This window comes from Thermostichus sp. MS-CIW-34 (assembly GCF_054060435.1).
Map to the genome: position 1 here is coordinate 1 of NZ_JBSSDE010000022.1, position 54,480 is coordinate 54,480.

Annotated in this window: 41 protein-coding genes, 1 rRNA gene, 2 pseudogenes and 1 CRISPR repeat array; of the genes and pseudogenes, 22 read left to right on the top strand and 22 right to left on the bottom strand. The window is 58.3% G+C overall.

Annotated features, from left to right (window positions below; all coding sequences use genetic code 11):
- Positions 1–211: ribosomal RNA gene (locus tag ACVWYY_RS08830) — 16S ribosomal RNA — on the bottom strand; the annotation flags it as partial.
- A 285-nt stretch (positions 212–496) separates the two neighbouring features.
- On the opposite strand from ACVWYY_RS08830, the gene ACVWYY_RS08835 reads away from it, so the two are divergent.
- A complete protein-coding gene (locus ACVWYY_RS08835; RefSeq protein ID WP_011432999.1) occupies positions 497–964 on the top strand; it encodes a peroxiredoxin family protein in 468 nt (155 codons plus the stop codon).
- A 223-nt stretch (positions 965–1,187) separates the two neighbouring features.
- Here the strand turns inward: ACVWYY_RS08835 and ACVWYY_RS08840 are convergent, their stop codons facing one another.
- The gene (locus tag ACVWYY_RS08840; RefSeq protein WP_457402615.1) at positions 1,188–3,650 is read right to left on the bottom strand and encodes a glycoside hydrolase family 31 protein; all 2,463 of its coding nucleotides are present in this window, start codon (positions 3,648–3,650) and stop codon (positions 1,188–1,190) included.
- Positions 3,651–3,864: 214 nt separating this feature from the next.
- Here ACVWYY_RS08840 and ACVWYY_RS08845 point away from each other — a divergent pair, with 214 nt between their 5' ends.
- Positions 3,865–4,953 carry a PQQ-dependent sugar dehydrogenase gene (locus ACVWYY_RS08845; protein ID WP_457402735.1) on the top strand — a complete coding sequence of 363 codons (1,089 nt, stop codon included), beginning with the start codon at positions 3,865–3,867 and terminating at the stop codon, positions 4,951–4,953.
- Between the two features lie 94 nt (positions 4,954–5,047).
- Here the strand turns inward: ACVWYY_RS08845 and psbH are convergent, their stop codons facing one another.
- A complete protein-coding gene (psbH, locus tag ACVWYY_RS08850; protein ID WP_414331336.1) occupies positions 5,048–5,251 on the bottom strand; it encodes a photosystem II reaction center phosphoprotein PsbH in 204 nt (67 codons plus the stop codon).
- Positions 5,252–5,461: 210 nt separating this feature from the next.
- Between psbH and psbN the strand changes: the two genes are divergently transcribed.
- Together psbN and dapF are read left to right on the top strand one after the other, a co-directional pair.
- Positions 5,462–5,593: a photosystem II reaction center protein PsbN gene (gene psbN, locus ACVWYY_RS08855; protein ID WP_011432995.1), complete on the top strand. Its 132-nt coding sequence runs from the start codon at positions 5,462–5,464 to the stop codon at positions 5,591–5,593.
- A gap of 26 nt (positions 5,594–5,619) precedes the next feature.
- The gene (gene dapF / locus ACVWYY_RS08860) at positions 5,620–6,489 is read left to right on the top strand and encodes a diaminopimelate epimerase (RefSeq protein ID WP_457402617.1); all 870 of its coding nucleotides are present in this window, start codon (positions 5,620–5,622) and stop codon (positions 6,487–6,489) included.
- 3 nt (positions 6,490–6,492) lie between these two features.
- Here dapF and ACVWYY_RS08865 read toward each other — a convergent pair whose 3' ends face one another.
- Positions 6,493–7,137: a hypothetical protein gene (locus ACVWYY_RS08865; protein WP_414375245.1), complete on the bottom strand. Its 645-nt coding sequence runs from the start codon at positions 7,135–7,137 to the stop codon at positions 6,493–6,495.
- A gap of 130 nt (positions 7,138–7,267) precedes the next feature.
- A complete protein-coding gene (locus ACVWYY_RS08870) occupies positions 7,268–7,900 on the bottom strand; it encodes a hypothetical protein (RefSeq protein WP_457402619.1) in 633 nt (210 codons plus the stop codon).
- Between the two features lie 132 nt (positions 7,901–8,032).
- On the opposite strand from ACVWYY_RS08870, the gene pcrA reads away from it, so the two are divergent.
- Positions 8,033–10,393, top strand: a complete 2,361-nt coding sequence (gene pcrA / locus ACVWYY_RS08875) for a DNA helicase PcrA (RefSeq protein WP_457402621.1) — start codon at positions 8,033–8,035, stop codon at positions 10,391–10,393.
- 251 nt (positions 10,394–10,644) lie between these two features.
- Here the strand turns inward: pcrA and ACVWYY_RS08880 are convergent, their stop codons facing one another.
- On the bottom strand, positions 10,645–10,959 hold the full coding sequence (locus ACVWYY_RS08880; RefSeq protein WP_457440289.1) for a hypothetical protein: 315 nt from the start codon (positions 10,957–10,959) through the stop codon (positions 10,645–10,647).
- A 520-nt stretch (positions 10,960–11,479) separates the two neighbouring features.
- Between ACVWYY_RS08880 and ACVWYY_RS08885 the strand changes: the two genes are divergently transcribed.
- Entirely contained in the window at positions 11,480–11,971 is a 492-nt protein-coding gene (locus ACVWYY_RS08885; RefSeq protein WP_414331736.1) for a cytochrome c oxidase assembly factor Coa1 family protein, read from the top strand.
- An 83-nt stretch (positions 11,972–12,054) separates the two neighbouring features.
- Complete coding sequence (locus ACVWYY_RS08890) at positions 12,055–13,593, top strand: YcjF family protein (protein ID WP_457440291.1); 1,539 nt, start codon at positions 12,055–12,057, stop codon at positions 13,591–13,593.
- 20 nt (positions 13,594–13,613) lie between these two features.
- Here ACVWYY_RS08890 and ACVWYY_RS08895 read toward each other — a convergent pair whose 3' ends face one another.
- Positions 13,614–13,928, bottom strand: a complete 315-nt coding sequence (locus ACVWYY_RS08895) for a hypothetical protein (RefSeq protein WP_457440293.1) — start codon at positions 13,926–13,928, stop codon at positions 13,614–13,616.
- A 196-nt stretch (positions 13,929–14,124) separates the two neighbouring features.
- Between ACVWYY_RS08895 and rpsN the strand changes: the two genes are divergently transcribed.
- From rpsN to ACVWYY_RS08925, 6 genes and pseudogenes are all read left to right on the top strand, one after another.
- On the top strand, positions 14,125–14,430 hold the full coding sequence (gene rpsN / locus ACVWYY_RS08900; RefSeq protein WP_011432985.1) for a 30S ribosomal protein S14: 306 nt from the start codon (positions 14,125–14,127) through the stop codon (positions 14,428–14,430).
- A 57-nt stretch (positions 14,431–14,487) separates the two neighbouring features.
- Complete coding sequence (locus ACVWYY_RS08905) at positions 14,488–15,120, top strand: ribonuclease D (protein WP_457440295.1); 633 nt, start codon at positions 14,488–14,490, stop codon at positions 15,118–15,120.
- 137 nt (positions 15,121–15,257) lie between these two features.
- Positions 15,258–16,437: pseudogene (locus ACVWYY_RS08910) on the top strand (RNA-guided endonuclease InsQ/TnpB family protein).
- Between the two features lie 558 nt (positions 16,438–16,995).
- Positions 16,996–17,184: pseudogene (locus ACVWYY_RS08915) on the top strand (DnaJ domain-containing protein); the annotation flags it as partial.
- Positions 17,185–17,199: 15 nt separating this feature from the next.
- Entirely contained in the window at positions 17,200–18,018 is an 819-nt protein-coding gene (locus tag ACVWYY_RS08920) for an ABC transporter ATP-binding protein (protein ID WP_457440319.1), read from the top strand.
- A 76-nt stretch (positions 18,019–18,094) separates the two neighbouring features.
- Positions 18,095–18,868, top strand: coding sequence for an ABC transporter permease (locus ACVWYY_RS08925; RefSeq protein ID WP_414356055.1), 774 nt, complete (start codon positions 18,095–18,097; stop codon positions 18,866–18,868).
- Positions 18,869–18,905: 37 nt separating this feature from the next.
- Here the strand turns inward: ACVWYY_RS08925 and ald are convergent, their stop codons facing one another.
- The 3 genes from ald to ACVWYY_RS08940 all read right to left on the bottom strand — a co-directional run bounded on the left by ald (position 18,906) and on the right by ACVWYY_RS08940 (position 24,348).
- Complete coding sequence (ald, locus tag ACVWYY_RS08930; RefSeq protein ID WP_457440297.1) at positions 18,906–19,994, bottom strand: alanine dehydrogenase; 1,089 nt, start codon at positions 19,992–19,994, stop codon at positions 18,906–18,908.
- A 335-nt stretch (positions 19,995–20,329) separates the two neighbouring features.
- A CRISPR array of direct repeats spans positions 20,330–21,803; the repeat unit is 37 nt; unit sequence GTTGATCCCTACCTTTTCCCCGCAAGGGGACGGAAAC.
- 100 nt (positions 21,804–21,903) lie between these two features.
- Positions 21,904–23,016, bottom strand: coding sequence for an LptF/LptG family permease (locus tag ACVWYY_RS08935; protein ID WP_457440299.1), 1,113 nt, complete (start codon positions 23,014–23,016; stop codon positions 21,904–21,906).
- Between the two features lie 108 nt (positions 23,017–23,124).
- Positions 23,125–24,348, bottom strand: a complete 1,224-nt coding sequence (locus ACVWYY_RS08940) for a pentapeptide repeat-containing protein (RefSeq protein ID WP_457440301.1) — start codon at positions 24,346–24,348, stop codon at positions 23,125–23,127.
- Positions 24,349–24,513: 165 nt separating this feature from the next.
- Here ACVWYY_RS08940 and ACVWYY_RS08945 point away from each other — a divergent pair, with 165 nt between their 5' ends.
- Positions 24,514–26,343 (top strand): DUF1565 domain-containing protein, encoded by a 1,830-nt coding sequence (locus tag ACVWYY_RS08945; protein ID WP_457440303.1) that lies wholly within the window; start codon positions 24,514–24,516, stop codon positions 26,341–26,343.
- 166 nt (positions 26,344–26,509) lie between these two features.
- Here the strand turns inward: ACVWYY_RS08945 and ACVWYY_RS08950 are convergent, their stop codons facing one another.
- Positions 26,510–27,253: a response regulator gene (locus ACVWYY_RS08950; protein ID WP_414343332.1), complete on the bottom strand. Its 744-nt coding sequence runs from the start codon at positions 27,251–27,253 to the stop codon at positions 26,510–26,512.
- 254 nt (positions 27,254–27,507) lie between these two features.
- On the bottom strand, positions 27,508–28,425 hold the full coding sequence (gene rbsK / locus ACVWYY_RS08955; RefSeq protein ID WP_457402637.1) for a ribokinase: 918 nt from the start codon (positions 28,423–28,425) through the stop codon (positions 27,508–27,510).
- A gap of 389 nt (positions 28,426–28,814) precedes the next feature.
- On the opposite strand from rbsK, the gene ACVWYY_RS08960 reads away from it, so the two are divergent.
- A complete protein-coding gene (locus ACVWYY_RS08960; protein WP_457440305.1) occupies positions 28,815–29,141 on the top strand; it encodes a YbjQ family protein in 327 nt (108 codons plus the stop codon).
- A 53-nt stretch (positions 29,142–29,194) separates the two neighbouring features.
- On the opposite strand, the gene ACVWYY_RS08965 is transcribed toward ACVWYY_RS08960, so the two are convergent.
- Positions 29,195–29,944 carry a YebC/PmpR family DNA-binding transcriptional regulator gene (locus ACVWYY_RS08965; protein WP_011432973.1) on the bottom strand — a complete coding sequence of 250 codons (750 nt, stop codon included), beginning with the start codon at positions 29,942–29,944 and terminating at the stop codon, positions 29,195–29,197.
- 307 nt (positions 29,945–30,251) lie between these two features.
- Positions 30,252–31,004: a hypothetical protein gene (locus ACVWYY_RS08970; RefSeq protein WP_414350784.1), complete on the bottom strand. Its 753-nt coding sequence runs from the start codon at positions 31,002–31,004 to the stop codon at positions 30,252–30,254.
- 319 nt (positions 31,005–31,323) lie between these two features.
- Here ACVWYY_RS08970 and ACVWYY_RS08975 point away from each other — a divergent pair, with 319 nt between their 5' ends.
- From ACVWYY_RS08975 to ACVWYY_RS09000, 6 genes are all read left to right on the top strand, one after another.
- A complete protein-coding gene (locus ACVWYY_RS08975) occupies positions 31,324–32,241 on the top strand; it encodes a CoB--CoM heterodisulfide reductase iron-sulfur subunit B family protein (RefSeq protein WP_457440307.1) in 918 nt (305 codons plus the stop codon).
- Positions 32,242–32,388: 147 nt separating this feature from the next.
- Positions 32,389–33,915, top strand: coding sequence for a hypothetical protein (locus ACVWYY_RS08980; RefSeq protein WP_457440309.1), 1,527 nt, complete (start codon positions 32,389–32,391; stop codon positions 33,913–33,915).
- 140 nt (positions 33,916–34,055) lie between these two features.
- Positions 34,056–35,042 carry a pentapeptide repeat-containing protein gene (locus tag ACVWYY_RS08985; protein ID WP_457440311.1) on the top strand — a complete coding sequence of 329 codons (987 nt, stop codon included), beginning with the start codon at positions 34,056–34,058 and terminating at the stop codon, positions 35,040–35,042.
- A gap of 144 nt (positions 35,043–35,186) precedes the next feature.
- Positions 35,187–36,665 carry a sensor histidine kinase gene (locus ACVWYY_RS08990; RefSeq protein ID WP_011432968.1) on the top strand — a complete coding sequence of 493 codons (1,479 nt, stop codon included), beginning with the start codon at positions 35,187–35,189 and terminating at the stop codon, positions 36,663–36,665.
- Between the two features lie 109 nt (positions 36,666–36,774).
- On the top strand, positions 36,775–37,533 hold the full coding sequence (locus tag ACVWYY_RS08995) for a sensor histidine kinase (protein ID WP_414343700.1): 759 nt from the start codon (positions 36,775–36,777) through the stop codon (positions 37,531–37,533).
- Between the two features lie 68 nt (positions 37,534–37,601).
- Positions 37,602–38,345, top strand: coding sequence for a response regulator transcription factor (locus ACVWYY_RS09000; protein WP_011432966.1), 744 nt, complete (start codon positions 37,602–37,604; stop codon positions 38,343–38,345).
- Between the two features lie 45 nt (positions 38,346–38,390).
- Here the strand turns inward: ACVWYY_RS09000 and ACVWYY_RS09005 are convergent, their stop codons facing one another.
- Positions 38,391–40,037 (bottom strand): DUF3352 domain-containing protein, encoded by a 1,647-nt coding sequence (locus tag ACVWYY_RS09005; RefSeq protein ID WP_457402648.1) that lies wholly within the window; start codon positions 40,035–40,037, stop codon positions 38,391–38,393.
- A gap of 872 nt (positions 40,038–40,909) precedes the next feature.
- Between ACVWYY_RS09005 and ACVWYY_RS09010 the strand changes: the two genes are divergently transcribed.
- Positions 40,910–43,633: a glycosyltransferase gene (locus ACVWYY_RS09010; protein ID WP_457402650.1), complete on the top strand. Its 2,724-nt coding sequence runs from the start codon at positions 40,910–40,912 to the stop codon at positions 43,631–43,633.
- Between the two features lie 60 nt (positions 43,634–43,693).
- Here the strand turns inward: ACVWYY_RS09010 and ACVWYY_RS09015 are convergent, their stop codons facing one another.
- The 7 genes from ACVWYY_RS09015 to ACVWYY_RS09045 form a co-directional block, all read right to left on the bottom strand.
- The gene (locus ACVWYY_RS09015) at positions 43,694–44,203 is read right to left on the bottom strand and encodes a ribonuclease H family protein (RefSeq protein WP_457440313.1); all 510 of its coding nucleotides are present in this window, start codon (positions 44,201–44,203) and stop codon (positions 43,694–43,696) included.
- Positions 44,204–44,686: 483 nt separating this feature from the next.
- Complete coding sequence (locus ACVWYY_RS09020; RefSeq protein ID WP_414343695.1) at positions 44,687–45,793, bottom strand: phosphotransacetylase family protein; 1,107 nt, start codon at positions 45,791–45,793, stop codon at positions 44,687–44,689.
- A 78-nt stretch (positions 45,794–45,871) separates the two neighbouring features.
- Positions 45,872–47,344, bottom strand: a complete 1,473-nt coding sequence (locus ACVWYY_RS09025; RefSeq protein WP_457402653.1) for a TrkH family potassium uptake protein — start codon at positions 47,342–47,344, stop codon at positions 45,872–45,874.
- A gap of 11 nt (positions 47,345–47,355) precedes the next feature.
- Positions 47,356–48,045, bottom strand: a complete 690-nt coding sequence (locus tag ACVWYY_RS09030) for a potassium channel family protein (RefSeq protein ID WP_414356515.1) — start codon at positions 48,043–48,045, stop codon at positions 47,356–47,358.
- A gap of 70 nt (positions 48,046–48,115) precedes the next feature.
- Positions 48,116–49,462, bottom strand: a complete 1,347-nt coding sequence (clpX, locus tag ACVWYY_RS09035) for an ATP-dependent protease ATP-binding subunit ClpX (protein ID WP_457402654.1) — start codon at positions 49,460–49,462, stop codon at positions 48,116–48,118.
- Positions 49,463–50,256: 794 nt separating this feature from the next.
- Complete coding sequence (gene ligA, locus ACVWYY_RS09040; protein ID WP_457440315.1) at positions 50,257–52,317, bottom strand: NAD-dependent DNA ligase LigA; 2,061 nt, start codon at positions 52,315–52,317, stop codon at positions 50,257–50,259.
- A gap of 32 nt (positions 52,318–52,349) precedes the next feature.
- Complete coding sequence (locus ACVWYY_RS09045; RefSeq protein WP_457440317.1) at positions 52,350–54,365, bottom strand: ArsA family ATPase; 2,016 nt, start codon at positions 54,363–54,365, stop codon at positions 52,350–52,352.
- Positions 54,366–54,480 lie beyond the last annotated feature (115 nt).

The window sequence follows — 54,480 nt, forward strand, 5'->3', positions numbered from 1 at the left end:
ACGCAGGCTCATCCTCAGGTGGATTGCTCCTTTCAGCTTCCGCCTGTATGGGGTATTAGCAGCCGTTTCCAGCTGTTATCCCCCGCCTGAGGGTAAATTCCTACGTGTTACTCACCCGTCCGCCACTAACACCCGAAGGTGTCCGTGCGACTTGCATGTGTTAAGCATACCGCCAGCGTTCATCCTGAGCCAGGATCAAACTCTCCGTGTCAATTCAAGAGCTTGTCTCTGGAAAAATGGAAACTTGACAGGGTTGAATATGCAGCCACCAGCCGACTCAGGGAGCCTGCTGTGCTGCTTGGCGATGGTTGACTGAACGAGTTACTTGTCAAGGTTCTGGGGCGCCGGGGCTGGGTGGCCTCATCAGCGCTTTACTACCCTATCCCCACCACCACTCCCACGTCAAGATATCCAACCCAAAATTTTTTGAAGCCAGAAGGGATCCGGATCCACCGTTAGACTGTTGAAGTGAGCTCAGATTGGGTTAGACGGGTCTATGGGGATTGTGATTGGGGCTGTTGCTCCTGACTTTAGCTTGCCTGCGGTGGGGAAAGGGATCCAAAAGGGAGCCCAGATTTCACTGGCGGCCTACCGGGGCAAGAGCAAGGTGTTGCTGGCCTTTTACCCGGCGGATTTTTCCCCGGTATGCACGAGCGAGATGCGTTGCTTTCGGGAGGATTGGGAAGCTTTCCGGGCCGCGGGCTGCGAGATCTTGGGGATCAGCAGCGATCCCCTCTCCAGGCACCAAGCCTTTGCCGAGCAGCTTAAGCTGGAGTTTCCTTTGCTGAGCGATGTGGACAGAACCGTGAGCCAGCAGTACGGGGTGGACAGCCTGCTGGGGACGCGGCGGGCCTATTTTTTGGTGGATAGCCAAGGGATCCTACGCTACCAGCATGTGGAGTGGCTGCCCTTGTTCAAGCGAGACAACCGGGAGCTGCTGGAGGCCGTGAGGGCGATTAGCTAGCTCGCCGGGAAGCCCCGCACTCTCTGCAACAGCAGGAGGGTCGGGATGAAAGGCGGATATATTCTGTACTATAATCAACATGGTTGTACAAAACGGCGTTGCCGGAATCTGGTGCAACTACGCGGTGGGGCATCCCGTGTCTGCTCGCAGAGGGTTCTTGCAGTAGCTCCCCGATGAAGCGAGAAGCCCACGCTGTACCTGTAGGGTCAGTGATGGGAGTATGTCACCTAAACGGGGGATCCTCTGGGGTGGGCCAGAGAACCCGTTGCGGCTGTCCGGTGTCCGGCAGGGAGAGGGGAGTGTGGCCAAGGGGCTCCAGAAGCCAGCTACGCTGGGGCGGGCTCCAGTTGCCCTGGCGGGCCTCGATCTCCAGAATGAGCTGGCCATTTTGCTGTCGCAAGCGGAAGAGGGTGGTGGCCCAGGCTCCTGCTCGATGGGCGAGGGTTTCCCCGTCGTCTTCGTAGAGGGTGAAGCTGCCGTTGCCGGGGTAGAGTTTGAGGTGCGGTTGGTCACGGCGCAGGTGGGCGGTGGACGGGCAGGGGGGAGCTAAAGGCAGAACGGAGCCACCCCGCACAAACAGCGGCAGTTGTTCGAGAGGGGCAGGGACGAGAATGTAGCGGGGGCCGGTGTGGGCCTGACCTGTCCACCAATCAAACCAAGTGCCCTGGGGTAGGTAAACAGCGCGGCACCGCACGCCAGGCCGAACCACAGGGGCAGCTAGGAGGGCGGATCCCAGCATGGCTTGATCTGAGATCTCGTAGGTTTGCGGATCGTCGGGAAACTCGTAGAGAAGGGGGCGCAAGATGGGGGATCCGGTTTGGCTGGACTCCCAAAAGAGGCTGTAGAGGTAGGGCAGCAGCTGGTAACGCAACTGAATGGCCTGCCGGCAGATGGTTTCCACTTCGAGGCCAAAGCTCCAGGGCTCGTGGGGGCGGGTGCCCAGGGCGCTGTGGCCGCGCATGAGGGGGTAAAGAATTCCCATTTGCATCCAACGGGCAAACAGCTCGGGAGTGGCATTGCCACCGAAGCCGCCGATGTCCGCGCCGACAAAGCTAACTCCCGACAGGCCCAGGTTTAGGAGCATGGGCAGGGACATCTCCAGGTGTTCCCAGGAGGATTGGTTGTCGCCTGTCCAGACGGCAGCCCAGCGCTGGATCCCAGCAAAGCCGGAGCGGGTCAGCACGAAGGGGCGCCGGTTGGGGTTGAGCTGTTCCAAGCCTTCACGGGAAGCGCGTGTCATCAGCAGGCCGTACAGGTTGTGAACTTCGGCGTGGGTGGTGGGTTCGTCGGGTGGGCCTTGGGGGGCATCGAGGGGGATATCGACGATCTGGCCGCCGTCTCCAAAGGGGCGGTCGTTGAGGGCCGGCTCGTTCATGTCGTTCCAGATGCCATCCACACCGGCTTGGGTGAGAACCCGTTGCCAGGATCCCCACCACTGCCGCACTCCGGGGCGCAAGAAGTCGGGAAAGAGGACTTTGCCTGGCCAAACGTAGCCATGGAAGAGGTGGCCGTCGGCGCGGCGGATAAAGAAATCCTGGGCCAAGCCCTCGTCGAAGACGGCGTAGTCGGCTTCGGGCTCGAACTTGACGCCGGGATCCACAATGGCTACCACCCGGAAGCCAGCCTCGTGGAGTTGGGCCATGAGCCGGGCCGGTTCGGGGAAGCGGCGGGGATCCCAGGTGAAGACGCGGTAGCCGCGCATGTAGTCGATATCCAAGTAAATGACGTCGCAGGGGATCTGCCGCTGGCGAAATTGCTGCGCAACGGTTTGAACCTGAGCGGCGCTGGCGTAGCTCCAGCGGCACTGTTGGTAGCCCAAGGCCCAGAGGGGAGGAAGGGGAGGCCGCCCAGTGAGTTGGGTGTAGGTCTCGAGCACCAAGGCCGGGGTGGGGCCGTAGATCAGGTAGTAATCCAGCTCGGGGGCGCGCACCTCGATGGCCCACTGCTCGGGATCGATCTGGCCCAGGTCGAACTGGCTCCAGTGGGTGCAGTGCAGGAAGAGCCCGTAGCAGAGGTTGGGGCGAAGAAACAGGGCGAAGGGAATGGCCTGGTAGAGATTGTCGCTGTGGGCGTCGTAGTTCCAGCAGTCGCGAGTCCAGTGGCTGTAGCGCCGACCCCGTTTGTTGAGTAGCCCCGCCCGTTCCCCTAGGCCATAGATGTGCTCGGCAGGGTGGAGGTGTTTGACCAGGCGGATGCTATCGGATCCCCAGGTAAGCCCAGAGGAGACATCGGCGCAAAACTCTTGCCCTTGAGAGTCTTGAAAACTGAACCGGAGGGGATCCCGATCGATCTGAACTTGCACCTGGGAGGTGGACAGGTGGATTTGGGTGGAGCTTTCCTGCAGTTCAAAGGGAGCCGGCGGCCACTCTTCATCGGCTGGAGCCACATCCCAGGAACGACGGGGCAAAAACGCTCCGCTGGGGCTAAAGCGCAGCCGAAACAGACGGGGGGTGAGCACCTGCATAGACCAGCGGCCCTGGGCACAGATGAGGTGGATCCCTCTGGAGTGGGGCTGGAGCTGCTGCAGGGATCCGCAGGTTGGCCTTTGGGGCGGGCGGGCGGGGGATTGGCCGTTCGCGCCCGCGGGATCGAGTCCCAAGATCTCGCCAGGTTCCAGCATGCTTTGGAGACAGATTGCTGCTCTCAAGGCTAGCCTATGGCCGGGAGGGGACAGGGGGTTGCCCACTCTGGTCCGCAGTGGGTTTTACCCTCATCGGTACCCATCTCCAGAAGAGCAGCGGTAATAATCGACTAGCTCAGACCCCAGAATCCATCGCGAAAACGAGGCGGCAATGGCCATGAGGATCCCGGCGATCAAGCTTCTCTCCTCACTGCTGCTTTTTGGGGGGGTGTCCGTCCCCGCTGTCGTGGCGGCCTACCCGGTCAGCCCGGAGATGGTGATGACCCTGCAACAGGGGGATCATGCCCAAGCCTTGCCCAGGGCCAGAACGGAGCAAGCGTTTCGGGTGGTTACTTTGGCCCAGGGTTTGGAGCACCCTTGGGGGATGGCCTTTTTGCCGGATGGAACTCTCTTGGTTACCGAACGCCCAGGGCGGCTGCGCCGAGTTACCCCCCAGGGATTGGATCCCCAGCCCATAGCCGGTGTGCCAGAAGTATTTGCCCGCGGACAGGGGGGCCTGCTGGACATTGCCTTGCACCCTAATTACGCGGAGAACGGCTGGATTTACCTGTCCTATGCCGCTCCTGGGCCGGGCGGCGGGGGAACCCGAGTGGCGCGGGCCCGCTTGGGGGAGAAGGGACTCCAGGATCTGGAGGTGATTTTCGACATGGAGCGCAAGACCCCCGCTCAACAGCACTTTGGCTCCCGCCTGGCCTTTGATGAACAGGGATTTCTCTACATCAGCACCGGCGACCGGGGAGAACGGGATCGAGCCCAAGATTTGGGGGATTCTGCCGGTAAAGTGTTGCGCATTACGGATGCGGGCGGGATCCCGGCGGACAACCCATTTGTCGGCCAAGCAGGGGCTTTGCCGGAAACTTTTACCTATGGCCACCGCAACATTCAGGGAATGGCCCGCCACCCTGAAACAGGGGCAATTTGGTCCCATGAACATGGGCCGCAGGGTGGGGACGAGATCAACATCTTGGCCCCCGGCGTCAACTACGGCTGGCCCTTGATCACCCACGGTCGAGAATATACGGGGGAACCTATCGGCCAAGGACTGGCGGCAGCTCCTGGATTGGCTTCGCCCCTGCTGCACTGGACACCCTCAATTGCCCCTTCCGGCATGACTTTCTACACAGGGGAGGCTTTCCCCGAATGGCGGGGCAACCTATTTGTGGGGGCGCTGGCCGGGCAACACCTGGCGCGCTTGGTACTGGATGGAGAGCGCGTGGTGGCAGAAGAGCGTCTCTTAGAGGGGGCGGTGGGCCGCATTCGCGATGTGCGGCAGGGGCCGGATGGACTCCTTTACCTGTTGACGGACGCCCCGAATGGATCCCTGCTGCGCCTGGAGCCAGCACCCTGAAGGCATCGGCTTAGGAGATGACGGAAACTATCCTGCTCCCGCTGGGCAGCTCTTTGGCGGGACAGGGACTTTCCCCAGAGTAGGGCTGGGGAACTCAGAAGCTGAGGCTCTCCCAAGAAACGTTGATGTCTTCCAAAAGCAGCGACTTGTTGTAAATCTGCAGGATGATCAACAGGAAGACGGCGAATAGGGCCATGAAGACCGCCATCAGGGGCGTGGTGCCCCAGCCGGGAGCCACTTTACCGTATTCCGAGTTGAGGGGACGCAGCAGATCGCCCAGTTTGGTACGAATGGCCATAGGTTCTCGCTTAGAAACCGAACACGTTGACGAAGTCGAAGATAGCAGGCTCGAAGGCGGATCCCTGGTGCTCGGCACCGCCCAGACAGCCACCCCATTAAAATCACGCTATCAGAATCTGGCCAACCCCTTTTGCCTTGAGCAATGAATTGTAAACTTGTGTAATACTGTAGTCGAACGCTCTCAGGATCTGAGGACTCAGACTTAGATATGGAACCCACCTTTTCCCTAATTGTGGCGATTGCGGCAGTCACCATCTGCATCACCGCGTTTGCCATCTACACGGCCTTTGGCCCCCCTTCCAAGGACTTGCAGGATCCCTACGAGATGCACGAGGATTAAAGCTTGTCGTTGGGATATCTGGGTAAATGTCTGCTCGGCTGATCCCCCGTCTCTCCTTTCACAAGTACCAGGGATTGGGGAACGATTTTATCTTGGTGGACAACCGCCGGCAGTCTCAGCCCTGCTTGAGCCCAGAAGAGGCCGTTGCCCTTTGCAATCGCCGCTTTGGGGTGGGAGCCGATGGGGTTATCTTCCTGCTGCCAGGGCAGGAGGGGGCAGATTTCAGCATGCGCCTCTTCAACAGCGACGGTTCCGAGGCGGAGATGTGCGGCAATGGGATCCGCTGTTTGGCCCGCTTTCTGCAGGACTTGGGGATCCCAGGTCGGGATGGCGCCTACCAGATCCACACCTTGGCGGGGCGAATCGTGCCGCAGGTGCGGGCAGATGGGCTGGTCACAGTGGACATGGGGATCCCTCGCCTTTTGGCCAGGCAGATCCCCACCACCTTGGCCGAACCCGAGGAGAAGGTCATTCGGCAGCCGCTTGCAGTGGCCGGGCGAGAGTGGCGGGTGACGGCGGTGAGCATGGGCAACCCCCATTGTGTGGTCTTCCTGGAAGGAGAGGGATCCCTGGAGGAGCTGGACTTGGCAGCTGTGGGCCCCCTGTTTGAGCATCATCCGGCCTTTCCTGAGCGCACCAACACCGAATTTGTGCAGGTGCTCAGCCCGACTCGTCTGCGCCTACGGGTTTGGGAGCGGGGAGCGGGGGCAACGCTGGCTTGTGGGACGGGTGCCTGTGCTGTTTTGGTGGCTGCTGTTTTGGAGGAGCGCGCAGAATCGCAAGCTACAGTAGAACTGCCGGGAGGAAATCTGGAAATTCGCTGGGATCCGAGCACACAGCACGTGTGGATGACCGGCCCTGCCCTACACGTCTTCAGCGGCACCACTGCCGGTTGAGAACTAGGCTCCCAGACCCAACAGGAGGATGGCCAGGAGGCCGAGGATCCCATAGGCAACGCTCCAGCCCTGCCGCCAGATCAGCGCCACTGCCAGGCCCAATAAGACCAAGCCCAAGCCCAGGCCAAGGCGGAGAAATAGAGGGTGTACAAACTGGCTGAGGGAGCGTTTGAGCCAGGGGAAGATCACCCCCAAGGCGAAGGCCAGTCCTACGGGGATCCAATCGATCCAACCTGTCTGCTCCCAGCCCCCCAACAGGTAAAAGCCGCCCAGACAAAGGCCCAGGCAGAAAAACAGCACCCGCATGCCGGGATAGTCTTGTCGATAGTTGAAAGCAAGGCTTCGGAGCTCCTTGGGGTGGGCCAAGACCAATGGCTCTACAGCAAAGCTTTCGCTCCACTCCGGCGCTTCTTCAGTTTGTCCGCGGCACCAAAGGTAAACGTTGACCTTGCGCAACCCTTGCAGCAGAGAGGCTTCCACCGCACTGCGCACCACCTCCATCACCTGCAGGGTATCCACCACATCGCCCGGCAGCCGTTCCAGCAGCACGTTGAGAACAGGCCCCTTCAGCTCGGCTCGGCCAAACAGCCGCAAGTTGGCAAGCTTGTAATCGAGGATTTGGTTCAAGATTTTGAGCTGGCGGCGCATGGGATCCCGCGAACAGAGAGCCGTCGTTCGACCGGTTGACTCAAAGCTTCAACATGACCGGTATGACCAGTCTAACGGTTGGGCCAGAGCGGCAGAAAAGAGACGTTCCCGGTGTGAAAAGGAGGTGGGACTATCCGATGAGGGTGCGAATGCACCGGCGAATGCTGAGGTTGGATCGCTCCAAGTCGGCAAATCCGCTCAGAAGAGTTCCCTGGCCGTCCAAAAGCAGCAAAGCGGCCTGTTGGCGAAAATTGATCCCAGGCAAGGTTGCAGCGGCTATTTCTTGCAGCTTCTGGATGGTTTCTCCCTCAAAATCGACCGAGACATACACAAACGGAGAAACCAGGCGGGGATCCGTCGGTACACTCTCCCGGATGGCCTGCAAAACCAAGTGGCGCACCAGCAGCAGCCCCCTGCCATCCACCAGCACGATCTGGCGCAGCCGAGGGTTTTGCCCAAACTCCAGGGCCAAACTTTTGGAGAGGGCTTCCGATTGCGAGCGGGTTTGGCTGTTGGTCAAGATCAACGCTTGAATGCCCTCATACCGACTTAGGTCAAGCTGCCCTCCGAAAACGCTCTCCACTTTGAAAGCCAGAGATTCATCACGGTTACCATTGCTGGGGCAGTTGCCGGCTTGAACGGGATCGAACGCACCTTGAGAAAGCAGGGCAAGGGTGGCAAACCCCAAAGCCACAAGTCTCTTTTGAACGCAAAGCCAGCAGCGGTTAGCCGGGGCACAGCAGCAGGACAGCACTCGGTTCATGGCGGGGAGCTCTGGAGCGGGCCGGCCAAATCTTAACCGATCTTCATCTTTGGTGCTCCAAAATGCCCTCTGGGCTTCTCATCCCCATTGGGTTGGTGCCCATAATGGAAGGCAGTTTCTGGTTTGCTGGCCATGACTCACGCCTCTTTGCTGGATGCCCTCAACCCTTCTCAACGGCAAGCGGTGCAACACTTTTGTGGCCCGCTGCTAGTGGTGGCGGGGGCAGGTTCCGGCAAGACGCGCGCCCTCACCCACCGCATTGCCTACCTGGTTCGCCACTATCGGGTGGATCCAGGAGAAATTTTGGCCGTGACCTTCACCAACAAGGCCGCCCGTGAGATGAAAGAGCGCATTGAGCAGCTCTTTGCCGAACAAGAAGCTCAAGAACAATTTGGGATCCCCTTAGAGGAATTGGAGCCGGCCCAGGCAACGCGACTAAAATCTGCTGTTTACCACCGCTGGATTAAGCCTCTTTGGATTGGCACGTTCCACAGCTTATTTGCCCAGATCCTGCGCCTGGAGATCGAAAAATATCAGGATCCCAAGGGGCGCAAGTGGACTCGCCACTTCTCGATCTTCGATGAATCAGATGCCCAATCTCTGGTGAAGGAGATTGTAACCAAGCAACTGAACTTGGATGAGCGCAAGTTTGACCCAAGGTCGGTACGCTACGCCATTAGCAATGCCAAAAACCAAGGTTGGACTCCTGCCGACCTGGAGCGCAATCAGCCCAACTTCCGTGGCCGTACCATTGCCCAAGTTTACGAAATCTATGAAGACCAACTGGCAGCCAACAATGCTCTGGACTTTGATAACTTGATTTGGATACCAGTGCAGCTTTTTCGACAAAACGAGCAGGTGTTGGCTTACTGGCACCAACGATTTCGACACATTTTGGTGGATGAATACCAAGACACCAACCGCACTCAGTATGAGTTGATTCGTCTGTTGGCCACCAACGGCGAGACCTGCAGATCTCGGTTGGATTGGAGAAACCGATCGATCTTTGTGGTGGGAGATGCCGATCAAAGCATCTATCGGTTTCGCGGGGCAGATTTTACCATCTTGCTGGAGTTTCAAGAGACCTTTGGCGATGGTCTTCCGGACGATGATACCCGCACCATGATCAAGCTGGAGGAGAACTATCGCTCTACAGCTACCATTCTGCAGGCGGCCAACGCCCTCATCGAGAAAAATACAGAGCGCATTGATAAAGTTCTCAGGCCAACCCGTCAGCAAGGAAATCCGATTTTTCTTCATCAGGCGGATGATGAGATTGCAGAGGCCGAGTTTGTTGTCAATACCATCCGACGATTACACGGCCAAAATGCCAATGCTTTTTCCTGGGGAGATTTTGCCATTCTCTACCGCATCAACGCTCAATCCCGTCCTTTTGAAGAGGTCTTGCTGCGGTGGGGGATCCCTTACACGGTGGTGGGCGGACTGCGATTTTACGACCGCAAAGAAATTAAGGATGTCCTAGCCTATTTACGGGTTGTGGCTAACCCTGCCGACTCCTTTAGCCTGCTGCGAATTATTAACGTGCCGCGCCGTGGCATTGGCAAATCCACCCTGGACAAGCTGACCGAAGCGGCGGCGGCTCTCAACGTGCCTTTGTGGGCAATTCTCAGCGACGAAACCTCTGTAAGTAGCTTGGTGGGTCGTTTGGCTAGGCCTGTCATTCAGTTTGCTCAGCTGATTCAGCATTGGCATCGACAGGCTTCTCAGACTTCAGCCGCCACCCTTATCGAAGGGTTGCTAAGGGATTCCGGCTATTTGGAGGATCTCAAGGCGCAGGGTACAGACGAAGCCGAAGAAAGAGCGGCCAACGTGATGGAACTTTACAATGCCGCTCGCCAATTCGAGGAAGAACAGGAGGATCCCAGCCTTGAGGCTTTTTTGAGCAATGTGTCTTTGGCTTCCGACTTAGATAACCTTCAGGAAGGCGCTGAGAAAGTTTCGCTAATGACGTTGCACTCTTCCAAAGGTTTGGAGTTTCCTGTTGTGTTCTTGGTGGGGGTAGAGCAGGGTCTGTTTCCCAATTTCCGGGCTTTGGAGGATCCCGCTGCCTTGGAAGAAGAACGACGCCTTTGCTATGTGGGCATTACCCGTGCCCGTGAGCAGTTGTATATCAGCCACGCCAGGGAAAGGATGCTCTACGGCAACCGCGAACCAGCTATTCCTTCGGTATTTTTAAGTGAACTGCCCCAAGAGTTAATCGAATTCGACAGACGCGGAGCCGTTTCTCGACAGCTCTCCCACGGCAGTGGACTGTCCCTTTCAGATGCACCCAAGGCCAGGCCCAATCGCCGCCAAAGCCGTTCAGAACAGTGGGCGATTGGAGATCGTTTGCAACATCCCCAATTCGGACAAGGCCAGATTACCCATGTGTTCGGCAGTGGTGAACGGGTCACGATTGCGGTGAGGTTTCCCGCTATCGGTCAACAGAAAATCTTGGATCCCCGTATCGCTCCTATTCAAAAGCTCAGCTAAGCGGCTGAACTCGGAAGGGCTCCAGCGATGAAGAGAGGCAAAGGGAAGTGCTGTAGAAGTCCGTAGCTCATTCGAGATTGCCTTGCCGTTGACGTCGTTGGTGATCCCTTGCTTTATATGTGTTTGCTTTATATGTGTTGCTGCACGACGGGGAAAGCAAAACCTCAGCTCCTCCTTTCCCTGATTTGACCGTTGCCCAACCCTCGACCTTACCTCTGCCCCCTCGTCACTAATTGCTTGTAATTGCTTGACTACCCGGTCTTGGGATCCCTCGCCAGGTTTAACCCAGTCGGCTGGGACTGAGTTGTCTCGGCTCTGTCCGGTACCAGGCGCAGGGGCGGGCCAAAGCGGCCAACCGCTACAGTGTTGTTCAGGGCCGGGATCTGGCGGATGGATCCCTGGCGTAGGCAGCGGTGTAGACGGCGCAGCAGGAAGAGGTCGGCTTCGGAGCACTCCTCTCGAAATAGCCTTACGTTAAGTTCGTGTTCCTGAGCAGCGGTGAGCAAACCGGTCATCATGGCGGTTTGAATGATCTGCTGCACGGTTATGGTTGTCGCTTCATCCATAGGTTTAGGCGATTGGATGGAGACCTTTTGCTGCTCTTATTCTCGACAAATCCCTCTGATATTGACTCCGCCAAATAGCGGATTCGGTATGCGCGCACTTTGTCTTCTTTCTCGGTGCTCGGAAATAGGGCTTTCCAGATACCTATTGACCTTCTGAGCCATCCGGATTCCGTGTAGGCGAAAAGCTTGAAATCTTTGTGTCACAAGCCTTTCTAATCGAAGTGGGAGCAGAGCCAACAATTGGATACGTAGGGATCCCATCCTCACCGCAGTACAAAATTAGACTCAACAGTGAGTTGCTTGAACTGGCCAAAGAGGTGCTGATCCCATGATTTTTCGAGCTGTTGCTTGAGGCCGTAACAGATATCTGTGGCAATACGGAACTGAGAAGCGATGTTCGTCACCGACAAATGGCGTAGGGTTGCTTGGCTTTTTGTCTGTACCTTGTCGGCAACGCAGGCATAGAGGATGAGCAACAGCCTTGTGTTAGGGTGGGGGCATTTTAGGGTGGCAATGGGCTGTGTCAGAAACTCCACAAAAAGTCGGCTGTGCTGTCCCTCTGGGCTGCTGTGGCTGCGGCTGTTTGGGCCTGCTGGCGGTGTTGGGCCTGGGGCTGGCGGGGGCAGGGATCCTAGTCTGGAATGGGATCCGTGCCTCAGGAGCCTATCGCACCTACCAGTTGGCGGTGGAGCAGCTCGAACAAAATGCCGTGGTGGTGGAACGTTTGGGAGAGCCCCTGAGGCCGGGATGGCCCTCGCGGCTGCGTTTTCAGGAAGATGAGGAAGCCGGTTGGGTGTGTCTGTTCTTTTTGATTACAGGGGCCCAGCGCACCGGCGATGTGGTGGTGGAATCGGAGCGGGGCATGGCCGGCTCGGCATGGCAGTTGCGCCATCTGCAAGTGAAAGTTGACGGGGATCCGCAGGCCATTCAGGTCATCGAGGGGGAATCTCGGTGTGAAAAGGAAGAGTCGGATGGAGAAGCCCTGCCCCTGCAGCCAGAAGGCGACATCTAGGTAGCCGGATATCCTCAGCCGCGGGTAGAGTCAAAAGGACTCCGTCCCGCTGACGCGAACGGTTGTGGCCTTGTTGGATCCCTATGCGGTCGCTCCCTTACCTGCGCTTGCTGCTGCTGTTGGCGCTGTTGGCCTCGTTCACCGGGCTGATCGTCTGGCTGATCCAATCGTTTCTCGATCTGTACTACGCCACCCGCTACCACCCGATTTTGGGGGGGCTGTTGATTGGGGTGCTGCTGCTGCTGCTGCTGGTGTTTTTGGCCGCTGCCATCTACTACTTGTTTCTGTTTCGCCAACCCGCCCCCAGCAGGAGGGAAATTACCCAACCCCTTGCCTTGCCGGAGACGGCTTTGGAAAAGCGGAAAGCGGCGCAACAGAACTTGGCCCAACTGGAGGCGCAGCTAGCGCAAATCCAGGATGAAGTGGCGCGGGCAGCGCTGGCGGAGCGGTCGGCTCTGCTGGCCCAACAGTTGGCCCAGCCCCAGCTGAAGGTGGTGGTCTTCGGCACCGGGTCGGCGGGCAAGACTTCTTTGGTCAACGCGCTGCTGGGGCGGCGGGCGGGGGCGGTGGGGGCCACGCTGGGCACCACCCAGGCGGTGGCTTGTTACGATTGGAACTTGCCTGGGATCCCGCAGCCGGTGCAGATCCTGGATTGCCCCGGCATTTTGGAGATCGGCCCGGCAGGGGTGATGCGGGAACAGGAGGCGCAAGCCCAAGCCCAAGCTGCCGATCTGCTCCTAGTGGTGGTGGATGGGGATCTGCGCCAGTCGGAGGTGGATCCCTTGCGCCGGTTGATCGCCCTGGGCAAGCGGGCCTTGCTGATCCTGAACAAAGCGGATCGCTACACCTCAGAAGAACGGCAGATCCTCTTGCAACGCCTGCGGGAGCGGGTCTACCCCCTGATTCCACCTCAGGATGTGTTGATAGCTGCCGCTGCTCCAGCCCCTGTGCGGGTGGGATCCCAAACCTGGCGACCGGAGCCGGATGTGGCCGCCGTGCGGGATCGCGTGCAGGCAGTGCTCTATGCCGAAGGTGGATCCCTGGCCTTGGACAATGCTCTGCTGCAATCGCAACAGTTGGGGGAAGAGGCCAAACGGATTCTCCAAGCCCAACTGCGCCGCCAAGCCGAGGAAGTGATCGATCGCTTTCAGTGGATTGTTACAGGGGTGGTATTTGCCAACCCCATCCCGGCGGTGGATCTGCTGGCCATTGCCGCCATCAACGCCCAGATGGTGGTGGAACTGGGATCCCTTTACGGCTGCAAAATGAACCTGCAGCAGGGGCGGGAGCTGGCCTTGTCTCTGGCCAAAACCCTAGCGGGCTTGGGCTTGGTGGAAGGGGCGATCCAACTGACCACGGGGATCTTGGCCACCGTTGCCGAAGTGAGCGTCGTCGGTTTTCTGGCGACAGCCCCCATTCAGGCAGCCAGTGCTGGCTATCTCACCCGCATTGCCGGCAAGAGCTTCATTGAGTATTTCCAGCACAACCAAAGCTGGGGAGAAGGGGGGATGCAGGCGGTGGTCAAAGCCCAGGTGCAAAATACCCAAAAATCCGGTTGGCTCAAAGAGTTTGTCCGCGAGGCTTCTCGGCGCATCTTCCGAAATGGAATGAGCAAAGACTAAAGGGCCAGCCCAAGGGATCCCTAGCAGCCACTCACGGCAATATCGGTCGGCATAAAGGCCAGCTCCATTTGCGCCACATAATCGGCGTAGCTCAGTGCCGGCCCAGTGTCCCAATCCGCCAAGCCATGCATGCACTTCGACCATTGAATGAAGGCGGCAGGATAGATATAGGCCAAACTGGGATCCTGCAAAACCTCTTTGGGCAGCGGAGGAGCGGACTTGAGCACCGCCAACAGAGCCGGGGGCTTGGGGAGAATCCCGCGCGTGGCCTCGATCTGCTCTGGGGAAACCCTAAACTTGGCGGCGATAAACGGGATCACTCTGGAAATGGCCATCACCCAACACCAACCTCGCCTATAGAGGTAGGTTGCCCCCAAGCCGAGGGGCTGGCCTCAGGGATCCTACGGAGACCGGAAAAGGAGTGATGAACATTGGCGAGGATGGCCGTGGGCGGGCCTGGGATCCCCTTGCTTGGGGCCGCTGCTCCCCGTTATTCTAGTAAAGCTGAAAAATCTGGGGAAACAGTGAGCCGTGGCTAAAAAGAGCATGATCGAGCGGGAGAAAAAGCGCCAACGCTTGGTCGAGAAGTATCGGGAGAAGCGCCAACAACTGAAAGCAGCCATGGCCGATCCCAACATCGACCAGGCCACCCGCATGGAGCTGCACGCCCAACTGCAAAAACTCCCTCGGGCCAGCTCGCCCACACGCCTGCGCAACCGCTGCTGGAAAACCGGGCGTCCCCGGGGTTACTTCCGCGATTTCGGCCTGTGCCGCAACAGCCTGCGGGAAATGGCCCACAGAGGCTTATTGCCAGGTGTGGTCAAGTCTAGCTGGTAGTTGCCTGGCCTTCGCCGCTTGGTTATGCAGCCAAAACACCCTTTTGAGAGATCCTGAGTGGGCCTGCAACCTTTTCAGCTCTGTGACGAAGATCTCACCCCTGCAGTGGCAAAGGCCCTGGCCAGGGAACCTTACCTGGCCGTGGATACAGAAACAATGGGGCTGATCCCGCAGCGGGACAGGCTTTGCGTGGTGCAAATCGCCAACTCCGCCGGTGAGGTGGTGTTGTTGCGGTTGAGCCGTGGAGTAAAGCAGGCCCCCCTTCTGGCGGGGCTGCTGACGGATCCCAACATTGAAAAGATTTTCCACTACGCCCGCTTTGACCTGGCGATGCTGCGCTATCACCTGGGGATCCGGGCGTGGCCCGTCTTTTGCACCAAAATTGCCAGCAAACTGGCCCGCACCTACACCAGCAAGCATGGCCTCAAGGATGTGGTGAGCGAGCTGTGCGGGGTCGAACTCAACAAAACTGCCCAAAGCTCCGATTGGGGAGCCGTCCACGCGCTATCCGCCGAACAGCTGGAATATGCCGCCAACGATGTTCGCTATTTGATTCCGGTGCGCCACAAGTTGGCGGAGATGTTACGGCGGGAAGAACGCTGGGAGTTGGCGCAGCAGTGTTTCCAACATTTGCCTACTTTGGTAGAGCTGGATCTGTTGGGCTTCAGTAACGTCTTCGAACATCAGTAGGCGGGGCTTTACTTGATAGACAGTCACCGAATTTTCGGGCTGGAGGCCCGCACCATAGCCGCAGGCTTGGTGTCGGGAGGAAAGTCCTCCTCTATATAGGTTTGCTGGTCAAAGTCTGGATGAGCTACGATAGGCCCATGAGCCAGACTATCTCTGTACGTTGCAAGCTGATAGTCCCTGTAGAGTTGCGTCAAGAGATTGACCGCACCTTGCAGAGATTTGCTGACGCTTGTAACCAGATCTTGGATACCGCCAAGCGCGAGAAGTGCTGGAATACCGCCAAACTGCACCACTTGGTCTATCGACCGGTAAGAGCGGCTACGGGGCTGAAGGCTAATCACGTCTGTCAAGCGCTCCGCCGTGTGATTAGCAACGCCAAAGCGGTGAAGCAAGTCCACAAGTTCCGCCCCACCAGTCTGACTTTGGACGCTCGTACTTTTAAGTACCGAGAGTCCGACCAAGCCTAAGTACCGAGAGTCCGACCAAGCCGTGGGCGTGACCCTGATGAGCGGACGGGTTTGGCTCAAGCTCAAGATCGGTGGTTACCAGATGGCGCTTCTGCGAGGCCAGGAGCCAACAAGTGCAACCCTGTCCAAGACCAAGCAAGGGGACTACTACATCAACATTGCTGTTGAGCTGGATACTCCCCCGACTGGCAAAACTCCAAAGGTAATCGGAGTTGACTTGGGCAGGCGAGATATCGCCACCGCTAGCAACGGACGCTCTTGGAGTGGAGAGCACATCCAGGCCGTCCGTGACCGGTTCAGCCGTGTACGCGCCAAGGTTCAATCCAAACGCACTCGCAGCTCTAGGAGACTGCTGAGAAGGCTCTCTGGGAGAGAACGGCGCTACCAGACATGGCTGAACCATAACATCAGCAAAACCTTGGTCAGGGATGCCCAGGCTATTGGTGCGGCACTGGCTTTTGAAGACTTGACAGGCATCAGAGATTGCCTGAATCAGAAGTCTCGAAGTAAGGCTGAGCGGCGCAGGACTAACAACTGGGCGTTCTACCAGCTCAGGATGTTTGTAGCCTACAAGGCTGCCATTGCTGGAGTGCCTGTGGTGCTGGTGCCGCCTGCCTACACCAGTCAGACCTGCCACAAATGCCTGCACATCCACCCTGAGCGGGGTAAGTCCTACCGCAATGGTAAGTCGTTCAAGTGTGGGCATTGTGGGTGGGAAGGGGATGCTGACCATAACGCTGCTCAAGTAATCTCTCTCCTTGGGGCGACTGTAAACTCGCCTGAAATTCCGAAACTTAGCTGTCCTCTGGGGCCGCTAGGGATTGGGATAAAGCCCGCACCCTGCGCATAGCACGGGTGTCGGGTAGTTTACTGTCTTCGATGACCGGGCCCTCGGGGATCCCACATCTCCTGAAGCTGAACATGGGGGGACCTCACCGGCCCACAAAGTATCTGGCAACACAGCTGGCTGCCCCTCTCTCTGATGTAGTGGGGATGGGGTTGGCCATACCAATCGAGATAAACCGGCCTGCAACCCTCATTGCTCCCGCCATCATCTGTCTGGATCAGGGGGATCAGCCCTCACTTGGGCCACTATGAAAATCATTGGAGTTGAGTCAATGTTGGAGTGGAAGCCTACAACCAAGCCAAACGAGAGGGCAATAACTCCACCAATGCACTCCTCAAAGCTTGGGAAAAGGTCAAGCAAATTTTCACACGAGATGAGAAAGGGATCTTCTCCAAACGCAAGACCTAGCCCAAAAAGTTTCCGAAGTAGCGAGAGCACAGTAAAGCGCCATCTCGCCGCTCTGCCTGTACGTGTTCTGGGTCTGCTCCAATTTTTTAGCTGCAACCTCATATCCTGAGAATAGCCCGAAAAACTCTAACCTAACCTTGCAGGGGTGAGCCTATGGCTGCGAGTGACTTCAAGGATTACTACAAGATCCTGGGCGTCAGCAGAGATGCCTCTGCCGAGGAAATCAAGCGCGTCTATCGCAAGCTGGCCCGCCAGTATCACCCCGACGTGAACCCCGGCAACAAGGCGGCAGAGGAACGCTTTAAGGAGATCAACGAAGCCTACGAGGTGCTCTCTGATCCAGAGAAGTCGCAGAGGGTGGTTCAAAGTGGGTTATCTTCCCCCGCTGTTTCGGGCAAGCCCGTTCTGGAGTTGCGCCACGTCTCGCTGCAGTACCCCACCAAGGGATCCCCAGTCACGATCATCCGCGACGTCAGCTTTTCTGTTGCCCACTCGGAGTTTGTCTCCATTGTTGGGCCGAGCGGCTGTGGCAAGACTTCTCTTTTGAAGATGATGGCCGGCCTGAACACTGACCATGGCGGCACCCTCTACTTTCAGTTGCAGCCCATCGCCGGCCCCCTGAAGAGTGTGGGCATGGCCTTTCAAAACCCGGTGCTGCTGCCCTGGCGCACAACCCTGGAGAACGTGTTGCTGCCGTTGGAGGTGGTAGAGCCCTACAAGCGCACCTTCAAGCAAAACCTGGCCCAGCACGAGAAGTCGGCGCTGGAGCTGCTGGCCACCGTGGGCTTGGAGGGTTTTCAGAAAGCCTATCCTTGGCAGCTTTCTGGGGGAATGCGGCAGCGGGCTTCCCTGTGCCGCGCTTTGATCCATCAGCCGGAGCTGTTGTTGTTGGACGAACCTTTTGCCGCTTTGGATGCCTTTACCCGCGAGGATATGTGGGAAATGTTGCAGCGGCTGTGGCTGCGCACCGGCTGCACCGCCATTTTGATCACTCACGATTTGCGGGAGGCGGTTTTCCTCTCCGATACCATTTATGTGATGGGGCCACGGCCTAGCGAGATCATCTTTTCCCTCAAAGTGGATCTGCCCCGTCCACGCCCGCTGGAGATCTGCCTGACGGACGAGTTTCACCGCTTGGTCTCGGAAGTGCGCCAGCACATTCGGCGCAGCTATTAGGCCAAAGAGCCCTTGATCCAAAAAATCTGGAAAGGTTTGCTGGACAGGTTACCACGCATCTCTGCCGAGGGATCCCATGAAAAAATCATTTGACCGATTTTTGCAGACCCAAACGGCTTCTGTGGTCTTGCCCGCTGTCACCATCGTTTTGACCCTTGTGCTCTGGCAGGTGGGGGTGGGGCTGTTCAACGTTCCTCGCTTCATTCTGCCGGCGCCCACCCAGATCCTCGCAGCCATGAACCAGTGGAGCCCGGTGATTCTGCGTCACTCCCTAACCACCCTCACTTCGACGCTGCTGGCCTTTGCGCTGGCTTTGGTGGGGGGGATATTGCTGGGATCGATCATCGGCAGCTCCCGCCTGGCCCATCTGTGTTTGTACCCGCTGCTGGTGGGGTTTAACACCATCCCGAAGGTGGCTTTGGTGCCGCTGCTGGCGATTTGGTTTGGCTTGGGCCTGATCCCGGCGGTGATCACGGCCTTTTTGCTGGCCTTTTTCCCCATTGCGGTCAATGTGGCGGTGGGGCTGGAGACGGTGGAAGCCGAAATGCGGGATGTGCTGCGCTCGTTGGGGGCCAGCTCTTGGGAGATTTTCACCAAGGTGGGGCTACCCCACAGCATGCCCTACCTGTTTGCCTCGTTGAAGGTGGCCATCTCCTTTGCTTTTGTCGGCTCGGTGATCTCGGAGACGGTGGCTTCCAACCAGGGGCTGGGCTACCTGATCGTGTCGGCCAGCTCTTCTTTTGATGTGCCTTTGGCCTTTGCGGGTTTGGTTGCCCTCGGCATTATGGGCATTTTGCTCTACACCTTTTTTGCGGCTTTGGAGCGCTATGTCCTGTCCTGGCGACAGTAGCATCTGCTCCAGGGGATCCCACCGATGCCTGAACAAGCTAGCCCAAATCTGGAAAAGTGGCCCGCACTGCCGGGTGGACGATCTTTCCTGCCCTGATGTTGAGCCCTTTGGCCAAGGCCGAGTCTTGTTCCAAAGCAGCGGCCAGGCCAAGGTTGGCCAGCTTGAGGATGTAGGGGAGTGTGGCGTTGACCAGCGCTTGGGTCGAAGTCCAGGGAACGGCTCCGGGCATGTTGGGAACGCCGTAGTGCAACACCCCGTGGGCTTCGTAAACCGGCTGGGCATGGGTGGTAACCCGCGTGGTGGCGATGCACCCCCCCTGATCCACCGCCACATCCACAATGAGGGAGCGAGGACGCATTTGGGCCACCAGCTCTTCTCCCACCAAGACCGGGGCCCGCCTTCCCGGCACCAACACTGCCCCTACCACCAGGTCGGCCTCGCGAACACACTCTTCCACGCTTTGGGCCGTGCTGTAGAGCAGCTCTACCCGCGAGCCAAAAATCAGCTCCAGCTCGTTCAGCCGCTGCAGGTTGATGTCCAAAATCTGCACCCGCGCCCCCAAGCCTACGGCCATTTTGGCCGCCTCGGTGCCCACGGTTCCCCCGCCCAGGATCACCACCCGCCCCGGCGGCACCCCCGGGATCCCGCCCAGCAACACGCCCCGCCCCCCCTGCTGTCGGGTGAGGTAATGGGCGCCAAATTGCACCGAGAGCCGCCCGGCAATCATGCTCATGGGCATCAACAAGGGCAGGGATCCATCTGCCAATTCCACCGTTTCATAGGCAAGGCAGGTGGCCCCCGATTGCAACAGCGCCTGGGTCAGCTCGCGGCTGGCGGCCAAGTGCAAATAGGTGAACAGAATAAGGTCGGGATGGAGCAGAGGATACTCAGCCGGCAGGGGCTCCTTGACCTTCACCACCAACTGCTGCCGGTAGATCTCCTCAGGAGTGACAGCCAGCTTGGCCCCCGCTTTTTGGTAGTCCTCATCCGTGAAGCCCGCCCCCTGGCCTGCTTGGGTCTCCACCCACACCTGATGCCCCTGTTCGGTTAAGGCCCGCACCGCCGCCGGTGTCAGCCCGACACGGAACTCTTGCTCTTTGATCTCTTTGGGCACGCCAATTCGCATAGGGATCCCCGTAGGGCTGCTTTCCAGTCTAGACAGACTCTCCCCGCAATGGGATCCCTGGCCTGAGCAGGAGAGCGAAAATTGTAAAGTTTTGTGCGCGATCTGTCGGGGCAAGCAATCGCCAGGCTAATTTTGTTAGCTCAAGATTTCAAGCGCAAACCTAGATCTCTTGCCATGATTGGCACGAAAACAAGACATAACAGCCTCAGAAAGCCCAATTTTCTTGCTTGCGCTTATCCCCAAGAGCAATGTTAATATCTATGTCACGAAGTCTCCGTACTCCCTCGCGAACGCACCTTGAAAACTGCATGGATTCAAGCTTTTCCGGGGGTAGGGTTGATCCCTACCTTTTCCCCGCAAGGGGACGGAAACGGGATTAAATCGAGCATTTACTAGTTTGAAGTAGTCTAGTTGATCCCTACCTTTTCCCCGCAAGGGGACGGAAACCATGTGGTCAATCAACCACTTGAATTCCTCCCGAGGTTGATCCCTACCTTTTCCCCGCAAGGGGACGGAAACTCTATCGGGCTCATGTGAGCCCATCAGTGGCACAATTGTTGATCCCTACCTTTTCCCCGCAAGGGGACGGAAACAGGTTGATCATGGAATGCCAGTTCACTCGACGTGAGATGAGTTGATCCCTACCTTTTCCCCGCAAGGGGACGGAAACCTGCAAATCTTGTTTGAGAATATCCCGCAGGCGGGTGTCATGCGTTGATCCCTACCTTTTCCCCGCAAGGGGACGGAAACGAAAAGGGAGGATATATGCGTATCAAATTGCTGGGAGTTGATCCCTACCTTTTCCCCGCAAGGGGACGGAAACGAAGAGTCATAACTACCTCCTAGTTATTTACTACAAGTTGATCCCTACCTTTTCCCCGCAAGGGGACGGAAACGGGACGTACACGTACTCGGTAACATAGCCGTTATGGCCATGTTGATCCCTACCTTTTCCCCGCAAGGGGACGGAAACTTCAAACCTCGGTGCCTCGACTTCAAGGAAGTACTTGACGTTGATCCCTACCTTTTCCCCGCAAGGGGACGGAAACACTTCACCTATTTGGCATTGGGTGAATAGAAATGGTTGGTTGATCCCTACCTTTTCCCCGCAAGGGGACGGAAACTCGTGTTGGAACGGCAGGTGCGAAACGTGTATTGCGTGCGGTTGATCCCTACCTTTTCCCCGCAAGGGGACGGAAACATTCCGAACCCGATCTGCTTCAGGTCGATTTAACAGGTTGATCCCTACCTTTTCCCCGCAAGGGGACGGAAACCTGGTCTGTATACCTCAGGAAGAACATTAACCAACCATCCAAAGTTGATCCCTACCTTTTCCCCGCAAGGGGACGGAAACGGCAGGCAACTGCCCATTGAGGAGCTACCAAGCCTTCGTTGATCCCTACCTTTTCCCCGCAAGGGGACGGAAACACAGCCGATAATGGCTTATTTGCCTCTTGTTGACTTAGTGAGGTTGATCCCTACCTTTTCCCCGCAAGGGGACGGAAACCGCATCCACAGCATTAAGCTGCTTCAGCGACCACCGAGCTTGGCTGTTGATCCCTACCTTTTCCCCGCAAGGGGACGGAAACCGTACCCACCGATTCTGGGAGTAGTTCCAATAGTAGTTGATCCCTACCTTTTCCCCGCAAGGGGACGGAAACGCCAAAGGACGGAGGGCTTGAGAAGTTTTGTCCTTACGTTGATCCCTACCTTTTCCCCGCAAGGGGACGGAAACGCGGCGGGCAATCCCCTCTAACACACTTTGCATGTGCGTTGATCCCTACCTTTTCCCCGCAAGGGGACGGAAACCTGAGCTACGCGAGGCGAGAGGAGAGAGAAAGGAAAGTTGATCCCTGCCTTCTTCGAGACATCCTTGAGAACTGAGACTGGCGGATTCTAGGGTGGATCCCTAGCGCAGGAAACGGGCCAGCAGCACCAGTCCGATGCCGCCGAACAAGATGTTGAAGCTCCAGGCTGCCGCCCAAGGGGGAAGGGCTCCCACTTCTCCCAAGCTGCGAGACACGCTCAGAACCACGTAGTAGCCAAACACCAACAGGATCCCGAAGACGACGCCCCCGTAGCGTCCCACCCGCCGCGCGGTGGTGGATCCCAGGGGTAGCGAAATTAGCACGGCAAAAAAGCTGGCCAAGGGCAGGGAGAAGCGCATGTGGAACTCGGTGCGCAGAGCCTGAGTATTGAGATTGGAGCGGGCCAAACGGGAAATCCGCTCCGCCAGCTCCGGTAAGCTCAACTCGCTGGGGGAAACCGGCGGCTGCATTAGGGTAGCCAGATCCTGGGAAACTTGCAGCGGCTTGCGATGAAACGTTTGCTCGGCAATGCTGAGACCCGTGGGGCCGTAAAGGTGGGTCGCTCCTTCGCTGAGGCTCCACTCCAGTCCATTCCACACTGCCTGAGCGGCCAAGGTCACTTCCGCCAACTGGTATTTGCCCCCCGGCAAGGGATCCACCCGCAAAATCGTAACATCTTGCATCGTATTTAACCGGGGATCCACTTGGCGGATGAAGAACCAGAGGTTGTCTTCGGTTTTGAAAAAGACATCGTATTGCACCGGGGTGGTGGCCTGGGCCAGCAAAGCTTGCTGATCGATCTGGCGGATTTGCTGTTTACTGGCTGGCAGCAGCACGTTGCTAATGAAAAAAGCGCTCAAGCTCATGGCCAACCCCACCAGCAGCAGGGGCCGGAAAATCCGGCTAAACGGGATCCCGGCTGCCCGCATAGCGGTGATCTCGCTGTTGCCGCTCAGCTTGCCCAAGGTGAGCATGGTGGCAAAGAAGGCGGCAATGGGCATACCCAGCACCACCATCTCCGGCAGATCCAAAACCAAGAGGCGCAACACCGTCAGGGGGGGGACGGATCCCTCGACCAGCCGCTCGGCCAGGGTAAACAGTCGGCCCACCAGCAGCAGCAGGGTTCCCCCGGCAATACCGGCCAGCACCGGGGTGAGCATCTCCCCAAACAGATAGCGCTCCAGCAGCCAGAACTTGGTGAGCAACCGTGCCATGTTTGAGAATTGAAAGGGATCGCCCTCATCCCCATGGAAGAGACGGGTTGCAATGGCCGAAAAATCGGCAGCAAAAGCCCTGAACCAGGCTCATCAATGCATTCTCGCTCAAGGGCTTGGGGCAGGTGGGGGAAACGACTCCGTTTTGTCGGCAGGATCCAAACGCGGCTGAGGAGAGTTGAGGGGAGGTTCGGACGCGGGATCCAGCTCGGCCCCCCAGGCGGCCAGGTAGGCCCGTTGTTCGGGGGAAAGGCGGCGAGCCTGGCGGAAATCTGCCCCTGCCACGATAGCTCCGGTGTAGGCCCCGGTCTTAAAATCGGGCTTTTGCCCTGGCTGAGCAGGGGAAGCCGTCTGAGGGGATCCCACAAACAGCAAAGCGCGGTAGAGATCGGCCCCGCGCAGGTCGGCATCCCGCAAGTTAGCTCCGCACAGATTGGTGTGGCTGAGATCGCAGCCGCTCAGGTTGGCTCTCTCCAGGCTGGCTTCGCTGAAATCCACCGCTCGCAACAGGGTGCCATGCAGGTCGGCTCCCTCCAGCATCGTGCCCAGGTTGACCACTCGGATGCCGTTCACGCGATCCCGCTGGTAACCCCCTTTGCCGTCCAGAATGGGTCGGCCCAGGTGTTGATCCCGCCGCAGAGGGCTGAGCAGGTTAGCGGTGGAGAGAAAGCGCAGGATCTTGGCTTTGCCGAAGCGATCCACCCCATTCAACAGAGCAGCCGTGCGCCCGGCAGCAATGGCCCGCTCCAGGGGCCAATCGTCCAACTGCCCATCGGGAGACAAGACCAAGTTGGAAATGCCTTCAAAGTAGGCGTCGATGGTCTGCTGCTGGGTGATGATATTCTGCTGAATGGTGAGATCGCGGGAGATGATGTACTGCCGCCAGGCGATGTAGGCGGCCAGGATGGCGATCAAGATCTGGCCTGTGGCCCCAAACACTTCTCCCAAAGCCCCAATCGCCTCCCAACTCAGGGATCCCAAGGCAGAAAACAGCCCGCTCCCGGCAATCCCTCCCATCACGGCCAAGCTGAGGGCCACTCCCGCCCAGGCCAATTGAGGCCAAGTGGTCAGCCACTGCCAAAGACGGCGTCCGATCTGAGCCCAAAGCGATCGCCCCCACCAGCCCGCCAGGCCCAGCCAAGCCAGCACCGCCCCCCAGCCCAAGACCGGCTGAGCCATCAGCTTTCCCAAGAGCAGCAAGAAGGCCGGGATCCCCAACAGCAGCAGATGAATCAGGGGTTGCCACGGTGAGACCGGAGACAGCAGGATCCCGGATTCAAGCAGCGACGGCTCTTGGGGCAGATGTTCGGGGGCAAGGGTTCTGTAGGTCATGGCGCAAGCAGGGAGGTTACTCTAGGGCTAGTGTTAGACTTGCAAAAAAAGCCTGCGTTAGTCCGTATTTGGAGTTGGCGGATAGGGCAGGATCCCGCCTACTCAGTTTGGTAGGATAACCTCGGCCTTTCTTCTCTAGCCCAGCCTGGTGTGAGGATAACCACCATGATCTCTTCCTTATTGTCCTTACTGCCTATTGGTCTGCAGAAATCCGGCGAACACCAATCTACAGCAGTCCTGCCCGGCCTGCGGGCGCAGCGCCACCGTTCTGCAATGCTGACGCGGCTGGCAACCTCTCTGATGCTTGGCACCACCTTACTGCTGACAGCAAAGTTGGATCCCGGCTGGGCGCAAACTTCCCTGGACACCGGCATTACCGGTGAGCAGACCCTGCCTCAAGCTCCCCCTCTCCCGGACAATCGCCCGGCCATTTTTGTGGATGCGGCCAACGGCAGCGATACCCGTGGGGATGGATCCCGCAATAACCCCTTCAAGACGATTACTTATGCCATTCAGCGGGCTGAGGCTGGCAGCGTCATTCAGCTTTTTCCCGGGGTATATAGCGAGGAGAGCGGCGAAACCTTCCCCATCCGTCTGAAAGCCGGCCTCACCTTGCGTGGGGACGAGTCCACCTTGGGAGAGGGCTATCTCATCACCGGCGGCGGTACCTACATGAGCCCGACCCTAGGCCGACAAAATGTTGCTCTGCTGGCAGAAACCGGCGCAGAAGTGCGAGGAGTTACCCTGCGCAACCAAGGGCGGCGCGGCTATGCCCTCTGGGTGGAATCGGCCTCCCCGCGCATTCTCAACAACAGCTTTGTGGGCAGCATCCACGATGGGATCTTCATTGCCGGCGCTGCCAATCCCTGGGTAGAGGGCAACCGCTTCTATAAAAACGGGGCCAACGGCATTTCCGTTTTGGGCACCTCCCAGCCCACCATCGTCAATAACCTGTTCCAAGAAACCGGCTTTGGCATCACCATCGACCAACGCTCGGCGCCTGTTGTGCGCAACAACCGCATTCTGCAGAACCGTACCGGCGTGATCGTCGGGGGCAGCTCCAGGCCCATCCTGCGCAACAATCTCATCGCCCAGAACTTGGAGACCGGCCTCACCGCCATCACCACTGCCCAGCCGGATTTGGGCACGGCCACGGATCCCGGCAACAACATCTTTGAGGGCAACGGCCAATACGATATCAACAACGCCACCCGCGGCCTGCGCATCAATGCCAACGGCAACCAACTGCGGGGCAAAGCCAAAGGGGATCTGGATCTGTCCGGTCAAACCACCGTTGCCGCCCTTCCCGACAGCGCTCCCCGCCCCATTGCCCCTGGCACTTTGGCTCTGCCCAGCGCTCCGGCCCAGCCGGCTACTCCCAGGGATCCCCGGCCAGCCGCTGAGACCCCCTCCACCTTACCGGTTGTGACGGTGCCGCAATCGACGGATCCCAGCCCAGTTGCCTCTCTATCGGGATCGGGGGGGCGCGTTTTGCCCAACGTTCCTGCCCAGCCGGCGGACACTCAACCCCAAGCGCAGGAGTTTGTTGCCGTCCCCTTCACGCCAGATGGCTCTACCGCACCTGCTCAGCCGGTTGGCCCTGCCCCCGCAGCTCCTGTTCCCAGGCCACCGTCGGCTCCCCTCACAGATATCACCACCCTTCTGCCCCCGCCGGCCCGTCGCTCATCGGCAGGGATCCCGGCCACTCCCTCTGCTCCCACTACAACTCCAGTTGCCCCCCCTGTGGTTGCTGTGGGTAACGACTCCGTTTCGCCAACGCGAACGGCAACTCAATTTCGCGTGTTGGTGACCCCCAAGAGCAGCGATGACTTGAACCGATTGCGGCAGCTCATCCCCGAGGCGGTGGAAACGGTTTTCAACGGCAGAACAGTGTTGCAGGCTGGCCTCTACGACAGTCGCAGCCAGGCCCAGTCGGTGTTGGATCAGCTGTTGGATGCCGGCTTTGAGGCGGTTGCCGAGATGATTTTCCGCTAGCGACCCTCCACACTGCCGGCTTGCTTCTCCATAGCGGTACGAGGGAGCTTTGATCCCAGTTCTTTGGCGGGGTGGCCAGCCATTGAGCCCAAGTCTCCTTGGTCGCTGGCAAGGGAATTGACTACAAGTGCTTGCCAAGAGCGATGACGGCTCGAACACCCCCTCTCTAGTCCAGCGGATCCAGTCGGTAGCGGCTGAGCCAGTGATCCAAATGCACTTCCTCCTCGTCCAGCAGTTGGGCGTTAATCAACCCCCGTTTGAAGGCAAGACGGATGGCTCGCGCCCGCAAGCTGAAGGTGGTTCCCCACTCGTCGCTCTCAATTTGGTCGTTGCTCACCTCTAGTTTGTCGTAGAGGTTGCGCAGACGGTTGGTTACCCCTCGGCGGGACAAAAAGCGCCGTGCAGCAATGGCCTGGTCGGTGAGGCCAAGGGCAATGTCGATCAGCACTTCGTACTCGGCATCGCTGAGACCGGTAATTTTGTTTTGTGAACGGGAATCGACCCCGCGCACCTCTCGGTCGATCACGCATTGCTCATCCTGCACCACCGCTTGGATGGCGCTGACCAATTTTTCATCGGTGCAATTTTTCAAAAGGTAGCCATAGACAGTTTGCGGAGGCACGATCTTGTGCAGCTCCCGCACATAGACTTCATCGGCAAAATGCGACCAAAAAATGATGCGCGTGCTGGGGCACTCTGACCAAACCTGTCGTGCTACCTCGATCCCGGTCATCTCAGGCATGCGAATGTCCATCAACACAAAGTTGGGGTGGTGCTGGCGGTAGAGTTCCAACGCCTCTCTACCATTCGAGGCTATATACACCGGGCCGAACTCAGGCAAATGTTGTGTTAGCAGGCTATGAACATGCTGACGGTAGAGAGCGTCATCTTCAGCAAGGAGGGTACTCACGGGCCTTTATCAGAATTACCGAATACTCTCTTTTCACTACCTAACTCTAAAGACACCCACAAGGGAAGACAAGGCACTATTGAGCAGTACTCAATGGAGCAAGGGATCCCCTCCGCCGGCGATGAGTAGCGGCTCAGGAAAAGGAGTTCGTCCCGCTCTCGTCCTGTGGAGGTTGCGGTTTCCCCATAGCGCTCACGCAAACGGCCAATGAACTTCTCCACCGCAGACGTCGAAAACTTTTGATAAGCAGCAGTCTATGCTGTTTCTACGGCAGAGGCCAAAAATGCCTCAATCTCAGAGCGCTGGGGCAAGCTAGGTTGGGCTCCCGCACGGGTTACGGCCAAAGCAGCGGCGGCATTGGCAAAACGCAGGGCTTCCCTCAGGGATCTGCCGGCAGCCAAACAGGCAGCTAAGGCCCCACAAAACCCATCTCCGGCAGCGGTGGTATCCACCACTTCCACAGGATGAGCTGGCCAATGGCCACTTTCTTCCCCATCTGCCCAGACCAGCCCTGCCCCTCCCAAGGTGAGGATAACGGCTGGGATCCCGTGCTTCTGGAGCTCCTGAGCGATCTTTTGGGCTTGTTCCGGCGTTTCCACAGGGGATTGGGCAAGGGCAGCCGCTTCGCTTTCGTTGAGCACCAAGTAGCGAACCCGGCGCAACAGGGATCCCGGCAATGGCGCGATGGGGGCGGGATTGAGCAAAATCGGGATCCCTTGGGCAAAGGCTTGTTCTGCTGCAGCCTGCACAGTGGGCAGGGGGATTTCCAGCTGCAGCAGGAGCAGGGCCGCTGGGGTAAAGGGAGGCAAATGCTCCGGCAGATAGCGACCATTGGCTCCAGGGCTGACCACAATTCTGTTTTGCCCGCCGGGATCCACTGTGATCAAAGCTAGGCCGCTGGGCCCCTCCAACTGCCTCAGGTGGCGGGTATCCACGCCGTTGTGCTCCAGGTTCTCTTGGAGCAGACGCCCAAACTCATCGGATCCCACTGCCCCCCACATCTCCACCTGGGCTCCCGCCCGTGCCGCTGCCACCGCTTGATTGGCTCCCTTACCGCCAGGGTAGGTGGCGTAGTCGGATCCCAGCACCGTTTCCCCAGGGCCGGGATGATGGGGCACCTGCACCACCAAATCCATGTTCAAGCTACCCACCACTCGGATCGGGCCTGCCATCGGGCTTGTGGGGAAATCCTGTTGGAAAAGCAGAGATCTAGAGATCTTTGGTTTGGATCCCTGGGCAGCTATTGTATCAGCCGCCGGTCTTGGCCAGGGATCCCCTTGAGCGCCCTACCACGCGGCAAGGGCTGATAGCAGTCGTGGTTTTTATTACCATCTATTTCAACTGATCGCGCTAGCGGGCCGGAGGCCTTAGCAGGAAGCAACCGGTCGTTTGTTTCACCTCAACGGTGAGATAAATGACTATGCGTTGTGGAACGGTTATCTGTAGGGATTGGTCGCCCTTCGACATATCGCCACTCTGCTGAAAACACAGGGCAAGAACCCGATTCCAAAGGTTGAGGATCCCGACTATCTTGGTGGGTGTTGACCCAGGAAGCAAGCTGATGTTGCTGACAACTACAGATGTGCTGCAGGGTGTGGAGATCGAGGGCTACCTGGGCATTGTAACAGCCGAGGTGGTTTACGGCAGCAACGCTCTGCGGGACTTTTTTGCCGGCATCCGCGACATCATCGGCGGGCGCACAGGGGCCTACGAGCGGGTTTTCGAGCAAGGCCAAAAAGAAGCCCTGGAAGAGCTGGAGCGGCGGGCCAAACGCTTGGGGGCAAACGGCATCATTGGTGTTGCCATCAACACCGGCACCATCAACATCGACCAAACCGGGGTGCTGCTGCTCATCACCGCCACCGGCACCGCCGTTAAGCTCCGCTGACGGATGCTTCTGTTGAAGGTTTCCCTTTCTCGGAAGATGATGGCAGCCTGTTCTCAGGCCAGGCTTTCCATCACCGCCTCGTCGATCTCGAAATTGGCGTAGACATTCTGCACATCGTCTAGGTTGTCGAGACGCTCCATCAGGGCAAGCACTGACTTGGCCGTATCGGGATCCTCCACATGCACCTCAGTGGATGGGATCCAGCGGATGGCCGCATCTTGCACTGGGTAGCCCTCTTTTTTCAGGTAGGTGGCCACCTGCTCCAGCAAAGAGTAGTCGCAGTACACCTCTGCTCCTGTGCCTTCCACCTTGAAGTCGTCTCCTCCCGCTTCCGCCACCGCCAGCAACAGGGCTTCGGGATCCAACACCTCCTCCAGGCTGATCACCCCTTTTTGCCGGAACAGCCAGCTCACGCAGCCGGCTTCTCCCAAGCTGCCGCCGGTTTTGCTGAAGGCTTCTCGCACCTCGGCAGCCGTGCGGTTGCGGTTGTCGGTCATGGCCTCGATCAACACAGCCACCCCACCGGGGCCGTAGCCCTCGTAGCGAACTTCTTCCAGGGGGCTGTCGTCGCTCCAGTTGCCGGCTCCCTTGGCAATGGCTCGTTCAATGTTTTCGCTGGGCATCCCCGCTGCTTTGGCTTTCTCCACTGCCGCCCGCAACTGAAAATTCCCATCCGGATCTGGCAAGCCGTTGCGAGCTGCCACGATGATGGCCCGCGAGAGTTTGGTAAAGAGGCTGCCCTTTTTGGCATCTACACGGGCCTTTTGCCGTTTAATGTTGGCCCACTTGCTGTGTCCTGCCATGCCGCCACACACCAGTCAAGCAATGAATTGGAGGGATCCCTCCACTTTTGAAGCCTAGATCACCTCGGCTCAGGACTCAACCCCGCGACAACTGGGAGGGCACTGGCCTGGTCACAAATTAAATTATAGTTAGTTATTTCAAACAGCAGTGAAACGGTTCGTTATGTCGATTCCTAACTCCCTCTCCCAGAGAGAAACTGGGGGTAAGGGCAGCGGCGCGGAGCGCTTGGGGAGTATCTCAATCTGGTTTGAAATGACTATAACGAGGGATCCTTCACAACCCAGACTCAGCTACCCAACAAACCCATCAGGGCTGAATCGGCTGCCGCTGGATCACATCCCCTTGGGGCGGAGGCGGAGGGGCTGGGGTTTCTTGAGGGGTAGGCGTTGCCTCTATGGGAGGAGTTTCCCCAGGAGGCGGGGGCAGAGGGGGCACACCTTCTCCAGGCACAGGCCCAGGTGTAGGCGTGGGGGTTGGGGATGGAGTTAGAAAGGGCGTCACCTGTCCCAACAGCTCGGCATAGAAAATCGCATCTTGCTCTGGCCCAAAGCGCCCCACTTCCCAACGGTGACGGGGCACAAACATTGTTTGCAGCAGCACTTCCCGGCTGACAAAAGCGGGAGTACCCGAAAAGACGTAGCCATCGACAATGACCCGATTCAGATCGGGCCGAGTTTGAAACACCCGATCCACCTCCCGCAGCATCTCCGTATCCAGCCGCCCCAGCAGAGTTTCCAGGGTGTCTTCAGGGCTGATCGGTACCCGTACCGAAAAGCGATAGCCTTCGCAACGATAGTCCCCACAGATCTTGACCAGCTCGTTACGCACCCGGATTTGCGCCCCAGGATCCAAATTGCGCCCTGGCACTAAGACTTCCTCCTGGGGTTGCTGTTCGACCGGCTGGGCCCATAGCTGGAGTTGACTTGCCCATCCTGCCCAAACTAGGGATCCGAAAAACAAGCCAAATCCCCAACCTTTTAGAGGAAGGCTCCAACCCAGACTGCCCTGCTTAGAGCGGGGTGAAAAGGGGAAATCGCGATCCTGGATCGGGCTGTTCATAAAGCGTTGACCGATTCCTCAGCGATGGCTACCGCCAAATCTACCCGACATCGGCCAGAGAGGCACTAGGCAGGGAGAAAAATAGGGTATCGGCTCCGAATGGTTTCAAAATAGGGGCAGATAAATAGGGAAGCTTTGACAAACTCCCTGTCCTGGGCAGCAACGGATGTGCTGTGGCAGCGCATGGGTGTAGGATCTTAGGCTCTGGGTTCCCGCTCTGCAGGCAGGCCAGTGCTCTGCTGTGTGGGCAATGGATCCATGGATTGTTATTACCGTTGAGATCGCAAACCCAATTCTCTTCTTCTTCTCACGTCTTCTCATGACCGCGGTTGTTCCTTCACCTTTGCGCTACGCCTACTACCCCGGCTGTGTGGCCCAGGGGGCCTGTCGTGAGCTGTATGACTCCACCGACCAGATTGCGCGGCATCTGGGCATTGAACTGGTGGAGCTGGAAGCCGCTTCCTGCTGTGGTTCGGGCACCTTCAAAGAAGAATCGGAGCTGCTGGAAGATACGGTAAATGCCCGCAACCTGGCTTTGGCGGAAGCGCTGGGGCTGCCGATGCTCACCCACTGCAGCACCTGTCAGGGAGTGCTGGGCCGCGTGAATGAAAAGTTGAAGGCTGCGAAAACCGCGAGTCCAGAGTACTTTCACCAGGTGCAGGCCCTGTGCCAGAAAGGAGGCTGCGAGAGCTGCTACCAGGGCACAGGCGATGTGCGCCATTTGCTGTGGGTGCTGGCTCATGACTACGGCCTGGAGCGATTGGCCCAACAGGTCAAACGGCCTCTCTTGGGACTGCGCTGCGCTGCCTTCTACGGGTGTTATCTGTTGCGGGCCTACGACATCTCCCGCTTTGATGTGGCGCGGGATCCCCATTTGATGGAGGATCTCTTCGAGCGTTTGGGGGCCACCCCCGTTTGGTATCGCGGGCGCACCCAGTGTTGCGGTTGGCCCATTTCCAGCTATGCCCCGCAGCAGTCTTTCTCGATGGCAGGCCGGCATCTCGTAGAGGCAATAGAGGCGGGAGCCGATTGTTTGGTCACCCCCTGTCCTCTATGTCACCTCAACTTGGACTCTCGGCAGCCGGAGGTGGAAGAGGTGATCGGGCGCAAGCTGGGGATCCCGATCCTGCATTTGCCACAATTGGTGGGCCTGGCCCTGGGGATCCCAGCGGAAAACTTGGGACTGAACCGCCATGTAGTACAGGTGGAAAGAGCCCTGCAAAAAATAGGCCGCTAAATCCCACTTGATGGCTGGGGGATCCCTGGGCAAACATCAGGTCTGGGAAGGATGTGTTATTCTGCCCAGCAAGGTACCCGTCCTTGTTCAAAAACCGCAAAGATCCTCGTAAGCTTAGATCCACCTACTCCTGCTTAGCAGCTCCCTATGGTTGTCTCGGATCCCTTTGGCCTTGTTGTGCAAGAAGTGCAGCAGGGCGGGTACGCAGACCGAGTGAAAAAGCTGGTTTACTTTGCCTGCACCAGCACTTGGGAAAGCGATGTCAGCAAGTTGAGCCAAATAGACCTGAAAGCTCTGCTGGAGCAGCTCTGCCGCCAGCACGCTACCCTTGATGCTTTGGGCCAGCGCTTTCGAGATGCCATTAGCCGCATCAACAAAAAAGCCGAGTATGCTCGCATCGCCAAGATGCTGCTAAGCAAGCTACAGCCCCTGTATCAACAGCCCCAAGCGGATCCCTCAGTTTGGGCTACGCCCTCGCCTGTTTTGTCCTTGGAATATGGCGGTCTGCAACTGCAAAAGCAAGACTATGATCCCTTCGAGTTGCGGGCAGGGGTGATGCGGCAAACCAGTCCTTTGCGGGCCAAGCTGGTTCTGTTCACGGCTTTGTACCACAAAATAGAGCCCACCCTGCAAGGGTTGGCCGCCCTGCGACGCCACAGCCTGGACGAACTGCTCAGAGCCCTTTACGATGCCTGCCACTCCCCCCAAGAACTGGAAACCCGGCTGAAGGAGGCGGTGCAGCAGTTGCAGGAGCCGGATCAGGATGGCCAAGCCGCCAACGCCGTGCTGCAGATGCTGAAGCCTCTTTACGTTGAGGTGCCCCCGGAAACGGTCGCCGCTGGAGGGTTGGCTGCCGAGCTCCCCTCTGCCGATCTGGATTGGCTGAATACGGAAGATGCCGTTCGTGCCGGCAGGACAGAGTCCTTGTCCGGTTCCATGACTTGGATTGACGCTGGGATCCCAGAGGATGAGGAAGAGCCTGCAGAGCTTTCGGCTTTTGCGACCCCGGCAACACCACCCGCCCCCTCTTCTGACCTGCAACAGGAGCTCCCAGAGTCCTGCCGCCAACTGCTCCATCACAGCGCCGGATCCTTGATGATTGCCATCGAGAACACCCTAAGCGAGTTGGGCAACGCCCTGGACGAAGGTCTGCAGGATGAGGATCCCGTCCAATATCTGACCCTCAAACACCAGGTGCTGCGCGGCTTCTTGAGGGATGTCGAGGGATCCGCCGCAATGTTCATGGGGATCTTGAAAAAGCTAGAACAATCGGAGTGGCGCCTGGTGCAGCCCCCTCACGTCAGCAGTGGGGAATACGCTTTGCCGGAGGCGATCACTGAGGTGCCCACCAACCTTGCGGATCCCTATGCTTCCCTAAGACAGGTGTTGGCCAGCAGCGAGCTGGCCCAGCAAAAGCCGCAGTTGGAGCAGGAGGTGATGCGTTTGGTGCGGCGCAGCGTCGGCTCTGTCAAAACTGCTATCGAACAGACCCTGAGCGAGTTGGGCAAGGCGTTGGATGAGCAGTTCCAAACCTGCACCCTAGAGGAAGCCTTGGTTCTCAAGTACCAAACACTACGCGCCTTTTTGCAGGAAGTGGGGGAGATCTCCACCAAATTTGCTGCTTTCTTGGATCGCATGGAGGAGGCAGAGCGCCGTCTGTTCGGGCTGGTTTGAAGCTCAAACCCGCTGTTTGGGGATCCCGTTCAACACTGGCGATCAGCTGCGCAGAGTGCTGGGGAAACGCCCGGATCCTTATCTAGAATAACCACCAGTGCAGCTCCTCTCTCACTTCTCTGAGCTCTCCCCTCTCTTCTATGGATGCCAAGGATCTGCTTCGGCTTTACCGGGCAGGACGGATCAACTTTGCCGGCGAGAACCTGGCCGCCCTTGACCTGAGCCGGGCCGATTTGATCGGGGTGGATCTCTCCCAAGCAAACCTGCACAGTGCCAATTTGATCTTCGCCTTCTTGGGGCGGGCCAAGCTGCAGAAGGCCAACCTCGTCGGGGCTAACCTTGGTGGGGCCAACCTCAGCCAGGCGGACTTGAGCGAGGCGGATCTCAGAGATGCCCAGTTGCACGGCGCCACCCTACAAGGAGCAGATTTGCATGGGGCCAACCTGACACTGGCTCTGTTGATCGATGCCAACCTGCTGGATGCGGATTTGCGTTGGGCCAACCTCACCAGTGCCAACTTGGGAGGGGCTTGCCTGCGGGGGGCCAATCTCCGTTTCGATAGCCGCCGGGGAGCGGTACTGCGCAACGCCAACCTCAGCCGCGCCGATCTCAGCGGAGCCAACCTGTCGGGAGCGGATTTGACACGGGCCGACCTGAGCGGGGCCAACCTAAAAGAGGCCAGTTTGATCAAGGCCAACTTGCGAGGGGCCAGCCTGCAGCAAGCCCGTTTGCAGGGAGCCATCCTGAGCGAGACCGACCTGAGGGGGGTTTCTTTTTTGGGGGCAGACCTGCAAGGGGTGCAGATGGCGCGGGCCAACTTGAAGGAGGCGATACTTCGCCAGGTGAATTTGACAGAGGCCAACTTGAGCGAGGCGGATCTGGCGGCAGCCGATCTTTCCGCGAGTTCTTTGTGCTCGGCCAAACTGGCGCGGACGGATCTCAGTCGGGCCAATCTGGCCGGGGCCGATTTGCGGTGTGCCAACCTGGTGGATGCCTATTTGGGCCGCACCAACCTGGAAAATGCCGATCTCGGCGAGGCAATCCTAACCCGAGCCGATCTGAGCACAGCCAACCTCAGCGGGGCCAATTTGCGCGGGGCAACTCTGCCGGATGGACGGGTAGGCTGATTGGACAGACTCGCTACCGTATGAGGACGAGGATTCTTGTCCCTGAGTGAGACGGGGATCCGCCCCGGAAAAGGTGAGGTTTTCCCCTGCCCCAGAGGGGCCACAACCGCTACCCTACAAGGGAAGGATGGGTCAAAGAGATCCGTGAACAGCCGCCGATTTCTGTCCTTGATGGAAGCTTTGTGGGCCGATCTGCCCTTGCCGGAATGGTTGCCGGGGGCAGGAGAGCGCTCCTGGCAGCAGACGGTGGCAGCCCTGCTCCAGCTATGGCAAGAAGTTGGACAGTTTGGGGTGGTGATCGGTGGGCCGGTGTCTTGGTGGCCCCCCTGGGTGGTTCGGGATCCGCTGCCTCAACTGCCGTCGCCCATTGACGCTCCAGAACCGAACCTGAAGCTGCGGGAGCTGGCCCGTGAAGATCCCTGGCTGTTTACCCCTGACTTGTCCCCTGAGTCGATTCTGACCCCTGGCCAGACGGTGATCCCTCTCCTGCCGCAGGATCCCCTGGTGGAGGAGCCTTTTTTGCTGGTGCTCACCCCTGTTTTTTCGGCGGTGGCCGCCCAAGGGCATCACCCCCACACGCGGCAGAGGGGGATGATGGTGTCTTTTGAGCCGGAAGTGGTGCATCGGGCTTGGCAGATCCTAGAGCAGCGGGTTCAACAGGGTAGGCCGGATCGCTTGCCCTTCTGGCAGGAGCTGATCAAGCACCATCCCCTCATGGAGCCTCATGTGCGGGTGCTGGCCCGCTTCAGCAGCCTTCTTCTGCTGGGAAACCTGGCCGAGTCGGGATCCCCGCCCGCTCGCTTACCCCCCGCCAGAGCCGAGAACTCCCCTGCGCCCACAACCCGGCCAGAAGATTGGCAGAAGCGGCGGTCTCCTCCTTCCCATGGCCAGCCTGCCGGTCAAGGCCAACAGAACAGCCTTTCGGAGGCAGAACTGTTGCGGGCTCTCATCCACGAGATCCAGACGCCCCTCAGCACCATCCGCACCTTGGTTAGTCTCATCCTGAAGCGGCACGATCTGCCGTCGCGGGTACGGGAATACGTGGAGAAAATTGACCGCGAATGTACCGAGCAAATCAACCGCTTCGGGCTGTTTTTCCAGGCTACAGAAACGGTGATGCCCGCTGCTACCCCACAGGAGGGGCGTCGGCTTCAGCTAGAGCCCATTGCGCTGGTGGACTTGGTGCGGCAAAACCTGCCTCGCTGGCAGGAGCAGGTGGAACGGCGGGGATCCCAACTGGAGTTGGAGATTCCCGATGAGCTGCCGGATGTGGTCAGCGATCCCAAGGCGCTGGAAGCGGTGCTGTTTGGCATGGTCGACCGCATTGCCCGCAGCACGCCGGCTGGCAGCCACATTCGCGCCCAGTTGGTCAGCGCAGGGGAGCTGGTCAAACTTCAGTTTCAGGTCAACACACCTGAGGGCAGCGACGCCACTGTTGCCTCAGAGCCCAAATCCCCTCAGGCGATTGGGCAGTTGTTGGTCGTGCAGCCGGATACCGGTGCAGTGAGCCTCAGCCTTCCCGTCACCCAAACTCTGTTCCGCGCCTTGGGGGGCTACCTCACCGTGCGCCATCGCGCCCGTCGGGGGGAAATTCTCAACATCTACCTGCCCCGCCAGCTATAAGCCACCCAGTTGGGATCCCGATACCGTCTCAACGCTGATGTGGCGGAACCCAGGGAAGATGGGGCTAGGATCGATCTGCCAGCGCCGGGAGAGTCTAGGGATTGGATCCATGCCGAGAGCCAGAAAAGTTGCTGAACACCACCCAGAGCCTGAACCCGTCTGCGGAGCCGGAGAACCCAAGGTTAAGGGGGTCACTCTTTCTGCCCAGCAGCTTTCCACTTTGCTTCACGAAATGCGCAATCCTCTCACCGCCCTGAGCACGCTGGCCAAGTTATTACAAAAACGCTTGCCCCCAGAGGATCGCAACCACTGGATTGGCCTGAGCATTGAACAGGAGTGCAAGCATTTGCAGGAGCTGCTGGCGGAGTTCGAGCGTTTGGACGGGATCCCGGCCCCCCTCCAGCTTCAGCCCCTCTCCTTGGCCGACCTGCTGCGGGAGTGGATCCCCATCTATCAAGCCTTGGCCGAAACCCAGGGACACCACTTTCAAGCCGTTCTGCCCCCTTCCCTACCCCCTGTACAAGCCGATCCGCGTGCCCTGCGGCAGGTGCTTGATAACTTGATCGACAACGCTTGCAAGTACACCCCGCCCCCAGGTGAGATCCGGCTGAAGGTGGAGTTGGGTGAAGATCCCTCAACTGCTTCGCAATGGGAAGTGTTCGTTGCCGTCTGCGACAACGGCCCCGGCATCCACCCTGAGAACCTGGAGCGGATCTTCGATCCCTTTTTTCGGGCAGATCTTTCTAAGCCAGGGCAGGGGCTGGGGTTGGCCATTAGCCGCGACCTGGCCACCCGGATGGGCGGAGATCTCCAGGTGGAAAGCTCCCCCCAAGGCTCCTGTTTTCGCCTGAGATTGCCCACAGGTTAGTAGGAAGATTGTAGAGATATGGGATGGCAGGTGCCGCCAAACGCTTGAACGCTACCCAGGAGCTGCAGATGGCCTCTTCTCCCCCAGCCAAACCCGAACCCCCTGCTGCCAGTCCAGCAGCCCGCATTCTGCTAGTAGATGATGAACCCGGCTTACGGGAAGCGGTGCAAGCCTACCTCGAGGACAGCGGCTTTGAGGTGATCCCGGCGGCCAACGCCCAGCAGGCTCTGCAACTGCTCAGCACGGCCCAGCCTCAGTTGATCATCTCCGACATCATGATGCCGGGCATGGATGGCTATCAATTTTTGGCCCAACTGCGAAAACTCGAGCCCTACAGCCATCTGCCGGTGGTGTTCCTCACCGCCAAGGGGATGACCGCCGACCGCATCCAGGGTTACCGGGCCGGTGTCGATGCCTATTTGCCCAAGCCCTTCGATCCGGAGGAGCTGGTGGCCATCGTCTCCAATCTCATTGAGCGATCCCGCGCTGCCAGCCCTTCGGAGGTGGTGGCCCGCGAGCTGGCCTCGATTCGCGCCCTGCTGTCGGAGCGCACCCTTGCCACAGCCACGCCTGCCCAGACCTCTGCCCCCACCCCCCTGCCCCCACCCATCAAGGTAGAGCTGACGCCGCGGGAACAACAGGTGTTGGAGAAGGTGGCAGAAGGGCTGATGAACAAGGAGATTGCCAAGCAGCTGCAAACCAGCGTGCGCAACGTGGAAAAATACGTCACCCGCCTGCTGAACAAGACAGGCACCAGCAGCCGCACCGAGCTGGTGCGCTATGCTCTCACCTATGGCTTGATTCGGCTGTAGCTCTCACCCCCAGCCCCTCTCCCCAAGGGAGAAGGGGGAAAGAGCTTACGGCTGTGGCTTGGGCGGCACGGTGACCAGCAGCTCCACCCCAAAGGCGTGATCCCCGGCAGGGTAGCTGGTAATCCCCAGCCCATCGATGCGGGTCAGCAGCTCACGGGCCTCCGGCTCCAAGCCTGCCAAACCACCCGGTAGTGTGGCCTCCAGCACTGTTCGGATCCCTTGCCAATTCAGCAAAAAGTAGCCGTAGTTGGGCTTGGGCAACTGATCGTAGAGGGTTTTCAGCGGCTCGGTTTGGGGAAGCAAATTGCCCTGGCGTTGGGCGAGGGTTTGCAGCGCCGCCGTGCTGCTGGTCACGATCAAATAGTTGCCTTCCCAGGCGCGGGTCAAAAGCGGGCGGTTAAACAAGGGATCCGCCCACGTCACCTGTCCACCCGCCTCCGTTACCCCTACTCCCGATTCTTGGGCCAGCCGATCCAACTGAGTCAGGGCCGCGTTGGCCTTGTCTTTTTGGCTGGTCTCGATCACCAAGGCTGCTCCCATGCCCTGCAACAGGGGATGGGCCTGGGCATCCGGTGCCACCAGCAAGGCCATCTCCCCATCCATCCAAGCCAGCAGATCTTTTTCCAAGTCCAAACGGGTATTGGCGCGAAACTCAGCCCGCAGCTCCTCTAACGACTCTTTGACCGGCGGATCTTTTTCCAGCTCAGGCATAACGGCTTGCCAGCGCTGGGCAATCTGTTGGGTGGTCAGCACCGCCAAGGCATTGCCGGGCAGCCGCTGAATGAGTTCGCCGCGAGCCGTTTGCCACCCCCCCTGCACCTGGGTTTTCGGATCGGTCTGGGTCAACATGCGCAGCCGCAGGCCCTGCTCCTGCCAGTGGGCAGCCATGGCCAAAGAGCGCAGGGGTTGCAGGGATCCCAGCGTCGCCGGATCCAAATCCTGCATCCAGTCTTGGAAAGACTCGGGATCCTCCTGCAAAGCCTGGAAGTTGAAGTAGGCAAAGGCCAGCGTGCCGCTCTTCTTGTAGAGATTGCCAACGGCGGTGCGGAAACTTTCGGAGCGGCCAATCGGCTCTGCTTCGCCGCGATACACAGCAATCGCCTGCTGCATCACCCTCGGGTCGTTGGCCACCGCCACAAAGCGGTTGCCAAACTCAGCAGTCACCCACCGCTCGCCCGGCTCTCCGTTGGTTTGCACATACAAGGTGACCCCTTGCTCCTGGCGCTGCTCGAAGTTCGCCCCTTCTGCTGCTGCCTGTTGCCGCACCTGGGCCAAGAATTGCCCAGACAAATCAGCGTTGCGGGTGCTGGCTCCAAACAGGATCCCAGGCACCGGCTCGGCAGCTCCGGGCACCAGATTGGGAATCACCACTGCCATCGTGAATTGCTCGCCGGCCCAGGCTTGCATCTCTTCCCGAGAGAACTCCTTGCCGGTTTCAGCCAAAGCTTCTGCCGTCCAGCTCTCCCACTGGGCCAAAAGGTCAGGGTGAGTGCGAAAAGATTCTTCCGGTTGGGTAGAAAAAGTCAGCACCAAGGGTGCCGACTGAGGAACCAGCACGGTTTCCGGCATAACATCGCCGGGCAACTGCACTTGTGGCCCTCTGAGTTGGCAGGATCCCAGAAGCCAAGAGCCCCCCACCGCCATCAACGTCAGAGAGAGAGGGCGCAGCCGAGAATGAAGCTGGACTTGCATGGCGGCTACCTAAGCAGCTAGTGGATATAGCCAATCGTAGCATCTAGGCATGAGCCTGCAAACCCAAATTTTCTGTAAGTGAAAAAATAGCCCACTCTAGCACAAGTCAAGATAGTCTAACAAGATAGTCTAAATTGTGAGTAAACCTACGGCCTGTTCACAGATCAAGGGATACAAAACGTCGTGTTTCTGAGGCTTGATTCCGATGAGTCCAGAACAGGCAGGCTTACAGCTGTATCCTGTAGCCTCTTAATAGGCTGTAGCGTAATAAGATCCCAAACTCGGCCTGGAGGAGCTGTAGTGAACCAAAGTCCACGAAATGCTTGCCCCGCGGCGATAGCAGCCAAGACAGGAATAGTTATCAGTTGAACATTTCCTGCAACAAACTTGAAGCTTTCCTGTACATGTTGCTTTTCCCCAGGCAATGACACTTCTCCCTTTGACAGAAGTTGCAATTCTTGCTATGCTTGAGCTTAAGCAGAGCTACTCCTTCTCTCTAGCAGGAAGAGCAATGGGGGTCATTAGCTGTGACGCAAGCCACCAACTTTGAACAGCTGGGAACTTTATTTTGGCAAGGATCCTACTCTGCCTTTTTTGCCCAGGCCGAACAAGAAAGTATTCCCTCAATTCTCCTAGAGACCATTGCTCTTTCCATCGCTCCTGAGTTTGCAGAAAGGTACAGGGGTGGATCTCTAGAAGGGTTATTGTGGCCACAGACAAAGCGACTTTTGCAAGTTCTGTCGATTGTCTATCAACCTGTTGCAGAACGCATGCGGGAGGAAGCCCTAAAGCTTCCTGTACACCACCACCATAGACTTCAGCTGCTGGCGCACAGCCTTGACTGCTTCGCTAGAGCTGGGGAAGAGGATTGGGTGTGGTTAGTATTGAAGCAAATTCTAGAAGATTGGCCTCCAAATGCCTTTATCAACTCTCTTTACGATCCCCAGACAGGCGAGGAAGTGGCGCGCCTGTGGCTATTTCAGGTTACTCAATACCTTCGTGACCTCTCTCAGGAGGAGGCTGATGCCTTTTTACCCACAGCCAGTTCCTTCTATCATCGAGAAGCTGCTGCTGCGTATGGCCGCTGGGTCAATCAGAAACGGAACGGCGACTCCGCCTGGCCAGAGTGGTATATCCCACCAGAAATCCGGCTAGATGAGCCTTTTGGAGCAGCTCTTGCAGAAATTTGCAGGGATCCCTCCCTGCGGGTGGTGGTCGAGGTAGGGGCCAGTAGTGGAGAAGGATCCACAGCTGTTTTGCGCTACGCCCTTCCCAACTCTGTTCGCATCTACAGCATAGAAGCTCATCCTGAGCGCTACAAAGAGCTGGCTAGAAGGGTAAGCAAGGATCCCCGCTGTATCCCCATTCACGCTGCTGCCCAACCTAGGATCGCTACAGTGGAGGAGGTGGAAGAATGGCTGAAATCTTGCTCCAGCTTTTGGGCCCCCTATAGCCGAGAGCAGGCTCTGGAATGGCACCAGGAGGGACAAGATTTACTCAAGTCTGTTCCCACAGATGGGGCAAGCCGAGTTCCCGACCCCGACCTTCTTCTCATTGACGGCGGCGAGTTTACGGGCTGGTATGACCTCCAAGCTTTTTTGGAACAGGGCGCTCGCCCCAAGTATATTGCCCTGGATGACATCTTCGCTTTTAAGAACAGCCGTTGCTTGACGGAGCTCTCCAGCTATGGCTACCGACTCATTTGCTGGGGAAATGTCCGCAAAGGCTTTGCCATCTTTAAAGACAGCAGAGCCACTCTTCCCATTCACTTCTTCACCATTGTTTTAGACGGGGAGCCGTACATTGAGCGCCACTACTCCACCCTCTGCGAGTTGGATAAGCTAGGGATCCCCTGGCAGTGGGTGGTGGTCGAGGGCGTTGCTGCCTTACGCCATGACACAGGGTGGAGCTTAGCCAACGGCGGCCGCATCCCTGAGGAATACTCCCAGGGGCACAGCTTGGATGGTACGGTCGAATACTTGAGGGACTTGGCAGCCAAAGACAGCCGTGTTCGGCTTGTTCAGAAGCCCGATGGCCAGTTTTGGGATGGCAAAATTGAAATGGTCAGGGCAGCCCAACCTGACTATCCCTGCTTGCTGTGGCAGTTGGATGCAGACGAAATTTGGACAGTCGAACAAATCCGGCGGGTTCATCGACGCTTTGAAGCAGATCCCACTCTAGAGGCGGCCCAGTTCTACTGTCGTTACTTCGTGGGCCCCAATCTTGTCCTGGACAACAAAGGTAAGTGGGGCAACAACCCCCAGATGGAGTGGTGGCGGGTCTGGAGATGGGATCCCTCTGAGTGCGAGTGGCAAACTCACGAGCCACCTGTATTGATCCGAAAGGGACGACTTCCCGAGAGGGTTCTGACCGCAGACCAAACGGAAGCAGAGGGCTTAGTGTTTGACCACTATGCCTATGCATTGCGAAAGCAGGTGGAGTTTAAGGAATCCTACTACGGCTACCAAGGAGCTGTCAGAGCTTGGGAAGAGTTGCAAAAAGCGGAAAAGCCCTGCTCCCTGCAGCCCTTTTTCCCCTGGGCATACGGGGATCCCTTGGTGGTAGAGGTGCGGCAACGTCTTCACCTATTTGTGGACGGGGTGTTCTTCCAGATGCACCAAACTGGTATTGCTACAGTTTGGCGCAACTTACTGCGGGAATTGCCTCAGCTGGGGATTCGCATCACTTTCTACGATCGGGGTGGCATGGGAGAGCTACCCCAGGGTGTCGAGAGAATGCAGGGTCACCCCTTTAGCTACGCCCGCTGGGATGATCCTGAGTTGAGACAAGCTTTTATTTGGTCAGGGGCTGATGTTTTTATGAGCACCTACCATACATACCTGCCCTCTGACATTCCGCAGGTGCTCCTGCTCCATGACATGATCCCAGAAGTGCTGGGTTGGGATCTCTCAGATCCCATGTGGCGCCAAAAGCACGCAGCCCTTGAAGCAGCCGCTCGCATTGTAGCTGTTAGCCAAAACACGGCCTGTGACTTGCTGCGTCTAACTGGCAAAGAGGCAGTAGTAGCTTACCCTGGGGTTGACACCAGTGTATTCAAGCCGGATCCCTCAGCTATTCCCAAGCACTGGCTGCTGATTGGATGCCACCAAGGCGCTTACAAACGACAGGAGTTATTTTTTGAAGCTTATCAGCAGTGGTCCTATAAGCCTTTCCCTGTCCTTTGCACTCATTCCTGGTCGACTCCAGAGGCTTATCGACAGGCGGCAGCTCCGCAACCTGTTATGAATGCTTATCTAGATCTGCAGCAGTTGGTTCAAGCCTACCAGAATGCCGTGGCGCTGGTTTACCCAAGTGCATATGAGGGATTCGGGCTACCCGTATTGGAGGCCATGGCCTGTGGGACCCCTGTCATTATCTATCCCAACTCTGCCTTAGTGGAAGTAGGAGGAGAAGCTGCATTTTATGTAGAGGACTCTTTGTCGGACACCCTGGTTCAGGTTCTGGATCCCAAGTTGCGCGCTGAGAAAGTCAGGAAAGGCTTAGAGTGGGTTAAGTCTTTTACCTGGGAGCGCATGGCTAAAACCATCCAGGAAGTTCTGCACCTTGCAGTCAAGCCAAGCCTAACAGCCTTGTAGTCTTGGCAAGCATCTTGCTGCTAACCAGTTTCACAGTGCCCCCACTGCCGGTGTGGAACCTCAACCCCTAACTTCTGGAGGAACGGTCACTCTGGCTCGAGCCTGGGCAACCAACCCATCCACGTACTCGTTCCAGCGCAGACCTTGGTGGGCTGGGATCCAAACCACCTGCACCTGAGGGCACTGCTGCTTTAGTTGATACAGTTCCTGAACCAGATCCAAGTTTTCCACCGGCCCGGTGCGCCGCCGCCACCCCTGCGCTGCCCAGCGATCCATCCAGTCGTTGTAGGTCTGTACGCAAAGGTGGGAGTCGCTGTAGATGGTATCTACGCCGTTGCCCTGGGTGTGGCGGCAATATTGCAAGGCCCGGATGAGGCCGGTCAACTCCATGCGGTTGCTGGTGCTATCGGGATCCCCTCCCCAAAACTCTTCCACAACCCGATCATCTTGAACCACCACCACGGCCCATCCCCCTGGCCCCGGATTGGGAGAACATCCCCCGTCGGTGAAGATGCCACTGTGGGGGCAGGCAACCAGACGGCTGGGGCCCGCTCCTTTGCGGCCGTGCATCCGTGAAACCTTGGCCATGGTGCTCATCCGGCGCTAACGGCAACATTTGGGATCCCGGCTCGACAACAGACACTGCATCTTATTGCAGAAGGGCGTGCCGGCACCACTGTTTAGTGTATTCAGCTTCAGAAAAGCTTTGTTTCACACTATTAGCAGCATAAACCCCGTCAACATCAGCTTACGTGACACTGACGCACAAGGTTAAAAACAGTACGAACAAAAACCCCCAGAAAATCTGGGGGAGGAGTGGTGTGTTGAGGTGATGAATACTCGCATGATATCTCTCGAATTTGGTGAGTAGGCCAAACCGGCGAGAGATCCCTGCGTTTTTTTGCAGAAATCATTGCAGATACTGGAAAGCATCAGACACTAGAGACCAGCGCGTCAAAACTGAGCTTATTTCATCTTGATCAGGTATAGTGCTCAATCTCGAAGAAATATCTATTTAGACACCAAATATAGAGAAGCCAGTAATAACTTTTCTTATGCACCTACCGCCGACACTAGGGGTTGTGTCAAGCCCAAATGAGCATAGAGACGGGAAAAGTCAAAATTCGCTGACATTAGCTCTTGGATGCAGCGGACTTTCACCTCCTCGTGCAGGCGAATCTGCCCAAAAACCCGTTCGATGCGGTTGATGGTGGTGAAGGTGTCCAGATCCACCGAGAGGATCGGCACTTCCAGCTCTTCTGCTCGAGACTGAATGCGGGGATCCAGAGGGAGCTTGCCGGTCAAGATCAGGCAGAGGGTGGAAGTTTCTAGGGCGGCCAGTTGAATATCGGTGCGGTCTCCGCCGGTGATCACCGCCTTGTGATCCAGCTTACGGAAGTACTTCAAGGCCGAGTTGACGTTCATCGCCCCTACCGCAATGTCTTCAACCATCAGGTCCATCCGATCCGGACAGCAGAGCACCTCGGCATCCAGTTGCCGCACCAACTCCCCAACGCTGATGCTGCGCAAAATGCGATGGGAGGGCAAAATCCCCAGCACCGGGATCCCGTGTCCCTCCAAAAAAGGCCGAATGATCGTTTTTGCCGGTTGCATTTGGTCAGGTGGCACATCGTTCAGCAGCACGCCTGCCAAGCGGGATCCCAGTTGACGATGGACAAAGAGAAGAGAATCAACAGCCAAGGAGGAATGGTAGCGACTGATCAGCAGTACCGGAGCATCCAGGGCTTGGGCCATCTTGGCCAGCGACAGGCCAAACAATTCCCCCTCGTAAAGATCGGCTGGGCCTTCCAGCAGCACCAAATCGGCAGGGGAGCGCTGGACAAACTCCAACAGAGGGGCAACCGGGCACTCTGGAGCTGGATCCCCGGGAGCTCGCTTCATTTGAGCCAGCAAAGCCTCTTCGTTGAGCCGGAGCAGCATCGGCGGCATTTGATCCATCGTCAGCCGCAGAGACTCCGCCACAAAGCGCATATCCGGATCGCCCCCTTCCAGCGAGCAATCTTCCCGCTCGCAAGAACCGATGGGCTTCCCATAGGTGACTTTTATCCCTTGCTGCTGCAGGTGTTTGGCCAAACCCAAGATGGCAGCCGACTTACCGCTGAAGGGCTCGGTAGAACCGATCAAAAGAAACTTGGACACAGATGGCTCCCGGTAACGAGAGGGACGAAGGGATCCCTTACTCAGTCTAACGGAGGCTGCTCTCTCCTCAGTTCTGGACTAACCGATTAGGATCGACTCTTCAGGGTAGGTTACCAACGGGCGGGGCTGTTGTTGAGCCAAGGCCAAGACAATCGTCAATGCCCCCAACCGGCCCCAGAACATCACCAGCACAATGATCAGTTGGCCAAACCAGTTGAGCTCCCCGGTAAAGCCCGTCGAGAGGCCGCAGGTGGCAAAGGCGGAGATCACCTCAAACAACACCGGATCCAACCTACTGTTACTGTGGGTCAGCAAAATCAACCAAGCCGCCAACAACACCACAAACAGAGAAACCGTTAACACCGCTGCCGCCTTGCGCACCATGGAGGGATCCAAGCTGCGCCCGGCAATTTGAGCGCTGGGCAAACCGCGGGCATAGCCCCAGAGAGCCAACACCAACACCGCCAAGGTGCCGGTGGTCATGCCGCCCCCCATAGAAGCTGGGGCTGCCCCAATAAACATGAGAGCCATCAGCAGCAACTGGCTTGCCGGGGTCAAATCCTCAATGGGGATCGCGGCAAACCCAGCCGTTCGGGCAGAAACCGACTGAAAAAACGTCAGGCCCAAGCGGTGGGGCCAGCTTACCTCCAGCAGGGATCCGCCGGGCAAGCTCTCTCCCAAAAACAAGCCAATGCCGCCCGTGCAGAGCAAAACCACCACCACGCCCAGGGTAATCCGGGTGTGCAGAGAGGGGCGGTGGCCCCGTGGCCAGGTTAACAAATCCGACAAAACCGGGATGCCCAAACCGCCGATAAAAATCAGACCGGCCAAAATCGCCAGCGACAGACCGTCTGTAGGGATCCCTTCCCGGCCAAACAGGTCAAATCCTGCATTACAAAAGGCCGACACCGCGTGAAAAATAGCCAGAAAAACCGCCCGCTCCGGCCCATAGAGATCCCGCCAGTGCACCCAGAGCAGCAGAGCCCCCCCCAACTCAATGAGGGTGACCCCCAGCAGCACCCGCCGAGTCAATTCCAGGATCGCCCCCGGATCGATGAGCCCCAGCGAATTGCACAGCGCCAAGCGATTGAGGAGGGAAATGCGCCGCCCGATCAATTGAAACACCACCACCGCCAACACCATGAAGCCCACCCCGCCAATCTGAATCAGGATCAGCAGCACAATCTGGCCCAACAGGGTGAGATCCTCCGCCACCACAATCGTCGAGAGCCCCGTCACGCTCAGGGCCGACATGGCCGTAAACAGCGCCTCATTCCAGCTCAAGGGATCCCCGCGCCCGATCCCCGGCAACATGAGCACCAAAGTTCCCACCACTGCCAAGAGCCCCAACCCTGTGACCAGCCGCAATGGCGGCGGCAGCGGGCGACGCCTGTCCCCCCCAAAAAACCACTGCAGACGATTCCCAAAGGCCCTAGAGGACTGAGACAATGCCGAGCCCGGTGTCGGCAGGTGGCGGGCGCGGGATGGCACTGATGGAACCAAGCGCTCAGAGCCCTCCTCTCGCGGAAGCGGGGCGGAGCCCTCTCTCATCGGAGCCCTCCCTACATTTCATTCAGCCGCGAGATGTTGGTATTGGCCCCCAGAACCACCAGCAAATCCCCCTTTTCCAGCAGGTAGTCTGCGGGGGGAGAGACCACCAGCGATTGCTTTCGCTTCACCACCAGCACCGTGATGCCGAAGCGGCGACGCAGATCCGACTCCGCCAGCGTATGGCCCACCAACGCCTCCGGCACCTGTAATTCCGTAATGCTGTAGCCCGGCTCCAGCTCTAGCTGATCTAGGATCCCCGGTGCTGTCAACACCTGAGCCAAACGGCGCCCTGCCTCTTGCTCCGGCAACACCACCCGATCTGCCCCCACTCGCAGGAGAATAGAGCGTTGCCGCTCGGTCGACGCCTTACAGACCACATTGCGCACCCCCAGACTTTTCAGGGCCACCGTCGTCAGCAAATTGCTCTCGAAATCGCTGCCAATGGCCACCACCACCGTGTCGAAGGAGAGGATATCCACCGCTCGCAGCGCATCTTCATCGCTGGAATCGAGGGCCACCACCTGCGTCAGCTGATCCGCCAGGCGCTGCACAATCTCGCGGCTGCGGTCGATCCCCAAGACATTGTGCCCTCGCTCCATCAAGGTGAGAGCCAAGCTAGAACCAAAGCGCCCCAGACCAATTACCGCATATTCACGATCCACCCGCTGCCGTTCGCGCCAGCGGAACGTAGTCCCTGCCATGTGCTCTCCTGCCCCCTCTTTCAAGAACAGATCATAAGTTCATCCAGCAGGGATCGGAAGGGCCGCGACTCTAGGCCGACTCAGGCTTGGGCAGCGTAGAGGGGTGAGGAATCAGCTCGCGGGTGGAACGGCGCTCCACCATCTCTGCGGTGATGCGGATGTGCTTTAGGTCGCGGCGGGAGGGTGCCTCGTACATCACATCCAGCATTAGCTCTTCCACAATGGCCCGCAGGGCGCGAGCCCCGGTCTTGCGGCGATAAGCCTCTTTGGCAATGGCAGCAATGGCGGCAGGTTCAAACTCCAGTTCCACCCCGTCCATGCGCAACAGCTTCTGCGCCTGCTTGAGAATGGCGTTTTTGGGCTGCGTCAGGATCGCCTCCAGCGCCTTCTCATCCAGCGGATCCAAAGTCGCCACTACCGGGAGCCGCCCCGTGAATTCGGGAATCATGCCGTACTTGATCAAGTCTTCAGGCTCCAAAGCCTTGAGGGCATTGGCCATACGTTGCTCGCGGCTAACCGACAATTGCTCCCCTGGCTTGATAAAGCCCATCAATTTCTTGCCAATGCGCTGCTCGATTACTTTTTCCAGGCCAACAAAAGCCCCCCCGCAAATGAAGAGGATGTTGGAAGTGTCGATTTGAATGCAGTCTTGATAGGGGTGCTTGCGCCCTCCCTGGGGAGGCACGTTGGCTATTGTCCCTTCCAGCATCTTCAACAAAGCCTGCTGCACCCCCTCGCCGGAGACATCGCGGGTAATGGAGGGGTTCTCGCTTTTGCGGGCAATTTTGTCGATTTCGTCGATGTAGATGATGCCGCGCTGGGCCTCTTCTACGTCCATGTCCGCCACCTGCAGCAAGCGCAACAGGATGTTTTCCACATCCTCGCCCACATAGCCAGCTTCCGTAAGGGTGGTAGCATCTGCAACCGCAAAAGGCACATCCAACATGCGAGCCAGGGTTTCCGCCAGCAGGGTTTTGCCGGAGCCAGTGGGGCCAATGATCAAAATGTTGGACTTCTGTAGCTCCACCTCATCCAGTTCCGAAACTCCGACGCTACCGGGGTTGGCCTTGGCAGCCAGACGCTTGTAGTGGTTGTAAACCGCCACCGACAAAACCTTCTTAGCTTTTTCTTGGCCAATCACATATTGGTCGAGATAGCGCATGATCTCCTGCGGCTTGGGCAACTGCGCCAAAGAAGGCAGGCTGCGGGAGGATTTTTTAGGAGCTTCACGCCGGCCGCCGGCAGGGGCGGCAGCAGGAGGAGTGTTGCCGTCGTAGAGTTCCTCATCCAAAATCTCGTTGCAGAGCTCCACGCACTCGTCACAGATGTAGACCCCCGGCCCCGCAATCAACTTACGCACCTGATCCTGTGACTTGTTGCAGAAGGAGCACTTTAGATGGGAGTCATATTTGGCCATGGGATCCTCGTTGCTGCTTGCTCTTGGCTATCCTAATCCGGCAAAAGCCAGAAGAAAACTAAACCTTCCAATCCAGTCGCAAATTGGCTGCGAAAGCGTAAGGAGGCCGAAGTTGGTGGAATCTCACTGACCTACTAGTCTAGCATCTCCACTGGGCTCGTAGGGCTTGTTTCCGGATCCCCAAGGGGGCAGGGTGCCAAGAGATTCCCATGGGGATCAACTGGAAAGACTGGAGATATAGTCATTTCAAACTGGATTGAGACACTTCCCAAGCGCTCCGTGCCGCTTCCGCGACCACCCACTCTTCAAAGGGGAGCTGGGAAGCAATGCAACGGAGGTGTTTCATTCTTGCTTCTCCAGCGCTCTGCGCTACCCGTGCAAACGCCACAGCCTCGGTTCTCCCCAAGTGTCTTACAAGGAGGAAAACTGGAAATGGAAGGGGTGAGCCGTTTCGCTGCTATCGGGAATGGTCATACATCCTTTGGACGGATTTATAGAAAAACCGCCCGACTTGACGCCGAGCGGAAGATGGTGTGAGGAGTGAACGGAAACATGCGTCTCCGCTGATCCCATCATAGTTGAACTTATTTGGCACTGGCAAAGGAATCCTTCAGTTAAGTTGGATACTTTTTGGAGGTGTGGCCGCGCCTTTTTGTAACCAAAAAGGGGAAGGAACTGTCCGTGTTTCGTTCGCTTCCCCCTATTGGCGTCCACTCCTCACTAGAGGTGAATCATAAATTATCCCTGCCGCTAAGACAACCCACCCTACCCAAGTTTTTCGGGGATCCACCCTGTCAAGGATGCAGATCACCGGATTCCACGGTGGGATCCAGCGCCAACAGCTCCGCTTCGGTCAGCAGGGGGATCCCCAGTTGTTGGGCTTGCTCCAGCTTGGAGCCGGGGTCAGAGCCCACCACCACGTAGTCGGTTTGGCGGCTGACGCTGGCGGTGACTTTGCCCCCCCGACTCTCAATCCAAGCCTTGGCCTGCTGGCGGGAGAGGGTGGGCAAGGTGCCGGTGATTACGAATTTTTTCCCGGCCAGGATCTGGGAGACGGCAGGGTTCTCCTGCTGAGGAAGAGCGGGGATCCCTAGCGCCTGCAACTCCTGCAACAGGCGACGATGGGCCGGCTCGGCAAACCAGGCCACCACCGCTTCCGCCACTTCCGCGCCTATCCCATAGATCTGGGCGATGGTTTCTGCGCTGGCTTGGGCCAAAAGCTCAGGGGTGGGAAAATGGCCGGCCAAAATCTGGGCGGTGACCACCCCCACATGGGGGATCCCCAGCCCGTAGAGCACCCGTTCCCAGGGCTGCTGGCGAGAGCGCTGAATGGCTTGCACCAGCTTTTGGCTGGAGCGGGATCCCATTCCCTCCAAACCCTGCAACTGCTCTGGGGTGAGGCGGTAGAGATCGGCTACGGTGCGCACCCCCAAGCTCTCCACCAATTGGGCTGCCCGCTTTTCCCCTAAGCCTTCGATATCCAAAGCATCACGGCTGGCCCAGTGCTGCAATTGGCCCCGCAGCTTGGCCGGGCACTCGGGGTTGGGGCAGCGGGTCACGGCTTCGCCAGGGGGACGAACCAAAGGGGCGTGGCATTCGGGGCACTGGCTGGGCAGGCTGTAGGGAACAGCGTCGGCAGGGCGCAATTCCTTCAGGATCCCGACCACCTCCGGGATGATCTCCCCGGCTTTGCGCACGATGGCAGTATCGCCAATGTGCACATCCAGCTCCCGCAGGCGATCGGCATTGTGCAGGCTGGCGCGGCTGACAAGGGTGCCGGCCAAAGGAACCGGCTCCAGCTCTGCCACTGGAGTGACGGCGCCGGTACGGCCCACGCTGGCGAGGATGGCGCGGATGCGGGTGGGGACTTCCTGGGCAGGGTATTTGAGGGCAATGGCCCAGCGGGGAAATTTTTGCGTAAAGCCGGCCTCCTCCTGCAGCCGCAAGGAGTTCAATTTCACCACCACCCCGTCGCTGGCGTAGGGGAGCTGGGCACCCCGCCATCGCTCATAAAATTGGATCACTTCTCCCAAGCCCCGACAGACCTGGGAAAGGGGGTTGACTGGAAATCCCAATTCCTTGAGCTGCTGCAGACACTGCCACTGGGTTTGCGGGGGATCCCCGGCAGGCCATCCCTCCGGCCAGTGGAGGGCGTAGGCGAAGAAGCTGAGCTTGCGGGCGGCCACAACGCGGCTATCCAACTGCCGCAGGGTACCGGCAGCACAGTTGCGCGGGTTGGCAAAGGGGGGATCCCCAGCGGAACGACGCTCTTGGTTGATCCGTTCAAACTCGGCTAGGGCCAGATAGACTTCCCCCCGCACCTCCAAAACGGGAGGCGGATCTGCTGTCGCCAGCCGCAGGGGAATCGAACGAATGGCGCGCACGTTGGGGGTGATGTCCTCTCCGGCCTGTCCGTCCCCCCGAGTAGCACCCCGCTCCAAAAGACCATTGATGTAGGTTAGGGCCAAGGCAGCACCATCGATTTTCAGCTCACAGACATATTCCAGCTCTCCCTCTGTCCTGCTGTCGGGAACAGGGGCACGGCCCAAAACTCGCAGCAGGCGCTCTTGCCACTCCTCCAGTTCTTCTGGGTTGAAAGCGTTTTCCAAACTGTAGAGGGGGATGCGGTGGAAGACGGTGGGAAAATGCTCTGCAGGTTTTTCTCCCACCCGCTGAGTAGGGCTATCGGGGGTGACCAGTTCAGGGTAAGCCCGCTCCAGCTCTTGCAGCTCGCGGTAAAGGCGGTCGTAAACGCTGTCTTCCAGGATGGGCGCATCGTGGACATAGTAGGCAATGCTGGCCTTCTGCAGCAGGGTGCGCAGCTCGCGGGCGCGTTCTTCCAGATGGGGATCCATAACTCCTTGGGTGAGCAAGGTCTACCCCTAGGTTAGGGCTCCTGAGGAGCCAATAAGTAGGAGCCGATATTCTCCAAGCTGGGAGGATGTAGGAAGGGGATGGTCAAGATGGCCTGCTGGGAAAATGGCTGGGGGAGCTGGGCCAGAAGAGTCTGGTGACGACGGCGGAGGGCCTCTCCAAAGGGGGTAGAATCCTCTAACCACACTCGATTGAGAACGGCGTAGGGATGAGGGATCCCCAAAGCATCCAATTCCGCCAAAAGACGCTCGGTTTCCGCCAGAACCGCTTGCTCGGGGTTAAAGACGGGGATAAAGGTAACAAACTGGGGATCCTGGAGCTGCTGCCGAAGCTGCCGCACCTGGGCCAAAAGCTCCCGCATCCGCTGCGCCCATTCCGGCCTGCCCACCACATCCCGATATTTCAGCCACAGCTTCAGGGCCAAGCTTACCCAGCCCTCCAGAGCCTGGGGCATCTGCAGAAACCGCAAGAGATGGCCTGTGGGAGCCGTGTCCAGCACCACCAGGTCGAACTGCCCGCTCGTCTCCTGTCGGAGAACACTCAACAGGGCCATCACCTCATCCAGGCCGGGTGGAGGCATCTGCAGCAGTTGCCGCCACGCCTGCGGGTCGTATTGGACTTCCACCCCTGCCGTCCCCTCCCCCGCCAAGATGGCCGCCACCTCCTCCAGGTAATCCTGCCGGAATTGCTCCAGCACCACCGCCGCATCGATCTCCTGCCCCAGCAGGTTGGGCAGCAGGGGAATGGGATCCTGACCCAGTTTCGTCTGAAACAGATCCCCCAACGAGTGGGCCGGATCGATGGAGACCAGCAAGAGCTGCTTGTCGGGATGGCGCTTGGCCAAGTTCCAAGCCAGGGCCCCGGCCACCGTCGTCTTGCCCACACCCCCTTTGCCCCCCACCAACACCAGTCGGATCCCTTGGGTCAAAAAATCCGGTAGGGACGGGATCCCCCTGAAGGAAGGGAAGAGGGTAGAGAAGGGAGACTCTCTCTCCGCTCTCTGCTCTGGGATCCCTTCCAACTCCAGCAGCACCTCTGGCAAGGGGCGAAGCTGCTGCACCAGCCCATCTAGGGCCGCCAACCCAACCGGCTCCTGCAGTTGATAAGGACAGACCCAGATAGAGTATCCGGGCAGCTCCTCCTGTAGGGCTTTGAGCACGCGCCGCTGTTCCTGTTGCCGCGCCGAGTAGAGAGGAGAGGGGAGAGCAGCGGGCAGCGAAGGTTGGCTGTTATTCTCTCTTGCAAGCAGCACCTGATTGACCAGAAGACCGCCGATGGGCACGCGGCGGTTTTGCAGTTGCTGACAAAAGCGGCGGGTTTCCGCCACGCTCAACTGCTCCGGGATCATCACCAGCCAAGCAGAGGTGCTCTCCGGAGTGGTCAAGCGGGCTTTGCCCCCCTCCAGTTCCCTCTGCAACTGGGCTAAAAATGCATCCGCCTCATCCGGTCGATAGGTGCCTGTCAGGGCTTGGGCGATCTCCCGATGCTTGGCCTGAAAGGTGGCAAACACAGCCAGAAGATTATCTAAAAAGTCGGGCAGCTCCAACAGCCGCAGGGTGTGCCCGGTGGGGGCCGTGTCCAAGATAACGGTATCCACCTCCTCCCCAGCCAGCAGCCGGTTGACCTCCAGAATCGCCATCAGCTCATCCACCCCCGGCCAGGCTAAATCCCAGATCGGCAGCAGATCCTCTCGGCCAAACCAACTGCCCCGCTCGGCAATGAGCTCCAGGGCCGGCCCATAGGTTTGCCGAAAAGACCGCAGCAAAATCTCCGCCTGCAAAGCCCGCACCTGTAAATTGGGGCGATCCGGCAAGGGTTGGGCCACATCCGTAACCGAGATTTGCAGCACGTCCCCCAACGAGTGGGCGGGATCTGTGGACATCAGGAGCAGACGGCGCTGGGGATCCACCTGGGCCAGTTGGCGAGCCAGCGCGCAGGTCAAGGTTGTTTTGCCCACTCCTCCCTTGCCGCTGAACAGCAAGAGGCGTTGGGAAGCCAAGAGCAGAGGATGGCAGGAATGCTGATACATTTACGCTGAACACTGCTGACCATTACTGCTCAACGGTGAAGCGATAGCATTCTGTCCGTTTCCGAACAGAAAGGCGGTATCCCGCAAAGCTCTGAGCATAACACCCAGAGCGCCT

Coding starts and splice junctions, on each gene's coding strand:
- ACVWYY_RS08835 (WP_011432999.1), top strand. CDS start 497: ATGGGGATTGTGATTGGGGCTGTTGCTCCTGACTTTAGCTTGCCTGCG.
- ACVWYY_RS08845 (WP_457402735.1), top strand. CDS start 3,865: ATGACCCTGCAACAGGGGGATCATGCCCAAGCCTTGCCCAGGGCCAGA.
- psbH (WP_414331336.1), bottom strand. CDS start 5,251: ATGGCCATTCGTACCAAACTGGGCGATCTGCTGCGTCCCCTCAACTCG.
- psbN (WP_011432995.1), top strand. CDS start 5,462: ATGGAACCCACCTTTTCCCTAATTGTGGCGATTGCGGCAGTCACCATC.
- dapF (WP_457402617.1), top strand. CDS start 5,620: ATGTCTGCTCGGCTGATCCCCCGTCTCTCCTTTCACAAGTACCAGGGA.
- ACVWYY_RS08865 (WP_414375245.1), bottom strand. CDS start 7,137: ATGCGCCGCCAGCTCAAAATCTTGAACCAAATCCTCGATTACAAGCTT.
- ACVWYY_RS08870 (WP_457402619.1), bottom strand. CDS start 7,900: ATGAACCGAGTGCTGTCCTGCTGCTGTGCCCCGGCTAACCGCTGCTGG.
- pcrA (WP_457402621.1), top strand. CDS start 8,033: ATGACTCACGCCTCTTTGCTGGATGCCCTCAACCCTTCTCAACGGCAA.
- ACVWYY_RS08880 (WP_457440289.1), bottom strand. CDS start 10,959: ATGGATGAAGCGACAACCATAACCGTGCAGCAGATCATTCAAACCGCC.
- ACVWYY_RS08890 (WP_457440291.1), top strand. CDS start 12,055: ATGCGGTCGCTCCCTTACCTGCGCTTGCTGCTGCTGTTGGCGCTGTTG.
- ACVWYY_RS08895 (WP_457440293.1), bottom strand. CDS start 13,928: ATGGCCATTTCCAGAGTGATCCCGTTTATCGCCGCCAAGTTTAGGGTT.
- ACVWYY_RS08925 (WP_414356055.1), top strand. CDS start 18,095: ATGAAAAAATCATTTGACCGATTTTTGCAGACCCAAACGGCTTCTGTG.
- ald (WP_457440297.1), bottom strand. CDS start 19,994: ATGCGAATTGGCGTGCCCAAAGAGATCAAAGAGCAAGAGTTCCGTGTC.
- ACVWYY_RS08935 (WP_457440299.1), bottom strand. CDS start 23,016: ATGGCACGGTTGCTCACCAAGTTCTGGCTGCTGGAGCGCTATCTGTTT.
- ACVWYY_RS08940 (WP_457440301.1), bottom strand. CDS start 24,348: ATGACCTACAGAACCCTTGCCCCCGAACATCTGCCCCAAGAGCCGTCG.
- ACVWYY_RS08945 (WP_457440303.1), top strand. CDS start 24,514: ATGATCTCTTCCTTATTGTCCTTACTGCCTATTGGTCTGCAGAAATCC.
- rbsK (WP_457402637.1), bottom strand. CDS start 28,425: ATGGCAGGCCCGATCCGAGTGGTGGGTAGCTTGAACATGGATTTGGTG.
- ACVWYY_RS08960 (WP_457440305.1), top strand. CDS start 28,815: ATGTTGCTGACAACTACAGATGTGCTGCAGGGTGTGGAGATCGAGGGC.
- ACVWYY_RS08965 (WP_011432973.1), bottom strand. CDS start 29,944: ATGGCAGGACACAGCAAGTGGGCCAACATTAAACGGCAAAAGGCCCGT.
- ACVWYY_RS08970 (WP_414350784.1), bottom strand. CDS start 31,004: ATGAACAGCCCGATCCAGGATCGCGATTTCCCCTTTTCACCCCGCTCT.
- ACVWYY_RS08975 (WP_457440307.1), top strand. CDS start 31,324: ATGACCGCGGTTGTTCCTTCACCTTTGCGCTACGCCTACTACCCCGGC.
- ACVWYY_RS08980 (WP_457440309.1), top strand. CDS start 32,389: ATGGTTGTCTCGGATCCCTTTGGCCTTGTTGTGCAAGAAGTGCAGCAG.
- ACVWYY_RS08985 (WP_457440311.1), top strand. CDS start 34,056: ATGGATGCCAAGGATCTGCTTCGGCTTTACCGGGCAGGACGGATCAAC.
- ACVWYY_RS08995 (WP_414343700.1), top strand. CDS start 36,775: ATGCCGAGAGCCAGAAAAGTTGCTGAACACCACCCAGAGCCTGAACCC.
- ACVWYY_RS09000 (WP_011432966.1), top strand. CDS start 37,602: ATGGCCTCTTCTCCCCCAGCCAAACCCGAACCCCCTGCTGCCAGTCCA.
- ACVWYY_RS09005 (WP_457402648.1), bottom strand. CDS start 40,037: ATGCAAGTCCAGCTTCATTCTCGGCTGCGCCCTCTCTCTCTGACGTTG.
- ACVWYY_RS09015 (WP_457440313.1), bottom strand. CDS start 44,203: ATGCACGGCCGCAAAGGAGCGGGCCCCAGCCGTCTGGTTGCCTGCCCC.
- ACVWYY_RS09025 (WP_457402653.1), bottom strand. CDS start 47,344: ATGAGAGAGGGCTCCGCCCCGCTTCCGCGAGAGGAGGGCTCTGAGCGC.
- ACVWYY_RS09030 (WP_414356515.1), bottom strand. CDS start 48,045: ATGGCAGGGACTACGTTCCGCTGGCGCGAACGGCAGCGGGTGGATCGT.
- clpX (WP_457402654.1), bottom strand. CDS start 49,462: ATGGCCAAATATGACTCCCATCTAAAGTGCTCCTTCTGCAACAAGTCA.
- ligA (WP_457440315.1), bottom strand. CDS start 52,317: ATGGATCCCCATCTGGAAGAACGCGCCCGCGAGCTGCGCACCCTGCTG.
- ACVWYY_RS09045 (WP_457440317.1), bottom strand. CDS start 54,365: ATGTATCAGCATTCCTGCCATCCTCTGCTCTTGGCTTCCCAACGCCTC.